The 57,671-nt window shown below is 29.4% G+C and carries 49 protein-coding genes and 1 other RNA gene (2 of these 50 running past the window's edge); 5 read left to right on the forward strand and 45 right to left on the reverse strand.

From position 1 onward, the window contains the following. The 10 genes from ACQ3F0_RS02590 to mraZ form a co-directional block, all read right to left on the reverse strand. Window positions 1-415, reverse strand: partial view of a DUF881 domain-containing protein gene (locus tag ACQ3F0_RS02590; RefSeq protein ID WP_428863465.1) — the 5' portion only. The gene continues 299 nt to the left of window position 1, outside the view; only the first 415 of its 714 coding nucleotides appear in the window; the start codon lies at window positions 413-415; the stop codon falls past the left edge of the window. A 10-nt stretch (window positions 416-425) separates the two neighbouring features. Then, window positions 426-1,169 carry a cell division protein FtsQ/DivIB gene (locus ACQ3F0_RS02595; protein WP_428863466.1) on the reverse strand — a complete coding sequence of 248 codons (744 nt, stop codon included), beginning with the start codon at window positions 1,167-1,169 and terminating at the stop codon, window positions 426-428. A 203-nt stretch (window positions 1,170-1,372) separates the two neighbouring features. Continuing rightward, entirely contained in the window at window positions 1,373-2,485 is a 1,113-nt protein-coding gene (gene spoVE / locus ACQ3F0_RS02600; RefSeq protein ID WP_428863467.1) for a stage V sporulation protein E, read from the reverse strand. Between the two features lie 29 nt (window positions 2,486-2,514). Then, window positions 2,515-3,471 (reverse strand): phospho-N-acetylmuramoyl-pentapeptide-transferase, encoded by a 957-nt coding sequence (gene mraY / locus ACQ3F0_RS02605; RefSeq protein ID WP_428863468.1) that lies wholly within the window; start codon window positions 3,469-3,471, stop codon window positions 2,515-2,517. Window positions 3,472-3,473: 2 nt separating this feature from the next. Next, on the reverse strand, window positions 3,474-4,856 hold the full coding sequence (locus ACQ3F0_RS02610) for a UDP-N-acetylmuramoyl-tripeptide--D-alanyl-D-alanine ligase (protein ID WP_428863469.1): 1,383 nt from the start codon (window positions 4,854-4,856) through the stop codon (window positions 3,474-3,476). After that, window positions 4,856-6,304 carry a UDP-N-acetylmuramoyl-L-alanyl-D-glutamate--2,6-diaminopimelate ligase gene (locus ACQ3F0_RS02615; protein ID WP_428863470.1) on the reverse strand — a complete coding sequence of 483 codons (1,449 nt, stop codon included), beginning with the start codon at window positions 6,302-6,304 and terminating at the stop codon, window positions 4,856-4,858. Before ACQ3F0_RS02615 ends, ACQ3F0_RS02610 begins: the two co-directional genes overlap by 1 nt. A 202-nt stretch (window positions 6,305-6,506) precedes the next feature. Beyond that, window positions 6,507-8,684, reverse strand: a complete 2,178-nt coding sequence (locus tag ACQ3F0_RS02620) for a stage V sporulation protein D (RefSeq protein ID WP_428863471.1) — start codon at window positions 8,682-8,684, stop codon at window positions 6,507-6,509. After that, window positions 8,674-9,195: a hypothetical protein gene (locus ACQ3F0_RS02625; protein WP_428863472.1), complete on the reverse strand. Its 522-nt coding sequence runs from the start codon at window positions 9,193-9,195 to the stop codon at window positions 8,674-8,676. Before ACQ3F0_RS02625 ends, ACQ3F0_RS02620 begins: the two co-directional genes overlap by 11 nt. Before the next feature lie 16 nt (window positions 9,196-9,211). Continuing rightward, on the reverse strand, window positions 9,212-10,150 hold the full coding sequence (gene rsmH / locus ACQ3F0_RS02630) for a 16S rRNA (cytosine(1402)-N(4))-methyltransferase RsmH (protein WP_428863473.1): 939 nt from the start codon (window positions 10,148-10,150) through the stop codon (window positions 9,212-9,214). Between the two features lie 10 nt (window positions 10,151-10,160). Beyond that, window positions 10,161-10,589 (reverse strand): division/cell wall cluster transcriptional repressor MraZ, encoded by a 429-nt coding sequence (gene mraZ / locus ACQ3F0_RS02635; RefSeq protein WP_428863474.1) that lies wholly within the window; start codon window positions 10,587-10,589, stop codon window positions 10,161-10,163. A 306-nt stretch (window positions 10,590-10,895) separates the two neighbouring features. Here mraZ and ychF point away from each other — a divergent pair, with 306 nt between their 5' ends. Beyond that, entirely contained in the window at window positions 10,896-11,990 is a 1,095-nt protein-coding gene (gene ychF / locus ACQ3F0_RS02640; RefSeq protein ID WP_428863475.1) for a redox-regulated ATPase YchF, read from the forward strand. Between the two features lie 28 nt (window positions 11,991-12,018). Here ychF and ACQ3F0_RS02645 read toward each other — a convergent pair whose 3' ends face one another. Next, window positions 12,019-14,301 (reverse strand): AAA family ATPase, encoded by a 2,283-nt coding sequence (locus tag ACQ3F0_RS02645; RefSeq protein ID WP_428863476.1) that lies wholly within the window; start codon window positions 14,299-14,301, stop codon window positions 12,019-12,021. Window positions 14,302-14,489: 188 nt separating this feature from the next. Here ACQ3F0_RS02645 and ACQ3F0_RS02650 point away from each other — a divergent pair, with 188 nt between their 5' ends. After that, window positions 14,490-14,915, forward strand: a complete 426-nt coding sequence (locus tag ACQ3F0_RS02650) for a hypothetical protein (protein ID WP_428863477.1) — start codon at window positions 14,490-14,492, stop codon at window positions 14,913-14,915. A 23-nt stretch (window positions 14,916-14,938) separates the two neighbouring features. Here the strand turns inward: ACQ3F0_RS02650 and ACQ3F0_RS02655 are convergent, their stop codons facing one another. Further along, window positions 14,939-17,482, reverse strand: coding sequence for a calcium-translocating P-type ATPase, PMCA-type (locus tag ACQ3F0_RS02655; RefSeq protein WP_428863478.1), 2,544 nt, complete (start codon window positions 17,480-17,482; stop codon window positions 14,939-14,941). A 205-nt stretch (window positions 17,483-17,687) separates the two neighbouring features. On the opposite strand from ACQ3F0_RS02655, the gene ACQ3F0_RS02660 reads away from it, so the two are divergent. Then, the gene (locus ACQ3F0_RS02660) at window positions 17,688-19,331 is read left to right on the forward strand and encodes a putative manganese-dependent inorganic diphosphatase (RefSeq protein WP_428863479.1); all 1,644 of its coding nucleotides are present in this window, start codon (window positions 17,688-17,690) and stop codon (window positions 19,329-19,331) included. Between the two features lie 46 nt (window positions 19,332-19,377). Here the strand turns inward: ACQ3F0_RS02660 and ACQ3F0_RS02665 are convergent, their stop codons facing one another. The 32 genes from ACQ3F0_RS02665 to hflX all read right to left on the reverse strand — a co-directional run bounded on the left by ACQ3F0_RS02665 (window position 19,378) and on the right by hflX (window position 53,106). Then, window positions 19,378-20,202: an aminotransferase class IV gene (locus tag ACQ3F0_RS02665; protein ID WP_428863480.1), complete on the reverse strand. Its 825-nt coding sequence runs from the start codon at window positions 20,200-20,202 to the stop codon at window positions 19,378-19,380. Between the two features lie 12 nt (window positions 20,203-20,214). Next, window positions 20,215-20,850 carry an HAD-IB family hydrolase gene (locus tag ACQ3F0_RS02670; RefSeq protein WP_428863481.1) on the reverse strand — a complete coding sequence of 212 codons (636 nt, stop codon included), beginning with the start codon at window positions 20,848-20,850 and terminating at the stop codon, window positions 20,215-20,217. 19 nt (window positions 20,851-20,869) lie between these two features. Beyond that, window positions 20,870-21,139, reverse strand: coding sequence for a DUF1292 domain-containing protein (locus ACQ3F0_RS02675; protein ID WP_428863482.1), 270 nt, complete (start codon window positions 21,137-21,139; stop codon window positions 20,870-20,872). A 431-nt stretch (window positions 21,140-21,570) separates the two neighbouring features. Continuing rightward, window positions 21,571-25,077 carry a pyruvate:ferredoxin (flavodoxin) oxidoreductase gene (gene nifJ, locus ACQ3F0_RS02680; protein WP_428863483.1) on the reverse strand — a complete coding sequence of 1,169 codons (3,507 nt, stop codon included), beginning with the start codon at window positions 25,075-25,077 and terminating at the stop codon, window positions 21,571-21,573. A gap of 410 nt (window positions 25,078-25,487) precedes the next feature. Continuing rightward, window positions 25,488-26,723, reverse strand: coding sequence for a serine hydroxymethyltransferase (locus tag ACQ3F0_RS02685; RefSeq protein WP_428863484.1), 1,236 nt, complete (start codon window positions 26,721-26,723; stop codon window positions 25,488-25,490). A gap of 294 nt (window positions 26,724-27,017) precedes the next feature. After that, window positions 27,018-27,287: a metal-sensitive transcriptional regulator gene (locus ACQ3F0_RS02690; RefSeq protein ID WP_428863485.1), complete on the reverse strand. Its 270-nt coding sequence runs from the start codon at window positions 27,285-27,287 to the stop codon at window positions 27,018-27,020. A gap of 130 nt (window positions 27,288-27,417) precedes the next feature. Beyond that, window positions 27,418-27,593: non-coding RNA, 6S RNA (gene ssrS, locus ACQ3F0_RS02695), on the reverse strand. Window positions 27,594-27,650: 57 nt separating this feature from the next. Next, window positions 27,651-29,435: an aspartate--tRNA ligase gene (aspS, locus tag ACQ3F0_RS02700; RefSeq protein WP_428863486.1), complete on the reverse strand. Its 1,785-nt coding sequence runs from the start codon at window positions 29,433-29,435 to the stop codon at window positions 27,651-27,653. A 44-nt stretch (window positions 29,436-29,479) separates the two neighbouring features. Then, window positions 29,480-30,904 carry a coproporphyrinogen III oxidase gene (locus ACQ3F0_RS02705; protein WP_428863487.1) on the reverse strand — a complete coding sequence of 475 codons (1,425 nt, stop codon included), beginning with the start codon at window positions 30,902-30,904 and terminating at the stop codon, window positions 29,480-29,482. 18 nt (window positions 30,905-30,922) lie between these two features. Continuing rightward, window positions 30,923-31,519, reverse strand: coding sequence for an MBL fold metallo-hydrolase (locus tag ACQ3F0_RS02710; protein WP_428863488.1), 597 nt, complete (start codon window positions 31,517-31,519; stop codon window positions 30,923-30,925). Window positions 31,520-31,530: 11 nt separating this feature from the next. Then, on the reverse strand, window positions 31,531-31,980 hold the full coding sequence (gene dtd / locus ACQ3F0_RS02715; RefSeq protein ID WP_428863489.1) for a D-aminoacyl-tRNA deacylase: 450 nt from the start codon (window positions 31,978-31,980) through the stop codon (window positions 31,531-31,533). A gap of 37 nt (window positions 31,981-32,017) precedes the next feature. Then, window positions 32,018-34,189: a RelA/SpoT family protein gene (locus tag ACQ3F0_RS02720; RefSeq protein ID WP_428863490.1), complete on the reverse strand. Its 2,172-nt coding sequence runs from the start codon at window positions 34,187-34,189 to the stop codon at window positions 32,018-32,020. A gap of 196 nt (window positions 34,190-34,385) precedes the next feature. After that, a complete protein-coding gene (locus tag ACQ3F0_RS02725) occupies window positions 34,386-34,904 on the reverse strand; it encodes an adenine phosphoribosyltransferase (protein WP_428863491.1) in 519 nt (172 codons plus the stop codon). 62 nt (window positions 34,905-34,966) lie between these two features. Next, window positions 34,967-35,842, reverse strand: a complete 876-nt coding sequence (locus ACQ3F0_RS02730; protein WP_428863492.1) for a DHH family phosphoesterase — start codon at window positions 35,840-35,842, stop codon at window positions 34,967-34,969. Window positions 35,843-36,008: 166 nt separating this feature from the next. Beyond that, entirely contained in the window at window positions 36,009-36,869 is an 861-nt protein-coding gene (gene secF, locus ACQ3F0_RS02735) for a protein translocase subunit SecF (protein ID WP_428863493.1), read from the reverse strand. Between the two features lie 4 nt (window positions 36,870-36,873). Further along, window positions 36,874-38,139 (reverse strand): protein translocase subunit SecD, encoded by a 1,266-nt coding sequence (gene secD / locus ACQ3F0_RS02740; protein WP_428863494.1) that lies wholly within the window; start codon window positions 38,137-38,139, stop codon window positions 36,874-36,876. An 81-nt stretch (window positions 38,140-38,220) separates the two neighbouring features. Continuing rightward, window positions 38,221-39,597: a thioether cross-link-forming SCIFF peptide maturase gene (scfB, locus tag ACQ3F0_RS02745; RefSeq protein ID WP_428863495.1), complete on the reverse strand. Its 1,377-nt coding sequence runs from the start codon at window positions 39,595-39,597 to the stop codon at window positions 38,221-38,223. 69 nt (window positions 39,598-39,666) lie between these two features. After that, the gene (scfA, locus tag ACQ3F0_RS02750) at window positions 39,667-39,804 is read right to left on the reverse strand and encodes a six-cysteine ranthipeptide SCIFF (protein ID WP_428863496.1); all 138 of its coding nucleotides are present in this window, start codon (window positions 39,802-39,804) and stop codon (window positions 39,667-39,669) included. Between the two features lie 71 nt (window positions 39,805-39,875). Next, window positions 39,876-40,244, reverse strand: coding sequence for a TIGR04086 family membrane protein (locus ACQ3F0_RS02755; protein WP_428863497.1), 369 nt, complete (start codon window positions 40,242-40,244; stop codon window positions 39,876-39,878). A gap of 55 nt (window positions 40,245-40,299) precedes the next feature. Next, the gene (gene yajC, locus ACQ3F0_RS02760; RefSeq protein ID WP_428863498.1) at window positions 40,300-40,578 is read right to left on the reverse strand and encodes a preprotein translocase subunit YajC; all 279 of its coding nucleotides are present in this window, start codon (window positions 40,576-40,578) and stop codon (window positions 40,300-40,302) included. A gap of 12 nt (window positions 40,579-40,590) precedes the next feature. Then, window positions 40,591-41,721 carry a tRNA guanosine(34) transglycosylase Tgt gene (tgt, locus tag ACQ3F0_RS02765; RefSeq protein ID WP_428863499.1) on the reverse strand — a complete coding sequence of 377 codons (1,131 nt, stop codon included), beginning with the start codon at window positions 41,719-41,721 and terminating at the stop codon, window positions 40,591-40,593. A gap of 18 nt (window positions 41,722-41,739) precedes the next feature. After that, complete coding sequence (gene queA / locus ACQ3F0_RS02770) at window positions 41,740-42,765, reverse strand: tRNA preQ1(34) S-adenosylmethionine ribosyltransferase-isomerase QueA (RefSeq protein WP_428863500.1); 1,026 nt, start codon at window positions 42,763-42,765, stop codon at window positions 41,740-41,742. A 17-nt stretch (window positions 42,766-42,782) separates the two neighbouring features. Beyond that, window positions 42,783-43,784 (reverse strand): Holliday junction branch migration DNA helicase RuvB, encoded by a 1,002-nt coding sequence (ruvB, locus tag ACQ3F0_RS02775; RefSeq protein ID WP_428863501.1) that lies wholly within the window; start codon window positions 43,782-43,784, stop codon window positions 42,783-42,785. Window positions 43,785-43,796: 12 nt separating this feature from the next. After that, window positions 43,797-44,402, reverse strand: coding sequence for a Holliday junction branch migration protein RuvA (ruvA, locus tag ACQ3F0_RS02780; RefSeq protein ID WP_428863502.1), 606 nt, complete (start codon window positions 44,400-44,402; stop codon window positions 43,797-43,799). Between the two features lie 151 nt (window positions 44,403-44,553). Continuing rightward, the gene (locus ACQ3F0_RS02785) at window positions 44,554-45,717 is read right to left on the reverse strand and encodes a glycosyltransferase (RefSeq protein ID WP_428863503.1); all 1,164 of its coding nucleotides are present in this window, start codon (window positions 45,715-45,717) and stop codon (window positions 44,554-44,556) included. A 166-nt stretch (window positions 45,718-45,883) separates the two neighbouring features. Beyond that, window positions 45,884-46,510, reverse strand: a complete 627-nt coding sequence (locus tag ACQ3F0_RS02790) for a hypothetical protein (protein WP_428863504.1) — start codon at window positions 46,508-46,510, stop codon at window positions 45,884-45,886. 103 nt (window positions 46,511-46,613) lie between these two features. Next, entirely contained in the window at window positions 46,614-47,354 is a 741-nt protein-coding gene (locus ACQ3F0_RS02795; protein ID WP_428863505.1) for a YebC/PmpR family DNA-binding transcriptional regulator, read from the reverse strand. A 260-nt stretch (window positions 47,355-47,614) separates the two neighbouring features. Further along, a complete protein-coding gene (locus tag ACQ3F0_RS02800) occupies window positions 47,615-48,271 on the reverse strand; it encodes a YigZ family protein (protein WP_428863506.1) in 657 nt (218 codons plus the stop codon). Next, window positions 48,272-48,937 (reverse strand): HEAT repeat domain-containing protein, encoded by a 666-nt coding sequence (locus ACQ3F0_RS02805; RefSeq protein WP_428863507.1) that lies wholly within the window; start codon window positions 48,935-48,937, stop codon window positions 48,272-48,274. Between the two features lie 13 nt (window positions 48,938-48,950). Further along, entirely contained in the window at window positions 48,951-50,348 is a 1,398-nt protein-coding gene (gene pdxR / locus ACQ3F0_RS02810) for a MocR-like pyridoxine biosynthesis transcription factor PdxR (RefSeq protein WP_428863508.1), read from the reverse strand. 13 nt (window positions 50,349-50,361) lie between these two features. Further along, window positions 50,362-51,252: a nucleotidyltransferase domain-containing protein gene (locus ACQ3F0_RS02815; RefSeq protein ID WP_428863509.1), complete on the reverse strand. Its 891-nt coding sequence runs from the start codon at window positions 51,250-51,252 to the stop codon at window positions 50,362-50,364. Between the two features lie 60 nt (window positions 51,253-51,312). Beyond that, window positions 51,313-53,106: a GTPase HflX gene (gene hflX, locus ACQ3F0_RS02820; RefSeq protein ID WP_428863510.1), complete on the reverse strand. Its 1,794-nt coding sequence runs from the start codon at window positions 53,104-53,106 to the stop codon at window positions 51,313-51,315. 133 nt (window positions 53,107-53,239) lie between these two features. On the opposite strand from hflX, the gene hpt reads away from it, so the two are divergent. After that, on the forward strand, window positions 53,240-53,767 hold the full coding sequence (gene hpt / locus ACQ3F0_RS02825; protein WP_428863511.1) for a hypoxanthine phosphoribosyltransferase: 528 nt from the start codon (window positions 53,240-53,242) through the stop codon (window positions 53,765-53,767). Between the two features lie 213 nt (window positions 53,768-53,980). Next, on the forward strand, window positions 53,981-56,866 hold the full coding sequence (locus ACQ3F0_RS02830) for a transglycosylase domain-containing protein (protein ID WP_428863512.1): 2,886 nt from the start codon (window positions 53,981-53,983) through the stop codon (window positions 56,864-56,866). Window positions 56,867-56,990: 124 nt separating this feature from the next. Here ACQ3F0_RS02830 and ACQ3F0_RS02835 read toward each other — a convergent pair whose 3' ends face one another. Then, window positions 56,991-57,671 carry the 3' portion of an alanine-tRNA synthetase second additional domain-containing protein gene (locus ACQ3F0_RS02835; protein WP_428863513.1) on the reverse strand. It continues 270 nt past the right edge of the window, so the window shows 681 of its 951 coding nt (coding positions 271-951); its start codon lies beyond the right edge, outside the window; it ends in the stop codon at window positions 56,991-56,993.

Consider the following 57,671-nt stretch of genomic DNA (forward strand, 5'->3'; position numbering starts at 1 on the left):
TCAATTCATTTACTATTTTAACTAAATCTCCGTAGTTAAGATAAGGTGCTTGCTCAGGGTTTGCAAATATATCATTATCTGGCGTTACTTTTAATATTATCCCAGCTCCTACAACATCAGTTTTTCCCATCAACACTCTAGTATTTTCTAGTTCTTGTACTATAGCTTTTGTTGTAGTATCTTCATTAGCCGCAGCCGTTTCAAAAACTTTTATTTGTTCCGACAAATCATTTATTTGTTTTTCTAATTCTTCTTTCTGTTTATTCAAGCGTTCATTTTCTACAGTAATTTGGGCAATATTTTTTTCCCCACTAGATAATCCTTTTTTAGATACCGCTTTTATCTGATATGTTATCATAAATCCTAATAAAATCGATACAATGGCTAAAGCAATTTTCCCACTAATTTTTTTCATATTATGCCTCCTAATTCTCTACATAAAAAACTGGATTTCCTTTATAACTAACATCAACATATCCTTTCTTATTTAATAAATTTCTTTCATAAAGGATATTAATTCCGATATTCAATTTGCTTTTTAATTCAGATGCATCTCCTATCATTATACGCATATCACCATAATACAATTCAATATCAGCCAAATCAGTAATGTCTATGCTATTTGGTTTTTCAATATCTGCTTCAAGCTTTCTTAAAAGCCCTGTTAAAGAAGAAACAATATCAATTTTTCTATTGTCCGCTACTTCTAATGATTCTCCTTCTTTTAATTTTTCATATCCAAGTCCAATAATTTCGATTAGTTTTCTATCCTCCAAGTCATCTTTTTTATCAAAAACATAACCATTGGCATCCAATAAATAATAACATCCATTATTATATACGTAAAAAATATAATTTCGTTCTTCTATATCTATTATAATACTATTTGGTATTTTTTTCTTAATATTTAAATCAGCTATTTCTTTATTAACTAAAATACTTTTCTTTATATCCTTTGGTTTTTGTAAAAAAATGTTTGTCCCTAGTTTAATATTTGACGATTCTATTATTTTTTCAGATTTTATACTTAGATTGTTTCGAACAATTATATTTTTAACTTCAAAAATTGGCAGCTTTATTAATAAAAAAATTGTGATTGTAGTTAAAAAAATAAAAAAAAGAACCCTTTTTGAAAATTTATTTTTTCTCTTTTTTTTCTTATTTTGCATTAAATTATCCTTTCTCATTAGAGTAAAAACTATTAATATGATACCACAAAATGTAATTTTGTTCTATGTATATTAAAAAAATTTACATAATATTATTAGATTGAATTTGCAATATTTATAAAGCAAGCAACAAGTTTCGTCCTTTACAATATTCATAACTTATGTAAAAAAAAGCTATCGATTATCTATCAATAGCTTTAATACTATATTCTTTTCTTTGTATGTTTTGAAATATTCAAAAGAATTCCCATTGCACTTAAATTAATTACCAAAGAAGACCCTCCATAACTAATAAACGGTAACGGAACTCCCGTTACTGGCATAGAACCTGTAACAACTGCGATATTTATAATTGCTTGAATAGCAATTATTGCTGTTATACCTATAGCCAACATAGTTCCATATACATCTGGTGACTTCATAGCTATAGAAATTCCTCTAGCAATAAACAATATAAATAAAGCAATTATAAATAAGCATCCTACTAAACCAAGTTCTTCTCCAATAATGGCAAAAATAAAATCATTATGGGGTTCAGGAATATAGTAACATTTTTGTCTTGACAACCCTAAACCAGTTCCTAACAATGAACCTGATCCAAGTGCTAATAGAGATTGAATTAATTGGTACCCATCACCTCTAGGGTCTGCCCAAGGATTTAAAAATGTCATAAATCTCTTCATCCTATAAGGTTCGAAATATGTTGCTGCTCCCCCTGCTGCACCTATTAAAAGCAAGACTAATGAAATATGGCCTATTTTACAACCTGCTGCAAATAGAACTATTAAAGTAACTATCATTATTACTGCTGCTATACTTAAGTTTTTCTCAGCAAGAACAAGACTTGCAAATAGCCCAGACACAATCAGATACGGAATAACACCATATGTAAAACTTCTAATTTTACTACCTTTGTTTGAAATACTTTTTGCCATATATAAAACCACAACGTATTTTGCTATTTCGGAAGGTTGAATGGATAATGGTCCTATAAGAATCCACCTCCTAGCACCATTAATAGCTGGAAATATTGGTAATAGGACTATTAATAATAAACCAATAGATACAATCATTATTTTACCAGTATTTTTCTTTATAAAATGATAGTCAATTCTTGATATTATTATCATAAATACAAAACCAATGATTGCAAAAAAACCTTGTCTTTGTAAAAAATACATATCATTTTTATACCTATATAAAGCTATATATGAGCTAGCACTGTAGACCATTATGACCCCAATTGCTACCAAAAGTAATATTGTAGATAACAATACAAAATCTATTTGTTGATTTTTTGTATAAGATTTTGTCATTTAATCACCTCCCGCCTAAACTTAAAAATCTACATGATAGATAAAAAACCTATCAAGCAAAGTATTATTGTAACAATAGAAAATACCACCACAACTCTTGTTTCATGCCACCCACATAGTTCAAAATGATGGTGAAGTGGACTCATTTTAAAAACTCTTTTACCAGTAGTCTTAAATGATATTACTTGAATAATAACTGATAGTGTTTCTGCTACATATACTCCTCCTACGATTATAACCAATAATGGCAATTTTAATACCATAGCTATTGCACCTAATGCTCCACCTAAAGCTAAAGACCCTGTATCCCCCATAAAAACCTTAGCTGGATAAGCATTAAAATGCAAAAATCCTAGTAAGGCTCCTGCTAAAGCTCCACAAAATAATGCCACCTGCATATTACCTAAAGAAAGCGCTACTGATGCAAAAAAAGTCATTACCAAAGTTGTAATTGTTGTTGATAGTCCATCTAATCCATCCGTAAGATTAACTGCATTTGTAGCCGCTGAAAAATATAATACAATAAAAGGTATATATACTATCCCTAAATCAATTTGAATTTTAGCAAATGGTATTATTATACTTGATCCGATTTCTGGACTTTTATATGCAAATACTGCTAAGATAGTAGATGCTATCAATAATAGTAACATCTTTTGTTTTGGTTTTAATCCTTCATTTTTTTTACGTACAATATTCAAATAATCGTCTAGAAAACCGATTCCGCCAAAAGCCAATATAGCAAATATAATTGCTACAGAAGTTGTACTTAAATTTCTATCAATTATTAATACTGAAACTACAGAAGAAACTATAAAAATAATTCCACCCATTGTAGGTGTTCCTGATTTTTTTTGATGACTTTTGGGTCCTTCTTCTCTTATATTTTGTCCAAACTTTAATTTATGTAACATTGGGATAACTAACGGCCCTAGAAGTAATGCTAATATAAATGCTACTATTACAGAATATATCACTAAGTTCATAATTATTCTCCTTTTTTGTCTTTATCTTTTAATAATGTTACTATCTTTTCAAATCTTTCACTTCTAGATGCCTTGACTAAAATAACATCATCTTTATAAATTATGCTCTTTAAGTTGTTCAAAATTTCATCAAGATTATTGAATTTAACAAATTTCTTTTCATTTTGATATCCTTCTAAATATGCATCTGTATATTCCCCACACACCACTAACAAATCAATTTTTTTATCTTTTATATATTCCCCTACATCTTTATGCATCTTATATGCTACTTCTCCTAATTCTTTCATAGAACCTAAAACTGCAACTTTTCTTCTATCTTTATAGGAATATAAGACATCAATAGCAGCTTTCATAGAATCAGGACTAGCATTATAACAATCATCAATTATCGTATATTCATCTGTATTACTTAGGTCAAGTCTCATAGATGTTCTTTCGATATTATTTAGTCCCTCTCTCATTTCATCAAAAGTTAAATCTAGAAGCATACAGCATTTAATCCCTAATAAAGTATTTAAGATATTGTGTCTACCGGGAATATCAATTTTGAAGCTTTCAGATTCATGAGAAAGATCAAATTCCGAAAAAGAAATTTCACTTCTAACATTAGATGCTAATAAATTATTATTCTTATTAAATCCTACTTTTAAAATATCAAAATTATTACTATGAATTTTATTTAAAAGATCATCTTCTCCATTTACAATTAACTTATTATTTTTTTGAAAAAAATCTGTAATTTCAAATTTTGCTTTAAGAATATTCTCTCTAGTTTTTAAAAATTCTATATGAGAAACTCCTATATTTGTAATAATCCCTATGTCAGGTCTTGCAACTTTGGCCAACCTGTGTATTTCACCAAAATCACTCATTCCCATTTCTAGTACTGCTATATCATAACTTTTATCAAGTGAAAAAATCATTAATGGTAATCCAATTTCATTATTAAAATTACCTTTTGTTTTAAAAACTTTGTATTTAATACTAAGCATTGCCGCTAGTATATCTTTTGTAGAGGTTTTTCCAGTAGATCCTGTAATACCTATTACTTTTATATTTAATCTGCTTCTATAATATTCAGCTAAATTTAACAAAGCATTCTTTGTATCATCCACTTGCACAACGCTAGTACTACTATCAATTTCACTAATGTCAAAACATAAATCATCTATTATACAAAGACCCGCTCCTTTTTTACTACCTTCTACTACAAATTCATTTCCATTAAAATTTTCACCTCTTAAAGCAATAAAAATAGAGTTTTTTTCGATTTTTCTGGAATCAGTAGTTAAAGTATTGAACTCTTTTATATTTGAATTTGACTTTTTTATTAACTTTCCTTCAACAGCCTCAATAACTTCTTTCAAAGTAATGCTCTCCACTAATTTTCCTCCTTTAGTATTTCGTCAACAATTTCTCTCTCGTCAAAATGAATAGTTTTATCTTTTAATACTTGATAATCTTCGTGACCCTTACCTGCAATTACAATAACGTCATTCTCTCTTGCAATAGATATAGCTTTTTTAATTGCATCTCTTCTATGTTCAATAACTATTACATCCTCTTCTTTAGCTATTCCTTTTAAAATTTGATTAATAATTTCCATTGGTGGTTCAGTTCTTGGATTATCAGAAGTAACAATTGCTATATCAGAAATTTCAGAGCCTATTTTACCCATAATAGGTCGTTTTTCATTATCTCTGTCACCACCACAACCAAATACACCTATTAGTCTCCCTTTAGTAAATTCTTTAGCCGTTCTAAGAATGTTTTCTAAACCATCTGGTGTATGTGCATAATCTATTATGATTTCAAAATTTAAATTATGCTCTTTTGCTACTAGTTCACATCTTCCAGGAACTGTAACATCTTTGAGCCCACTAATTATATCTTCCTTTGATACTCCTTCTACTAAGCAAGTTACTATACTTCCCAATGCATTGTAAACATTATATAGACCTGGAATATTCAAATTAATATTACTCGTAACCCCATTAGTCTCTAGCTTGAAGTCTACCCCTTTTGAGTGGGAGTTAACATCTTTTGCAACATAATCACTATTAGCATTAATTGAATATGTAGTATATCTAGAATTTATATCTTCTATAATTTTTTCCCCATAACTATCATCAATATTAATAATTGCATGTTTAGCAGATTTAAATAACTGAAGTTTTGCATTATAGTAACTTTCAAAATCATGATGAAAATCAAGATGGTCTCTAGTTAAATTTGTAAAAATACCATAATCAAAATCTACACCATATACTCTATCCAAGCTCAAAGAGTGTGAAGAAACTTCCATTATACAATAATCTACATTTTCGTCAATCATCTTTCTAAATAATTTTTGTAATTCCAAGGACTCTGGTGTTGTTCTTTCAGATTTAATTTTTGTAGTACCAATATAATTAGCAATAGTTCCAACTAACCCTGTTTTATAACCTGCTTTTTCTAATATAGCCTTGATCATAAATGTAGATGTTGTTTTTCCATTAGTCCCAGTTATACCAATAACTTTTAATTTTTTAGATGGATTACCATAGAAGTTTGCTGAAACCAAAGCTAAAGTTTTTCTTGTATCTTCAACTGTAATAAAAGTAATATGTTCATCAACTTTTGAGCTTTTGGCAGCAATAATAACACTGGCTCCCTTCTCTATTGCATTTTGAATATAATCATGTCCATCTACCTTAAATCCCTTGATACATATAAAGATATCGCCCTTTTCAACTTTTCGTGAATCGTACTCTATTTTATTAACCTCGATTTCAGTAGATCCATTTGTAATTTTATATTCTATATCACTTAGAACTTCTTTTAATATCATTTAAACACCTCTATTTCACGAATTTTTATATAACAATAAACCACTTCAATTATAAATTTATACAAATCACTAACTCATTGATTCCTGAGCCGTTATCCATGTATAGATTAAGTTTGCGTAGGGTTCATTAATAAGTGATTAGCTAAATTGGCTAATCACTTATTTCACATTATACCATTATTTTAATTAAAGTAAAAAATTATCAATCTCCAATTATCTCTAATTCAAATTTAAGAGTAGTGCCTTTATTAATAGATTTTCCTGCCTCAATACTTTGATGTGATATCAAGCCTTCACCTGCAAAATTATATTTGATACCTAGATTATCTAAAATAATTATAGCTTTTTCTCTACTTAATCCTGAAAAATCTGGTACAACAATATCACTATTTCCTTTTGCAATTGCTCCTAAATGAAGTATCACTTCACTATTTTCCTTAACTGTGTATCCAGGCTTTGGAGTAATATCTTCAATATACTCTCCCTGCCCACTTATTTCAAAATCTAAATTGGCTTCTTTTAAAACTTCTATCCCTTCAGATTTCTTATAACCCCTAATTTCTGGTACTATTACATCAGTTAACAATTCATCCTTATTATAAATACTTGCCATATTCAAGTAATTAAATACATCAACAAAAATACCTCTTGCAACTGGAGCAGCAATCTGACCAGCATAGTAGTTTGACGGATCAGGCTCATCAATTGAAATGAAAACAGTTAGTTCAGGTTGTTTTCCTGGTAAAACTGGTGCCATTCCTCCAAAAGATGCAACATACTTTTGATTTGCATATCTACCATCAATAACTTTTTGAGCTGTTCCAGTTTTACCTCCAATATGATACCCTTCAACGAAAGCTTTTTTTCCGCCACCTTCAGATACAACTTTTTCCATATACCCTCTTAATCGTTCCATAACAGCTTCATCTTCAACTTGTCTTATATTATAATTATCATAAGGTATTGATTTTTTATCTCCATTTTCATCTGTCCAAGTTATTTCTTTCATTATATGAGGAGTAATTAGTTTACCTCCATTAGCTATAGCATTTATTACTTGTACATATTGAATCGGAGTTAAAGTATTAGTCTGTCCAAAAGAAATGGTAGCTAAATCTGTATCAGTAATATTTTCAGTTTTTTTAATTATCCCTTTTGCTTCACCAGGTAAATCAATGCCAGTCTTTTCTCCTAATCCTAAAAGTTTTATGTGTTTATTAAGTAATTTAGCTCCTAATTTCTCTCCTAATTCCATGAACCCCACATTACACGAATTTTTAATAATATCCACAAAACTCTCTACCCCATGTCCTGTTCTCTTCCAGCAATGAATTATTCTCTTTCCAATGGTTCTACTACCATTACAAACAATTTCAAATTTTTCCTCATCTATTACTTTTTCTGCCATTGCAGCCGCCGCTGTAACTACTTTGAATATTGACCCTGGCTCATATGTATCACTAACTGCTCTATTTCTCCATGATTGTTGCAATTCATCAAACTCTGCACCTTCAACCCATGGATCATTTGGATTATAGTCAGGTTTATTTACCATAGCAAGTACTTCCCCATTTTGAGGATTACTTATAATTATAGTAACTGCATTAGCTTTATTGTCTATCAACGCCTGTTCTGCAGCTTTTTCTGCAAAATGTTGAATCATTTCATCGATGGACAAAACTACATTTTTCCCTTCAACCGGAGGAATATATTCTGAAATTGTATTTCCTAATTCTTGGCTTTTTATATCAGTTTCAGTTATTCGTATTCCTGGTGTTCCTGCCAAATAGCTATTATATTGAAGTTCTATTCCTGTTAGTCCCTTTCCATCAGAATTCGTGTGTCCCATTACATGAGCTAGGAAATTCTCATTGGGATAATATCTAGCTGTATCTGGTGAAACTATTATGCCGTTAATATTCAAGTCAATAATGCTATCCGCTTCTGCTTTTTCTATTCTTCGAACTAATGTCGCCGATGCCATAGGTAATCCACTTGGCAATGTTTTTGTTAATATCTTAACAACATCTTCTTTCTCAACATCTATGGCATTTGAAATTTTATTTCCAATCTCCTCATTGGAAAGTCCTAGTTTTTTTTGTGTCTGTCTCAATGTATTCAAATCGAAATCAACTCTATATACATTTGCACTGACCGCCAATTCATTTCCATTTCTATCCAATATCTCTCCTCGACGAGCTTGAATTTTTACATCACTTGTCCATTGTTGTATCGCTAATGTCTTATAGTCTTTAGATTTTACTAAAGTCAAATAACCTAATCGTATAAATAGAGCAAAAAATAAAAGCAAAAGTATGCCCCCTGCAACTAGCATCCTTCGCTTCATTATCACTTTATCTCTGTATTTTTTAACTGCCACTTTGTATACCTCCGCTAATAAAAATACTTTTTATTTTATCAATAAAACTCTTTTTAACATTCAAATTATCTTTAGGTACATCGATAAAATTATCTTTACTTAAATCAGCAAATACTCTAGTCTCAGAAGTTGGGCATGCCATATTCAAATCATTTACTGCATATTCTTCAATGGAAGAAATATTTTTATATTTCAATAATTCTATTCTCAAATCTTCATTAACTGCATTTACATTATTAATCTGTGCTTTAGTCTCTATTATAGTTTTCTCTAGTTTATTTATTGAAGAATATCTATGAACCACTGAATAACCCATTGTAAAAGTTAAAGCAATAGAAGCATATACTCTCATTCTTAAAAATCTCTGCTCTTTTTTTTCTTTTTTTCTCTTTAAATGCTCTCTCTTAAAATCATCTAGTTCTTTGTATTTTCTATTTTTCTCATTTGGTAAAGAATTAACATTTAATGCACTGCTCCCATTTACATACATGTTTTTATTTGTCATTACCATTTTATTCACCCCAATTTTAATTAGAACTAATTTTTTCTGCAACCCTTAATTTAGCACTTTTACTACGTGAATTTTCTTCCTTTTCAAGTTCAGTTGGCTCAATTGGTTTTCTACTAATCAACTTGATTTTTGGTTTCTTTCCACATGCACAAATAGGAAAATCAGGAGGACATATACAAGGATTACTTAATGTATTGAATTTTGTTTTGACTATTCTATCCTCTAACGAATGAAATGTTATAATGGCTATTCTACCTCCAACATTTAACTTATCAACAGCATCTTCTATAGATTTATTAAGAATAGCTAACTCTTTATTAACTTCTATCCTTATTGCTTGAAAAACTTTTTTCGCAGGATGACCCTTCTTTTGAAATTTCATTGGTATAGCTTTCTTGATAATATCAACTAATTCTAATGTCGTCTCAATAGATTTATTTTCTCTATTCTCTATTATTTTTCCTGCAACCCTAACAGCAAATTTCTCTTCTCCATACTCTCTAAAGATTCTTATTAATTCTTCTTTACTGTATTCATTTACTACATCAAAAGCACTCAATGAATCTTCTTCATTCATCCTCATATCTAGAGGCGCATCTTGCATATAGGAAAATCCTCTTTCTGCTGTATCTAATTGATAGGATGAAACACCTAAATCCATTAGAATACCGTCTACCCCATCTAAAGAAAGTTCCTCTATTATTTCTCTAATATTATAAAAATTATTATGAACATATATCACATTAGAGTAATTAGATAGTTTTTGCTTTGCATAATTCAACGCATTGGCATCTTGATCAATACCTATCAACTTCCCATCAGCATCTAGTCTCTTCAAAATTTCTGAAGAATGTCCTGCTCCTCCTAAAGTACAATCTATATATATACCATTAGGTTTAATATTCAAATTTTCTAAAACTTCGTTTAATAATACTGATATGTGTTTAAATTCCATAACGTCTCCTTTATATACCTAGTTCACTCATTTTTTCTGCTATCTCATCAAAATCTATATCTGAATCATTATAAGACTGCCAAGATTCTTTACCCCAAATCTCTATTCTTGACATTACTCCTATACTTACTATGTCCTTTTTTATATTGGCATATTCTAATAAATTTTGAGTTATTAATGCTCTACCTTGTTTATCAAAGTTCAATTCCGCTGCTCCTGAGAAAAAAAATCTCACAAAAGCTCTTGCGTCTTTACTAGTTAAAGGAAGTTTTTTCAGTTTTTCTTCTAAAAGTTTCCATTCATCCATGGGAAATAAATATAAACATCCGTCTAGACCTTTTGTCAAAACTCCTTTATCACCCAAATGATCTCTAAATTTGGAAGGTATTATTATTCTTTTCTTTGAATCAAGAGAATGTGAATATTCACCAATAAACATAATAACACCCCAATTAAACTACTTCACTCCATTTCACTCCACTTTTAACCACTTTAATGTTATATTTCTATATTACAATAAAAAATCCTCTTTTTCAAAGAACTTTTTTTTATTAAATTAAAAAAAATTTTAATTTTTTTAAATAATTGCTTTTTTACACGTTTTTTTGACTTATATTGTATATTTTTCATTTTATTGTTTTATGAAACACAGTATTTTCATTTATTGAAATACTTATTGATCTAGAGTATAATTTATTAGTATGGTTAAAACACAAAAGTAAGAAATTAAGAAAGGATGTACATAATGAAGTTAGGTATAGTAGGTTTGCCGAATGTTGGCAAAAGCACTCTTTTTAATGCAATAACAAAAGCTGGAGCAGAATCAGCAAATTACCCTTTTTGTACTATAGAACCAAATGTAGGGGTAGTAAATGTACCCGATGAGAGATTAGATGTTTTACAACAGCTTTATAATTCAAAGAAAAAAATCTATGCAAATGTAGAATTCTATGATATTGCCGGCCTTGTAAAGGGAGCAAGCAAAGGTGAAGGTTTAGGAAATAAATTTTTATCTCATATTAGAGAAGTTGCTGCAATAGTACATGTTGTTAGATGCTTCAATGACGATAATGTAGTTCATGTTGAAGGTTCAGTTGATCCTATACGTGATATTGAAACAATAAACTTGGAGTTAATTTTATCAGATATTGAAATTCTAGAGAAAAGAATTGAAAAAACTACAAAATTAGCTAGAAGCGGTAACAAAGATGCCAAAGCTGAACTTAGTTGTATGGAAAATGTAAAAGCTCATTTAGAAAAAGAATTACCTGTCAGAACCTTAGAACTTTCTGAAGAAGAAAGTATAATTGTTAAGAATCTGTTTTTAATTACTTCTAAACCTATTATTTATGTAGCAAACGTATCTGAAGATGATATTATGTCTCAAGAAGATAACGAGCTAGTAAAATTAGTAAAAGAATATGCTTCAAAAGAAAATTCAGAAGTAATTAAAATATGTGCTAAAATTGAAGAAGAACTTTCTACATTAGAAGATGAAGAAAGAATAGAATTACTAGGCGAATATGGACTAACTGAAGCTGGATTAGATCTACTAATCAAATCTAGTTATAAGTTATTAGGCCTAATGAGCTTTTTAACTGCTGGTCCACAAGAAATAAGAGCTTGGACAATCAAAATTGGAACAAAAGCTCCAAAAGCTGCAAGTAAAATTCATTCGGACATTGAGAGAGGTTTTATTAGAGCAGAAACTATATCTTTCGACAAATTAATCGAATGTGGTTCTGAAGCTGCTGCAAAAGAAAAAGGATTTTATCGTCTTGAAGGAAAAGAGTATATAATGAAAGATGGCGATGTTGTTAACTTTAGATTCAACGTATAAAAAGTGCGAATTCAATTTCGCACTTTTTTTATTTTACATATTTTTTCAATTCTTTCTTTACTTTAGTCATAACTTCTTCGTAATTTCCCATTAAAATCTCAACTGCATCTTCTATTGTTTCCATCACATAAATATGAAAATCTTTTCTTTTAATAGCTTCTTCCACTTCTTCTGATAAAATCAAATTTTCTTTATTGGTAATAGGGATCAAAACCCCTTTATCTTTAACATCATCAATTAACTTACAAACATTAAAATATCCCTCAATTTTCTCATTCACTCCACCTATTGACTGAACTGTACCAAATTGGTTCAGAGAGCCTGTAACTGCAATATTTTGTTTTATCGGCACTTTACTAAGTGAACTTATCATACAAATATATTCGGCAACAGAAGCGCTATCACCATCGACTTCACCATATATCTGCTCAAAACTAAGATGAAAGTCTACAGATATTTTAGTATAAATATCTAATTTATTATTTATTAATCCATTTAAAGTATTGACTGCTTTTGAGTGTATCTTGCCACTTAATTCACTTTCTTTTTGAACATCAACAATATTACCACTGCCTTTATAGCAATTACAAGTTATTCTTATTGGTTTACCAATTACAGAATTATTCAACTCTATTACAGATAATCCATTAACTTGACCAACAAGTTTTTCATTAACACTTATTAAGATATGTTTATTGCTATAGAATTCTTCTAACCTTTTTTTCAATATTTCATTATCAGTATTTGGAAAAAACAAACTATCTTTATCAATTAAATCCTTATTAAGTTTCTTAGCTTCTCTATTTGAAAATATTAGAATATCATTTATTTTTTCAATATTGAAATATATTTTATTTTTATTATCCGCTTCCCTTGATAAATATTTAGCTATCTTACCATAACAACTCTTCTCTATTGTTTTGTAGTTATTATCATTACAAAGAGTATCAATAGTATCTACTAACAAGGATTTATTGCTGGTATTAACATTAACCACTGGATTGTATTCAACTTTTATTTTAAATAATTTTTTAAAATCGCTATCATAAGTATATAGAAGATTATACATTTCTGAACTTCCAACTAATATTATTTTTTCATTTATTTCGCAAGCTTCTGGTTTAATAGAATTTATAGTAAGTAGGTCTAGATAATTTTTATTATAGTCTAATTTCACTTTTCCTTCTTCTATAAATTTTTTTAGATAATTATAAGCTTTTGGATAGTTAAGCAGCTTATTTATATCAATAATTAAACATCCTCCATTAGCCTTAACAATTGAACCGGGCATAATCATTGAGATTTCAGTTTGATAAGTACCATTTTTGCTAACATATTCAATATTACCAAATAAATTTGATATTGATGGATCATTTTCAAAAACAACTCTTGGAGCGTTTAAATTTGATGCATCATAAAATACATTTACGTTATATTTGAGTAATAATTCTTTGATACTATTCTCATCATCTTCAAAACTCATTGTGTAATTATTTATTATATCTTTTTCAAGATTACAATAAACATATTCAAGATATTCAAATGCCACCTTATCATCTTCAAATTTAACTTTAATCTCTTCTTTCAAATCAACAGTTTCGTTTTGCAAGTATAATCTAAAGTACTCTTTTAATTTCTCTAATTCTTCAATTTCTTTATCTTTTAACTCATTTAATATTTTCTTTGCTTCTGCCTTTAATTCTTCAACTTTCTCTAACATTTTCGTTTTTTCATCAGACTCTAACAATTCATAATCTTCTTCAGTTACAACCTCTTCTTCTTTATCTAAAGGTATAAACGCAAACCCTTTATAACTTGACTTTATATCAAATCCGCTGTTATGAGCTTTATCCACTAACCCTTCAACGAGTTTTGTTCTGTAAGCTTGAAGAGAATCAATAATGTTTTCTTTATCTTTACAATCATCTGTATTATAAAAATCAAATATGATATCATAATATCTTTTTTGTAGCATTTCTAATTGATCCTTCAAAACAATACCATTACCTTTTTTTAATACTAAAGACTTTGGAATTTCAATAGAATCTTTTATAACATAACAAATATCGCCAAGTACCTTTTTATTAGTCATAAGATTTTCTAGATATTTCTTCATTTTATCTATTTTCAGCAAAGATATATCATCAATAAGATAAACATTAAACCCTCTATTATTAATATAAAATGCATCATTCAATTCCTTGAATACATTTTCTTCGTATTCTGGTATTATGTTATCTCTATTATTGCTTTTTACTTCATCAAAATTTATTGAGTAAACTACCTCTTTAGCACTTAACTCTCTATACATAACAAGCCTCCTTTCCATAATATATTAATATTCGCCAGAGAGTAAAATAGGAACTTGTTCACAAAAATAAAAATTCAATTATTATTTTTATAAAAAGAATACTTTTAAAAAAAATAATACTATGATATAATTTTCAGTAGTTGTATTAGAGATATTATTGATAAATTCTAAGTAAAGGAGTAATATATATGGGCATAAAAGAAAAATTAACTGCAAATTATCAAAAAAATTATTTGAAAAAATATGGTGATAGACTAACTCAAGCACAAGGTAAAGTTTTATCTGTAAAAATGGAGCAAAAATCAGTTTTATGGATTTTTCATAAAATGTTAGTAACTATAATCGTTAAACCTGAAAGAAGTAGAAATATTGTTAAATGTATATATAAAAAGAATAGCTGGTTTAAAAAACCTAAATTTATTTCTGTATCACAAGGTAACTCTTTAATTATTCAAGGTCTAAAAGGTAAAAAAGGTAAAAATTCAAGAGAAAATATCGAAGTTATGAACATAATGAACCTCACTACTAAACAACAACTTATAGCATCTGATGATAATGATGAAAATCTAAAGAAAATCAAGAATGCACAAAAAATAAAATACCGTAATAAATAAAAAGAAACTGAAAAGTTTCTTTTTTATTTATTGAAAAAAAGTAAATATATGCTATTTATAAAAGATATTATACTTGAAAAGAAAAATATAATTACCCATTGTCCTAAATCTATAGCTGTAGTATGAAATATTTCTCTAAAAAATGGTATATACATAATAGACACTAACATTATTATTGAAACAATTACTGCTCCAACTAAATAAATATTAGTAAAAAATTTAATTTCAAATATAGAGTGTTTTTCTGATCTGCACTCAAAAACATGAATCAATTGTGACAATACTAATGTTCCTAAAGTCAATGTCCTACATGTTTCCAAACTCATACCATAGTACTTACCCGCTAAAAATGCTAATATTGTACAAACTCCTATTAAAGATCCTCTTATGAATATTTTTTCACTGAGCCCTCTAGCAAAAATATTTTCATTTTTTTCCCTTGGTCTCTCCATCATTATATCTTTATCTGCAGGATCTAATCCTAATGCTATTGCAGGTAACCCATCAGTTGCAAGATTTACAAATAAAATTTGAATTGGCAATAATGGTGTTTGAATATTTATAATAGAGGCCAAAAACATAGTTAATACTTCTCCTAGATTACAGGATAATAAATATCTTATAAACTTTCTTATATTATTATAAATTATTCTTCCTTCTTCAACAGCTGACACAATAGTTGCAAAATTATCATCTATTAGTATCATTGAAGATGCTTCTTTTGTAACATCTGTTCCTGATATCCCCATGGAGATGCCTATATCTGCTTCTTTTACAGCCGGTGCATCATTAACCCCATCACCGGTCATTGCTACAATATTATTTAGTTTTTTGAAACTTCTTACAATCCTCAACTTATGATTAGGTGTAACTCTTGAAAAAACAGTTATCTTTCTACATCTATCTATCAACTCCATATCAGATAATTTATCTATGTCTATTCCAGATAATACTTCATTATCTTTTTTAGCAATTCCAATTTCTTTTGCAATAGCAAAAGCAGTATTTCTATGATCTCCTGTTATCATAATAGGTTTAATACCAGACATCCTGCATTTTAAAACTGCATCTTTTACTTCTTCTCTTGGAGGATCTTTCATAGCAGCTATTCCTAAAAATACTAAATTTTCTTCTATTCTTTTATTATTTATATCAATATCTGGCTTATAAGCTGCAGCAATACACCTTAGAGCTTCTTTTGTCATATTTTCTACTACTTTAAGAATTTTTCGTTTATCCTCAGTAGTAATTGCCTCACAGGCACCATTTTTATAAATAAACTTACATCTTTTTAAAATAATTTCTGGAGCGCCTTTAACATAAGCTGTTTTATTGTTATTCTCATTTATTACTGCTGAAACTCTTTTTCTAGTAGAATCAAACGGTATTTCAAATATTTTATTCTTACCTTTTAAATAGTTATAATATGTATCTTTGTCATTAAAAAACACTTGTAATAAAGCTTTATCCGTTGCGTCTCCTCTAATAGATTCTTCGAAATTATCTTTATTTTTATCTACAGAACAGTCATTACACAAAACAAAAGCTTTTTTCAATACTTCATTTTTAAATTCTTTATTATTTAAATCATATATTTTTCTGTCAAAATAAATTTTTAGGACTTTCATTTTATTCTGTGTTAATGTTCCTGTTTTATCACTACAAATAATTGATGTACATCCCAAAGTTTCAACTGCAGGTAATTTTCTAATCAAAGCATTTCTTTTAAGCATTCTTGAGACTCCTAATGCTAATGCAACTGTAACAATAGCCGTTAGCCCTTCTGGTATAGCAGCCACTGCAAGAGACACTCCTAATAAAAACATCTGATATTTATCATTTCCTCGTAAAATTCCCATAACAGTTACTATAGCACATATAACTATGCATGTTATAACCAATATTTTTCCCAAAGAATTCAATTTATCTTTTAGAGGCGAACGTTCTCTTTCTATTTCTCCAAGCATCTTTGCAATCTTACCCATTTCAGTTTTCATTCCGATAGATACAACTTTCGCAAGGCCTTTTCCACTTATAATTATCGTTCCCATAAATAATTTATCGTGTCCTTGTAACAAGCTTTTTTCAATACTTTCAGATTCACCAGTAAGCAAAGATTCATCTATTTTCATACCTACTCCTTCTATCAAAGAGCAGTCTGCTGGTATTCTATCCCCACTTTCCAGAACTACCACATCTCCTGGCACCAAAAATTCTGCATTTACTACAATAATATTTCCATCCCTTATTACTTTTGCTGTTGGTGAAGCCATTTCTTTTAATGCTTCAAGTGATTTTTCTGTTCTAAATTCTTGAATAAATCCTAAAATAGAATTCATAACTACAATGATTAGAATAGTTATTGCATCTGCTTTTTCTCCCATAAATAATGATAATATTGTTGCTCCAATAAGAACCCATGTTATAAAATCATTATATTGTTCAAGAAAAATTCTTATTGGTGATACTGCTTTCTTTTTTTCAATGCAATTTGCTCCAAATTTTTTTCTTCTTGTGCTAGCTTCATTATTAGATAACCCACGATAGAACCTTTTATCATTTATCATCTTTTTCCTCCCTTTCTATAGATAATCCAAAGATAAACTTGAATATCTGTACTTTCACCATACATATAAGTACATCTATAACTATACCTATAAATATTTATATGATTTATACCTACTATGTTATGAAAAATTTGAAATTTTTATGGAAAATTATCTTGAATATAAGTTATAATAAAAATACTTGAATTTGAAAGGAGTTTTAAATGTGAAAGAAACTTATTATATATGTGGTCATAAAAATCCTGATACTGACTCTATTTGTTCAGCTTTAGCTTATGCTGATTTTAAGAATAAAACTGAAAATATAACCGCTATTCCTATAAGATTAGGGGAACTGAATAGAGAGACGAAATTTATATTGGATTATTTTGATCTTGATAAACCCAAATTAATGGAAACTATGAAAGCTCAGGTAAGAGATTTGCAAATGGATAAAATTGCTCCTATCTCACCAGAAATCTCAATGAAAACCGCTTGGAATATTATGAAGAAAGAAAATATGAAAACAATGCCTCTCGTCAATAATGAAGGTGTTTTTGAAGGTGTCGTTTCCATATCAGATTTAACTACAACATATATGGATATATGGAACAATTATATTCTAGGTAAAAGTTGTACTACATTTGAAAATATTATTGATACTTTGTCAGGAAAGACTATTATACATAATAAACTAATCGAACATTACAAAGGGAAAATTTTAGTTACAGCAATGGAGCCATCATCTGCAAAAGAACTTATTGAAGAAGGAGACATAATTATATGCGGTAATAGACTTGATTCTATAGAAGCCATTTTAGAGCATAAAATTTCTTTATTGATATTAACAGGTAATTTTACCCCTACAAAAGAAATAATTGAAAAAGCAAAAAAAGCAGGTTGTTCTGTAATATCTACACCTCACGATACATTTACTACATCCCGCTTAATAATTCAAAGCATTCCTGTTAAATATGTTATGTCAAAAGACAATTTAGTTTCATTTAAATCAATCGAGTTCGTTGAGGATATAAGAGAAGTTATGGCTAAAACTAGATATAGAAGTTATCCTGTTCTAAACACTTGTAATAGAGTCATTGGAACTATTTCCAGATATCATTTGATATCACAGAAAAAAAAGAAATTAATCCTTGTAGATCACAATGAATTAAGCCAATCAATAGATGGTGCTGAGGATGCAACTATTACTGAAATAATCGATCACCATAGGATAGCTGATGTACAAACTGGGTTGCCAATATACTTTAGAAATGAGCCTGTTGGAAGTACCGCAACTATAGTTGCAAATATATTCTTTGAGAATGGACTCAGACCATCTAGAAAGATAGCTGGTATTTTAGCTGCTGCAATAATATCTGATACTTTACTTTTCAGATCTCCCACATCTACAAATATAGATAAAATAGTTCTAAATAGACTTGCAGACATAGCAAATATAGATGTTGATGATTTTGCTGATAAAATGTTTAAAGCTGGAACATCTATAGAAAATAAAAGTATTGATGAAATATTTAATGGAGACTTTAAATCATTCACTTTACTAGATAAAAAAATTGGTGTATCACAGATTAATACTATGAACATTGAACAATTTGAATGCAAGAAAGAAGAGTTACTAAATTTTATTGATAAGAAAGCATCAATAGAAGATTATGATATACTTGTTCTTATGTTAACAGATATACTTAATGGTGGATCTAACTTCTTAGTTAGTGGTAAAAATAAAGACATTTTAGCTAATGCTTTCAACAAAAAATTAGTTAACAATGAACTTTATGTCGAAGGCGTCTTATCTAGAAAAAAACAAGTAATACCTCCCATTTCAACTACTATCGAGAATTTAAGATAATACAAAACAAAAGGACTGACTTTATCGTCAGCCTTTTTTCTTTATATTATTCGTATTTATAGGTACTTATATAAGTTTCTATTTTTTTATTATATTCATCAACAATTAATTTTAATATCTCATTTTCAGTAGAATATTTAGTACCGTCCAATGATGAAATTGGCAGAACCTTTGGAGAAGTCCCTGAAATAAACATTGCATCTAATTTGTATAAATCTTTTAAATTAATAGCTTTTTCAATAATAGTAATATTATTTTCTTTACAAAGCTCATAGATAATCTCTCTAGTTATTCCTTTCAAAACTTTCTCTTTTGGTGATGTTATTACTGTCTCTCCCTGTATCATAAATATATTAGATTTACTTCCTTCTAAAATACTACCGTTATCATCTACTAAAACTAACTCATAGACTCCTTTAGTATCTCTTATTTGCTGTGTGATTTTTTTATAGTTACCTTTGACTAGTTTTGCATTAGGATTTTCTCTATTAAAATTAAAACTAACTGTAGAAACACCTTTCTTATAATTTTCTTTAGTTGGATATTGGTGCTTAATAAAATATAAAAACATGTTGTTATTTCCATCTAAATTACAAACCAGCTTCATATTACCTGTATAAACTTCATTTGAATTACAGAGTTCTTTAACTAAGACTTTTAGTTTTTCTAGAGTCATACTAATGTCTTTATTAATCAATTTAAAACTATTTTCTAATCTAGTATAATGCTTTTCAATAAACAATGGGATACCGTCAATAATTCTAAATACTTCATATATTGAATTTTCCTTTAGAACTAAACCATCATCAAAAGATTCAACTAATTTCAAATCGCTGTTTTCTATATAAAATTTCTTTATACATTCGCTCACAAAAACTTCCCCCTATTTCCAAGAAAGAATCTTTATTTCATCGTGCCCCTTTTTATAATTGATTAAATAAGGATTCCCAACTAATTTTAACAACGGCAAATCTGATAAAGAATCTGAGAACATATAGGAGTTTTCAAAATCTACTTCTATATTTTCTTTTTTTAAAACTTCTTTTAATCTTTTTACCTTCTCTTCACCTTTACAGTTTTCACCATGTATTGAATAACAAAAGTTTTCATACCTTAACCTTGTTCCAATTATCATATCTACTTCTTTTATGTTATACAACTCATTTAAATAAGTCTCAGGTGACGCTGATATCAAATAAATTAAACATCCCTCTTTTTTCAATTTCTTTATAGTATCAATTGCATCTTTGTATAAAATCTCACTTAATCTTTCATGATAAAAACCCTTCATTATTTCTGATAAATCTTCTTCGTGAATACCTTTTAAAAAACGAATAAAATTGTCTTTAGCTCTTTTTTCATCAAAATACTTTAGCACATATAATAATGCTGAACCTAAGCTAACAGGGATATATCTTATAAGCTTTCTATCTTTTTTTATCATATACTTAAATAATTCGTATAAAGTTTCACTTTTTGTCAATGTATAATCAACATCAAATATTGCGAGTTTTTCCATAATATCCTCCGAAAATTCTTTATTCTTCTTCTACTAGTTTTTCGTAATAAAGAGATGCTTCTTTAAATTCCTTTTCTTCAGGAATTACTAGTTCAGCTTCATCATCATCTCCCATTACCTTGAATAAATACACAGTATTATTTTCTTTATTCTTTACTAAAGCATATTCATTTGATTTAAACAAAAATCCATCAACTATTTCACATGGAATCATTCTTCCATCAATATCTTCTATCTCAATTTCAATAATATCTGAATTTGTTTCCACTTCATTAAATTTTTCTTTCATATGCTACGTCCTCCTAGTTTAATATAATTCTTTCTATTAACAATAAAAAAAATCAAATTTTTTATAACTTAACTATATATTATATTCTACCAATTATCCTCTAAAAATAAAAGCCCTTATGAAAAAGAGTATGCTAAAAGCATACTCTCTTATATTAGAAGTTTCTTTTTAAATTTTTTATTGCTTTTCTCCAATTTATATCCATTCTATTAAGTGAATGCCTTGTTTTTTTTATAATATTTTTAATGGTATCCAAAGCTATTCAACCCCTTTCATTATTATATTTTATGTTATTATTTAAGAATTTAAACTAGTAAGTTTATACCATAGTTATTCTATTTTAATTGCGAATTACTTTTTAGATATCAACATTATTTTAAAACATAGCCAAAATTAAAAAGACTTCTCATTCGAGAAGTCTTTTAACTATATTATTTATCTGCTAATTTCTTATAAGTTTCATATCTTTCTTTAGCATCTTTTTCAGTTTTAGCGAAGAATTCTTCTGCTAATTCTGGACGAACTTTTTGAAGAGAAGCGTATCTAACTTCACCAAGTAAGAAGTCTTTGAATCCTTCTTTTGGTTCTTTAGAATCTAGTATAAATGGATTCTTACCAGCATCTTTTAATTCAGGATTGAATCTATATAAATGCCAGTATCCAACATCAACTGCTTTCTTCTGTTCTAATTGGCTACATCCCATACCAGCTTTAATTCCATGAGAAATACATGGAGCATAACCGATAATTAAAGATGGACCTGGATAAGCTTCTGCTTCTTTAATAGCTTTAAGTGTTTGATTTTTATCAGAACCCATTGCTATTTGAGCAACATATACATATCCATAACTCATAGCCATCATACCAAGATCTTTCTTCTTAGTTCTTTTACCTGCAGCAGCAAATTTTGCAATTGCAGAGAATGGAGTAGCTTTTGAAGCCTGACCACCAGTATTAGAGTAAATCTCAGTATCAAATACAAATACATTAACATCGTCACCTGATGCAAGAACATGGTCTAATCCACCATAACCGATATCATAAGCCCATCCGTCTCCACCAAATATCCATTGAGATCTCTTAACTAAATAGTCAGCTCTTTCAGATAATTCAGCAACAACAGAATTTGCTTTTTCTGCTTCAATTAATGGTAATAATTTAGCAGCAGCAACTTTTGACTCTTCTCCTAATGCTTTAACTTCTTTCCACTCTTTTAAAGCAGTTTTTAATTCATCACTTATAGCTTCTTCTTGAGCTTTATCAGCAAGAATAGCTAATCTTTCTCTAACTTGTTCAGCACCTACGAACATACCATAACCATATTCTGCGTTATCTTCAAATAAAGAGTTAGCCCAAGCTGGTCCTTTACCTTCAGCATTAACAGTATATGGAGTTGTAGGAGCAGATCCACCCCAAATTGATGAACAACCTGTAGCATTAGCTATCATCATTCTATCACCAAATAATTGAGTAATTAATTTAGCATATGGAGTTTCTCCACATCCAGCACAAGCACCAGAGAACTCAAACAACGGTAATTCAAACTGACTACCTTTAACTGTATTCTTGTTCATTGGATTAGCTTTTTGTTTTTCTTGACCATAAGCATAAACAGCTTGTTGATCCATTTGTGTAGCTATTGGTTCCATAACTAATGCTTTATTCTTAGCAGGACATACCTCAACACAGTTTCCACAACCAGTACAATCTAGTGAACTAACAGTCATAGTATATAATAATTTTTCTTCTGATTTTATGCCTTTAGCTTCAACATATTTTATTCCTGCTGGTGCATTATCAACCTCTTCTTGAGTAAGAAGAACTGGTCTTAATACAGCATGAGGACATACATATGAACATTGGTTACATTGAATACAATTTTCCTCTAACCATTCTGGAACATTTACAGCAATACCTCTTTTTTCATGAGCCGCAGTTCCTGGTGGGAATGATCCATCTTCTCTACCAGCAAAAGCACTTACAGGTAAAGAATCACCTTTTTGTGAATTAACAGGTAAGCAAACGTCTTTGAAGAATTCTGGAAGTTCTAAGTCACCATTAGCTTCAGAAACAGCATCTGCCCAAGCAGCTGGAACATCAATTTTCACAACTGACTCTATTCCTTTATCTATAGCTGCATTATTCATGTTAACAACTTTTTCACCTTTTTTACCATATGATTTAACAACAGCTTCTTTTAAGAATCTAACAGCATCTTCTATAGGGATAATGTTAGTTAATTTAAAGAATGCAGATTGCATTATCATATTAATTCTTCCACCAAGACCAATTTCTGATGCAATTTTAATAGCATCTAATGTGTAGAAATTGATGTTATGGTCAGCTATATATTTCTTTAAGTTTGCAGGTAACTTTTCTTCTACTTCTTCTGGAGTCCAGATAGTATTCAATAAGAAAGTTCCGCCATCTCTTAATCCCTCTAAAATATCATATTTATCAACATATGATTGGTTATGACAAGCTACAAAGTGAGGTGTTTGAATCAAGTATGGAGAATTTGTATGGTTTTTACCAAATCTCAAGTGAGAAACTGTAATTCCTCCAGACTTCTTAGAATCATATGAAAAATATCCTTGAGCATACATATCTGTATGGTCACCAATAATTTTAATTGCACTTTTGTTAGCTCCAACTGTACCATCTGAACCCAATCCCCAGAACTTACATGCAGTAGTTCCTTCTTTGATTACATCGATACCTGGAACGAATCCAACAGATGTGTTAGTAACATCATCTTCAATACCAACAGTAAATCCATTCTTAGGAGAATCTGATTTCAAGTTTTCTATAACTGCAGCTACATGACCTGGAGTAAATTCTTTAGAACCTAATCCATATCTTCCACCAACAATTACAGGAGTTCTATCTGATTCATAGAATGCAGCTCTTACGTCTAAGTATAGAGGTTCTCCGATTGCTCCTGGCTCTTTTGTTCTATCTAATACAGCAATTTTCTTAACTGTGCTTGGTATAGCATCTAAGAATTTTTCTGTAACAAATGGTCTATAAAGACGAACTTTTAATAAACCAACTTTTTCACCTTTAGAATTTAAATAATTAACTGTTTCTTCTATAGCATCACAGCCAGAACCCATAGCAACTAAAACATATTCTGCATCTTCTGCACCAACATAGTTAAATAATTGATAGTTTCTACCTGTTAATTTATTTATTTCACCCATATATTCTTCAACAATTGCTGGAAGAGCATCATAGAATTTATTGATAGATTCTTTAGCTTGGAAGAAAATATCTGGGTTTTGAGCAGTACCTCTTGTTACTGGATGTTCAGGATTCATTGCATTGTCTCTGAACGCTTTAACAGCATCCATATCAACAATTTTCGCTAAATCATTATAATCTAAAGCTTCAATCTTTTGAATTTCGTGTGAAGTTCTAAATCCATCAAAGAAATGTACAAATGGAACTTTACTTTTGATTGTAGCTAAGTGAGCAACAGCTCCTAAATCCATAGCTTCTTGTACTCCATTTGAAGATAAGAAAGCAAAACCAGTTTGTCTAGCAGCCATTACATCAGAGTGATCTCCAAAGATTGATAATGCATGAGCAGCAAGGGCTCTAGCACTTACATGGAAAACACTAGGTAATAATTCACCTGCTATTTTGTACATATTTGGTACCATAAGTAATAATCCTTGTGATGCTGTGTATGTAGTTGTTAATGCTCCTGCTTGTAAAGATCCGTGCACTGCACCTGATGCTCCACCTTCTGATTGCATCTCAACAACCTTTACAGTTTGACCGAAAATGTTTTTAACTCCTTGAGCTGCCCATTCATCTACATGCTCAGCCATTGGAGATGATGGAGTTATTGGGAATATTGCAGCAACATCTGTAAATGCATAAGAAACATATGAAGCAGCAGTATTACCATCCATAGTTTTCATTTTACTCATCGTGTATACCTTCTTTCTATAAAATTTGCCTGCTTATAAGCAAGTTCGTAACAACTTTGATTAAACAATTTTAGTGTAACCAAAATAAATACAATTATCCAAATAGACTTGAAAACAGTTTTTCAACAAACAAATCATAATAAATAACATTTCAATTTATGAAAGTAAAGTTACAAATTGCTTGTTAATTTATTATCAAGTATAATTTAGATTTAATTTAGCTACTTGCCATAAAAAAGCAATTATCATATATAATTATAACAATACAATCATATTTTGTCTTTATAAAAGGAAGATTATCTCTGCAAATTCGTAATTATCATAATTGTTCGAATTTTCTGACTTTATGTCTATTCTATTTTTTATGTACTTTTATATAAAATCTATAAAAAGAGAATTGACTTTCTTTTTTATTTATATAGTGGATATCTGTTACATATTTTTTTAACTTTTTCACTAACTACATCTAAGTTATCGGTTCTATGTTCAATTGTATAATTAATTAAATAAGCAATTTCCTTCATTTCTTCTTCTTTAAATCCCCTAGTTGTAACTGCAGGTGTACCAATTCTAATACCACTTGTTACAAAAGGACTTCTTTTTTCAAATGGTATAGTATTTTTATTTACAGTAATACCTACTGAGTCTAATAAAGCTTCTGCTTCCTTACCTGTAATATCTTTACTACTTAAGTCAATAAGTAAAAGATGGTTGTCAGTCCCTCCAGAAACAAGTCTAAAGCCATATTCTATTAACTCTTCAGCTAAAACATTTGCATTCTTCTTTACTTGTATAATATAATCTTTGTATTCTTTTGTTAGAGCTTCACCAAAACAAACAGCTTTTGCAGCAATAACATGCATTAATGGACCTCCTTGAATACCTGGGAAAATTGCTTTATCTATTGCTTTTGCGTACTCTTCTTTACACATTATTGCGCCTCCACGAGGTCCTCTTAATGTTTTATGTGTTGTAGTAGTTACAAAATCTGCGTATTCTATTGGTGAAGGATGCTCTCCAGTTGCAACTAACCCTGCAATATGAGCTATATCAACCATTAAGTATGCTCCAATTTCATCACATATTTTTCTAAGTTTCTTAAAATCAATTGTTCGTGGATAAGCACTTGCACCAGCAACAATCATTTTAGGTTTATATTCTAATGCTAAATCACTTAAATTATCATAATCAATTTTCTCATCTTCTTCTTTAACACCATATGAAACAAAGTTATATAGTAATCCAGAAAAATTCACTTTGCTTCCATGAGTAAGATGTCCTCCATGAGTTAAATCCATTCCTAATATTGTGTCACCTGGTTGAAGCATTGCAGTATAAACAGCCATATTTGCTTGAGATCCTGAATGTGGTTGAACATTTACATGTTCTGCTCCAAATAACTCTTTCATCCTTTTTCTAGCCAAATTTTCTGCCTTATCTACTTCCACACATCCACCATAGTATCTTTTACCCGGATATCCTTCAGCATATTTGTTTGTTAAAGTAGAACCCATAGCTTCCATTACAGCTTTACTTGTAAAATTTTCAGATGCAATTAACTCAATATTCTCATTCTGTCGTCTTTCTTCTGCATTAATTATTTCGTACATTTCTTTATCATTTTGCATTAAATTTTCAAAATTCATAAAATCACCCCTAGTTCCCTTTTTTTGATTAAGTAATATTATATATTTATTTGTAAATAATATCAATAATTTATTACGCACTTTTTTCTATAAAGCTATATTTCTAGATATTATAGATAAATAATTATACATGCTATTTATAAATTGCGAAGAAGTTGGAAATTTATAGTGACAAGTTACAAGTGATAAGTGACAAGTTGTGGATACCTTTCGCAAGCGAAAGCTTTTAATTAAATAAAAGAAAAAACAAGAAGTATCTATTTCCAACTTCTTGTGTAAACCTAGCTTTTATTTTTATTTTAGAAACATTGTTATTGTATTAACCAATTGTTCTACTTCTTCTCCTCTTTCTTCTTTTACATCTGATAGAAGACAATTTTCCGCATAATTTTGAAGAATCAATGTTCCAACTTTATTTACTGCTGCTCTTACTGCCGCAACTTGTACTAAAATGTCTTTACAACAAACTTCATTATCCAACATTCTCTCGATACCTTTAACCTGGCCTTCTATTCTCCTCAATCTGTTTTGAATACTTTTATTTAGATTTGTATTATCTTCCATTTTTATCCCACCATCTAGAAATCTAATTTTTTCAATACTTGTTAAATTACCCCTAAACGTATTTTAGTCCTATTAAAATCACACATATCTATTTTAATTTGAAGTTTTTTAACTTTATAAAACAAAACAATGAGCTCCCACTTTACCGTATAAGAAGTTATAGTTGATCCTGTCTCTCAACAGGTGGGTATCTTCCTGTCAATTTCAAGTTCTCAGTTAAGAGTATCATTCCATAAACAGAGAAAGATTCCCTAATAAAAAGTGTTGGGTCAATATATACTTACTATACAAATAAAGCAGGAACAAAACTTCTTAATTATATTATACTACATTTTATAAAAAATATTTAAGGATAAACAGTAATTATTCTTTTGTTTCTGCAATAACCTTGATTCCAAGCTCTCCTAATTGTTTTTCATCAGCTACATTTGGTGCTTCAGTCAATGGACAGAATGCATTTTGATTCTTAGGGAATGCTATAACATCCTTAATGTTTTCTGTTCCTGCTAAAAACATGACCATTCTATCTAATCCATAAGCAAGTCCGCCATGTGGTGGTGGACCGAATTTAAATGCATCTAGTAAGAATCCAAATCTTTCCCAAGCACTTTCTTTAGTGAACCCTAAAACATTAAACATTTTTTCTTGAAGTTCAGTATCATGAATTCTTATACTTCCTCCACCTAATTCTTCTCCGTTAAGGACAATATCATAAGCTTTAGCTCTAACTTTTCCTGGATCAGTTACTAGTAATTCCAAATCTTCCTCAAAAGGCATTGTAAATGGATGATGTTCTGCTTGGTATCTATCCTCTTCTTCATTATAAGATACTAATGGGAATTCTGTAACCCATACAAATTCAAATTTAGAATTGTCAATTAAATCTAATTTCTTTGCTACTTCTAATCTTAGAGCACCTAAAGATTGAAAAACAACACTGTCAGTATCTGCAACTATAAGAATCAAGTCTCCAACTTCTGCTCCTGTTTCAGATAAAACTCCATTTAATTCTTCTTCACTAAGGAACTTAGAAATTGGTGATTTTATTTCATCTTCTTTGTATGCTATCCAAGCTAACCCTTTAGCTTTGTATGTTTTAACAAATTTAGTTAATTTATCAAGTTGTTTTCTACCCATAGAAGCTGCATTAGGTACCTTAATACATCTAACACTTCCGCCACCCTCTAATGCAGATTTAAATACTACAAATTCACTACTCTTCAAAGGCTCAGATATATCAACTATTTCTAAACCAAACCTTAAATCCGGTTTATCAGATCCATACTTATTCATCGCTTCAACATAAGGCATTCTTCTAATAGGAGTAGGCACATCTACATTAATTACTTCTTTGAAAACTCTTTTTAATAATTTTTCATTTAACTCAATAACATCATCTAAGTCAACGAAAGACATTTCCATATCGATTTGAGTAAATTCTGGTTGTCTATTAGCTCTTAAATCTTCATCTCTAAAGCATTTAGCTATCTGGAAATACTTATCAAATCCCGAAACCATTAAAAGTTGTTTGAATAGCTGCGGAGATTGAGGTAGAGCATAAAACATCCCCGGATAATTTCTACTAGGTACTAAATAGTCTCTAGCTCCTTCAGGAGTACTTTTAGTGAGCATTGGAGTATCAAGTTCTAAGAATCCATTTTCATCCAAGAAATCTCTTACTACCTTAGCACATTTATGTCTTATTTTAAATATATTTTGCATATCTGGTCTTCTTAAATCTAGATATCTATATTTTAATCTAATACTTTCATCAGTATCAAGGTTCTCTTTGATTAAAATAGGAGGCGTTTCTGATTTAGATAATATTTTAATATCCTTACCTAGTAACTCAACTTTACCAGTTGGGATATTATTATTAGGTGATTGTCTTAATACTAAATCTCCTGTGATAGTTACGCAGTACTCAGATTTTAATAAATCCGCTTTTTTAAATGCTTCGCTTTCAATTTCCTCCCCAAATACTACTTGCAATATTCCTGTTGTATCTCTTAAATCAACAAAAACCAATCCACCTAAATTTCTTTTTCTCTGAACCCACCCCATAACCGTGTAACTTTTATCAATATGGCTTTCTCTTACTTCACCACACATTATAGTTCGCTTTGAATTATTTAATGATTCTCCCATAATATTTCCTCACTTTCGCATATGTTATTTAAATTCAATAAAATTTAATTATAAAGCTTTTCTAATTTACCTATCTTTACTTTAATTTTTTCTTCTATTCGAGAAATGTATTCCCTAACATCTTTTAAATTAGCAACTCTATCAATCCTATCTTCCTCCAAATGGACGATTTTAGTTACTGCGTCAGCACCAAGAGCAATAATTGTTTGCTTTTCTTCAATTATTTGAATATTATAAATACCCTCTTTGCCTATTTTAGAATACCCTAAATTCTCCATATTGCCAACCATATTTTTTTGTCTATATAAATAATATGGGTGCATACTTAATTCATTAGAAAGAGTTCTTGTCAAATCAAACATCTGATTTAAATTATTTTGTTCTTCTAATTTGAATTTACCATTTAATAAATTCTCATGTAATTTTGAAGCTCTCTTTATAGACATTCCATGAACAGTTATATTATCAGGATTCAATTTTTTAATTTCATTCACCGTTTTTTTCACATGTTCTATTTTTTCACCTGGAAGTCCAATAATTAAATCCATATTAATATTAGAAAATCCACATTTTCTAGCAAGATGAAATTTTTCAATCACATCTTTAGTATTATGATTTCTTCCAATTTTCTTTAAAGTTTCATCATTCATAGTTTGTGGGTTTATACTTATCCTATTAACTCCATATTTTTTCATAATTAAAAGTTTTTCTTCCGTTATGCTATCAGGTCTTCCACACTCTACATTAAATTCTTGAATATTTTTATTTTGAATAAAACTCACAAATATCTTATCCATTAAATAAGAAAAGTTTTCTTCATCTACTGATGTTGGAGTTCCCCCTCCAAAATAAACATTTTGAATTTTTAAATTTTTATCACTAATAAATTTTGATATCTCATCAATTTCTCTCATCAAAGCTTCAATATAAGGATTAACCAGTTTTTTGCATTTAGCTATTGGATTAGATGTAAAAGAGCAATAAGTACACCTTGTAGGACAAAATGGCATTCCTATATAAATACTAATATTATTCTGTTCTTTATTCACAATATTTTTTTCTATTAAAGCGGTTTCATAGCAAAGTTCAGCCTTTTCTAAACTAGTGAGATACTTATCCATAAAAATTTTTATTATAGTTTCTTTATCCTTGTAATTATTAATTATCTTATGAATTTGCTTCGTAGGCCTAATTCCCGATAGAATTCCCCATGGTAGAATTTTCTCACTTTTCATTTTTAAATATTCAAAAAGCACTCTTTTTAATTCTTCTTTTTCATTTTCTTCATTGAGAAAATATTCAACTTCCATATTTTCTTCCAAATAAATTTCTAATTTACCCTTATGGATTATGAATTTATAATAATAGTCCTTATCAGTAAATTCAATTTTTTCAAATTGATAGTACATATTTAATATTTGATATATTGCGAACCGATAATTCATATCATTTAATGCAACTTTTATCATATTATTACCTTTCTATCTCTAATAACGCTTTTCATTTTTTATTAAAGTATTTGGTCCGTGACCTGGCATTACCTTTGTATTTTCAGGCAAAACAAGTAATTTGTTTCTAATACTATTCATTAGTGTATTATAGTCACCGCCTGGTAAATCCCATCTTCCCATAGATGAATAGAATAAAGTATCTCCTGCAAACAATAAATCATTTGTTAAGAAGCACATGCCTCCAGCTGAGTGTCCAGGTGTAGAAATACATTTAATAACACTACTACCCAAATAGATTTCATCCCCATCATTAATAAACCTTTCAGGCTTTTGAGAATTAATTTTTCCAAACACATCTGCGTTTGTTTCAATCATATCATAATCTTTTTTATTCATTAATAAAGGAACTTGATAATTTGATAATAAATCATCTACAGCCCCAGTATGATCATAATGTCCGTGGGTTAATAAAATATATTTTACATTAATACCATTTTTATCTATCCACTCTGATATTTTTAAAGCATCAGCGCCCGGATCTATTATTACCCCTTCTTTTGAATCTGTGTCAATTACAATATAGCAATTTTCTTGCATATACCCTACTTCAATTTTCTCAAAATCTATACTCATAATATCGCTCCTTAAAATATTCTTTTACTATCTACCAAAAGAGTAACTGGACCATCATTATTTATTTCTACATCCATATCAGCTCCAAAAACACCTGTAGAAACATTTTCAACTTCACTCTTGCATAATTTTACAAATTCCTCATAAAGAACTTTAGATTTATCTCCAGAAAGTGCATTACTAAAAGAAGGTCTTCTACCTTTTCTGCAATCTCCATATAATGTGAATTGTGAGATAATTATTATATCACCATTTATATCCTTTAACGATTTATTAAGTTTACCATTTTCATCCTCAAATATACGTAAATTCAAGATTTTATCTTTCATATATTCTATATCTTCATTTCCATCATCGATAGAAATTCCTAACAAAACGTTTAACCCATAACCAATTTTGCCAACAATATTTCCTTCCACCTTAACACTAGAGCTTCTCACTCTTTGAACTACAGCTCTCAAAATTCCACCCCCTCTAAATTAAAGTCTATAGACTAAGTTAATTCTTAGTTCTATAGACTGCAATTACACCATTAATATGCTTCAGTTGTTTTATTACTTCTTTTAATCTTTGAATATCTGAAATTCGAATTTTTAAACTTACAACAGCAATATTGTTTTTTAAAGTCTTTGCATTCATAGCATTCATAGATAATTTCTTATTAACTACAACTTCCATAACTTCTGAAATCAAGCCTGGTCTGTCATCTGCTTTTACTTCAATTTCCGCAATATAATCCAATTTAAAAGATTCTGTATTTTCCCATTCAACTTCAATCATTCTACTACTATCAGTAAAAATTAGATTATTGACATTAACACAGTCTTTTCTATGTACAGAAACCCCTCTTCCCTTTGTAATATAACCAATAATATCGTCTCCTGGAACAGGATTACAACACTTGGCAAAGCGTATTAGTACATTATCAATTCCTTTGACTATTACACCAGGAGATTTCTTTTTCTTTCTCGGTACTTTTGAGTCTTTAATTAATTGTTCTTTTAAAGCTTCAATATCAATTTTCTCTTTTTTGTTAGAGTAACCTATGATTTTTGAAATTGCTGTAGGTGCTAACATATTACCGTTTCCTACCGATACAAAAACTTCTTCTAAATCCTTTAAATTATATCTCTTTAAAAATTTTTCAAAAGGCTTTCCCTTTGTAAGTTCACTTAGATGGTGTCCTTGTTTTTTAGCCTCTTTTTCTAATAACTCTCTACCTTTATCCAAAGTTTCATCTTTCTGTTGCTTCTTGAACCAAGCTCTTATTTTACTTTTTGCTTGATTCGACTTAGTTATATTTAACCAGTCTTTACTTGGACCTTTAGTAGCAGAGCCTGTAGATATCTCAACTATCTCACCAGTTTTCAAATGATAATCCAAAGGTACTATTTTCCCGTTTACTTTTGCCCCAACGCATTTATGCCCAACATCAGTGTGAATTCTATACGCAAAATCTATTGGAGTTGAATGATATGGCAAATTAATTACCTTCCCTTTAGGCGTAAACACAAAAACTTCATCTGAAAACATATCAATTTTAAAATCTTCCATAAACTCTTCTGGATTAGAAGTTTCTCTTTGCCATTCTAAGACTTCTCTTAGCCAGGAAAGTTTTTGTTCATATTCTTTGTCTCCTTCTGAACCTTCTTTGTACTTCCAATGTGCTGCTATTCCATACTCTGATGTTTTATGCATATCAAAGGTTCTAATCTGAATTTCAAAAGGCTTCCCATGTGGTCCAATAACAGTAGTATGTAATGATTGATACATATTAGGCTTAGGCATAGCAATATAATCTTTAAATCTACCTGGAATTGGTTTATACATCGTATGAACAATACCTAACGCAGCATAACAATCTTTTATATCATCCACAAGAATTCTAATAGCTGTTAAATCAAAAATTTCTTCAATCTTTTTATCTTTCACTACCATTTTTCGGTAGATACTATAAAAATGTTTCGGTCTTCCGTCTATTTCAGGATTAATTCCTGCACAATTCAATTTTTCTAACAACTCATTTTTTATTGCAGAGATGTACATTTCTCTTTCTTCTCTCTTTTCTGCAATTAATTTAACAAGTGTATAATACTCTGAAGCATGCATATATCTTAATGATAGATCTTCTAATTCCCATTTAATCTTGGATATTCCAAGTCTATGGGCAAGAGGAGCATAAATATCGAGAGTCTCCTTTGCTTTTTCCTTTTGCTTTTTTTCAGACATGAATTTTAAAGTACGCATATTATGAAGTCTATCTGCTAATTTAATAAGGATTACTCTTATATCTTTTGTCATAGCGAATAACATTTTTCTTACATTTTCAGCCTGTCTTTCCTCTTTTGTTTGATACTTAATTTTACTTAATTTTGTAACCCCTTCAACCAGAATAGCAACTTGAGAGTTAAATAGTTCTTCAATATCTCCAAACGTATACTCTGTATCTTCAATGACATCATGAAGTAGACTAGCAGCAATTACGTTTTCATCTAAACCCATCTCTGCTAGAATAATTGCTACATTTAAAGGGTGTATAATATAAGGCTCACCCGATTCTCTCATTTGACTAATATGAGCTTTTTTTGCAAGCTCATATGCCCTTTTTATAAATTCCTTATCAACATTTGTACAATTTTTGTCTATAGCATTATATAACTCATATATCATTCAATTCTCTCCAAAATCAAAAGCTGGTCTCAACCACCAGCTTTTATTTTTTTATAATATTATATAATACAGTGTTGTTTTTTGCAATACAAATAAAGACAACTAGTATATAAATATCGACATAATGCGTGTAATCATCGATTCAAAACACATTATAAAAAAACCCTCAAGTTAAAGAACTTAAAGGCCCAAATCACTAAATATTATATTGAATTAAAGACTTCACATCGTAATTAGAAAGTTTATCTCTTCCCTTTAAATCAGTTAATTCGATCAAAAAACTAAGAGTTACTACTTCTCCACCAATTTTTTCTACTAATTTTGCAGCAGATGAAATTGTTCCTCCAGTTGCTAAAAGATCATCAAGTATTGCAACTCTTTCACCAGGTTTTATAGCATCTTTATGTATTTCAAGTATATCTGTTCCATATTCCAAATCATATTCAACAGAGACTGTTTCACTAGGTAACTTACCTTTTTTTCGAACAGGAACAAAACCTATCCCTAACTTATAAGCAACAGGAGCTCCAAATAAAAACCCTCTAGCTTCAGGACCTAATATAACATCAATACTTTTATCTTTTAAATAATCTGCCATTTCATCTATACACTGTCTAAATGCTTCTCCATCTTGCAATACTGTAGATATGTCTTTAAAACTTATTCCGTCCTTTGGAAAATCTTCGATTATTCTGATTTTATCTTTTAAATTCACTATTCTTCCTCCAATTTCAAAATTTATCTTGAAAACAAATATGAATAAATTATTTTATTGAATTAATATTCAAAAACAATTATTTTTTTATTATTTTCTTTAGACTTATTTATTAAATATTTAGAAATTCTTTCAGCTCTCTCTTTATCTAATGTAGTAAGTAATTCTACAACAATCTTAGCATCATCCATTCTACCTAAAACATTTAATTTAGGCATAAATACGTCAGAAAATACCTTTAAGGTACCGACATCCACCTTATCAATATTAAGTTTCATCTTGATGGCATTTAGACCATAATTATTGGATTTAGAAAGTGCTTCAATGCCTAAATCAACCATTATTTTATTTTCACCACTAATTACTGCACCTGATGAAACAATACCAATAGCAACTAAATCTAGATATTTTGTTACGCAACTAATATGGTAATATCCAGCAATTGCTTGAGCAATTTTAAAGGATATACCTGCAGCACACAAATTCTTAAATGGATAGTCACAATCTTTTTGATTAGGATTGATAATCATTGTTTCAGTTGGCAATATATCAGACTTTCTATAATCAGATATTATCAAATCAATACCTAAATTTCTACACAAAAAAATCTCCTCAGAAGAATCAATACCGCAACCTAACGTGACAATAACTTTTGCTCCAAGGTATTTAACATGGCTTTCAATAAATTCTGTATTAAATTGTCTAGAAGATGTTTTATCTGGAATGTAATATTCTACATCTGCATTTAAATACTTTAGAATAAGCAATAAAATAGAAGTACTTATTATACCATCCACATCAGAACTGCCATATAAAACAATCTTTTCTCTTTCATTAACTGCCTTAATAATTCTTGCTAAAGCTTTATTTATCCCTTTTAAAAGTAATGGATTATGAAAGCTTTTAATATCATATTTGTTTAAATTTAATCTGTCCATAAGTAATCCCCCGAATGCAAGGAAGTATAATCATTATAATTTAATTTAACAATAATTACAATGATTTTGAAGTAATTTTTTTAACTAATTTAGTATAACTAAAATTTTTAATGGATTACTCAACAAAATAAAAAGCCTGAATCAATTCAGACTTTTTACAGGTAATTTATTTTTTCTTCTTATTATTCAACAAAACCCAAACAGGGCTTGCAATGAAAATAGAAGAATAAGATCCTGATAAAACTCCTATAATTAATGGGAATGTGAAATCTCTAACTGCAGGAACCAATACATATACTGCTACAATAGTAAACAAAGTAGTAACAGTAGTATTAATTGATCTTGACAATGTTTGATTAACACTTGAATTTGCAATTTCAGCAACTTCTTTACCTTTCATACTCTTCTTGTTTTCTCTAATTCTGTCGAAAATAACTATGGTATCATTTATAGAATAACCTAAAATAGTTAACATCGCAGCAATAAACGGAGTATTTATAGGTATTCCAAATATTGTATAAACACTTAATGTTATTAAAACGTCATGGGTTAAAGCTACTATAGCAGCTAATCCAAAATTAAGTTCAAATCTAATAGCTATGTAAACTAACATTGCAAAAGTTGCAATTACTAAAGCCATTAAAGCTTTTTGTTTCAATTCTTTTCCTATAGAAGGTCCAACGTTCTCTTGTTTAATTAATGCATCATCTTTTAAATTAAATTCGTCTTTTATCTCATTAAACATTTCACTTGCAATATTTTGATCCATTGCACTACTTTTTATCTCTATTTGAGTATTATTTGCAGTATTTGAAGTGGCAACCTCATCATACTTAACAATAATTTTATCAATCTTAGCTTTATCCTCAATTGATATTTTTTCACCTAATTCTATAGACACTACAGTTCCACCATTGAAATCTATACCAAAGTTAAACCCATTCACAAAGGAAAAGATTACACCAATAGCTATTACTAGTAGCGAAATAGAGAACCATATCTTTGTTCTTTCAACTATCTTTAGCATATTTTTACCCCCTTCTCACTCCAAAATGAGTTTTGCTATTTATAAGTCCCATATTTACCCCAAGCTTTATAAGCATTCTTGTTATAATTAGGGCAGTAAAAATACTTAAAACTATACCAATCATCAATGTAAGAGCAAAACCTTTTACTGCACCTGAACCAAATGAATACAGAACAATACCGGCAATAATAGTAGTTATATTTGAATCTAGAATTGATGATAATGCTCTATGAAATCCAGAATCAACAGCATTCCCGATAGTCTTACCTAATTTCAATTCTTCTTTTATTCTTTCAAAAATCAACACATTTGCATCAACAGCCATTCCTACAGTAAGAAGGAATCCAGCTATTCCAGATAATGTTAATGTAGCTTCTATGTTAGAAAATGTTCCTAATATTAAAACAACATAAAGCACTAAAGCAATATCCGCCATTAATCCAGCTGTTCTATAGTATAATATCATAAAAATAAACACTACACTTATTCCTATTAATCCAGCTTTCGTACTAAGCGGAAGAGCATTTGCTCCTAAAGTAGCACCAACAGTTTTATATTCTATCGCTTTTAACGTAACAGGAAGCGCACCTGATTTAATTATGCTTGCTTTTCTTGCTGCATCATCTAGACTTGCACTACCTTCAATTATAGCTTTACCATCGCTTATTTTACTATTAACTACTGGATCAGTCAATAGCTCTCCATCCATATAAATTTCTATCTTTTGTCCTAAAAATTTATCTGTAGCATCTGCGAATTTTTTTGCGCCTTCTTCATTAAATTCCATCCCTACAATAGGTTGATTATATTGATTTAAATATGCAGTTGAGTCTTTAACATCTTTACCAGTTAATAGTACATTTCCTTCTGGATCTTTAAATTCTAGCAATCCTGTTTTACCTATATTTTCCAATACTTTTTTAGCATCGAACTCGCCTGGAATTTCAATCCTAACTCTTTTATCCCCTTCTTGCATAACTGATGTTTCTTTAACACCTTCCGGGTTAACTCTCATTGAAAGAAGTTCGATAGTTCTTGCCATAGTTTCAGCATCAACTTTATCAGCTTGAATTTCTTCAAGAACTGATATACCACCTTGTAAATCCAAACCTCTTTTTATTGATTGAGTAAAAGGCTTTACTTCATAACCAAAAATATTTTTAAAACCTATAGCTCCTGAAAAAGCATACAGTCCTATCAAAGCTACTACAATTATAAATTTTATAGAACTGGAAACTTTAATATTATTCTTCCTTTTTGGATTACCCATTTTTCTCCTCCTTTGTCACTCTAATTAGCTTAATCATGAATTAATTATATTCTTTTTATATAATACAGTCAACAACTTCCATTACTTGTTTTCGTCTAAAGATTTTGCTTTAAGTGCTATGGCACATTCAATTCTTTTCTTTTGAAGCTGACAACCAATTTTATAAGGTTTTTTCATATCACTATTAAAATTAAAGTTATTAGCTTGGCACCCTCCGCTACAATAAAATCTTGCCCAACATTCCCTACATTCAGGCTTATTATATAAATGTGCTTTCTTAAATTCATCTGAAATCTCAGTATTTAGTTCATTTTTTTCATCAAATATTGAACCCATTAAAAATTTATTATTACCTACAAATTGATGACATGGATACACATCGCCCTCTGGTGTAACTGAAACGTACTCATGTCCAGCTCCACAACCTGAAATTCTTTTATACGCACAAGGGCCTCCTTGAAGATCTATATTAAAATGATAGAAATTAAAACTATTACCATTTTTCATTCTATTTAACATCTCAAGATAAAGTTTATCATAGTTGTCAAATAATTCTTCAATGTCTTCTTCTTTTATTGCAAGTTCGTGTTCATCTGGTAACACTACTGGCTCAATTGATATTTCTTTAAACCCTTCTTTACTTAAAAACAGTACATCATTATAAAAATCCAAATTTTCATGTGTAAATGTACCTCTTACATAATGGGTTTTATCTTTGTCTCTCTCATGTACCATTTGTTTAATTTTTGGCATTATCGAATCAAAACTGCCTTTACCTTCACAATTGATTCTAACTTTATCATTTATTTCTTTTCTTCCATCAATACTTAAAACAATATTTTCCATCTCATCATTTAAATATTTAATTATATCCTGATTTAATAGAGTAGCGTTAGTAGTCATTGTAAATCTAATGTTTTTGCGATATTCTTTTTCAACTGTTCTTGCGTAGGTAATTATTTCTTTAATCTCTTCCATTGCCATCAAAGGTTCTCCGCCAAACAAATCTATTTCAATATTAGTTCTAGGCCCAGAATGTTTTATAACAAAATCAATAGCTTTTTTACCTACTTCAACACTCATCACTTTTCTTTTACCATGGTACTTACCTTCGTCTGCAAAACAATATTTACACCTTAAGTTGCAGTCGTGTGTAATATTCAAACATAGTGCTTTTATAAAATTAGGTGATTTTTCATAAGATTTTGCAATATCCTCGTATAATTCTTTAGAATACAACATTCCCTCTTCTATTAGTTCTTTGATTTCTGAATAAGCTTCATTTAATACTTCTTGAGAGTACTTATCTTTATATACTTCAAGTAACTCATCTAGCGACTTCAAACCTTCATCACTTAGAATATCATAAACAAGCTCATCTACAATGTGCACCGCCCCTGTATTAACATCAAGGATAAAGTATTCTCCACACTGTGAAAATTTATGTATTAATGCCATTAATTTATTTCCCCCTTAACGAATTTAAAGCAGTAACCAAAGTTACTGCTTAAGAACGAAGTTAAAATATTACTTTTCGCAAGCTAAGTTAGCTACTGTGCACGAAGTTTTACAAGCAGATTGACAAGAATTAGCACATTCTTTACATCCTGGCTTTTTCAAACTTTCTTTGATATTTGGTTTATTAACAGTTTTAATATGTTTCACTACAATTCCTCCATTTCATAATTCGTATTTTAAATTATACCATATTTAAAAATTAATATAAAGTCTTTTTGCTAGTCCATATTTACTCCTAGCATACCTGAAAACATTCCAACTGCAAGAGATAGAAGTATTCTCAATAAACCATAGTAAGAAATCCCAAAATCTCTACCATTAATTGAAGAAATAATATAAATAGCTAACATATAGATTAATGCTACTATAAGACCATTTATCCACCCTTTACTTTTAATTCTCTTAACAGCATAGATTGCTCCATACATAATACCCAGAGCAGTAATAACAACTATAAATACTGAAGTAACTATCTCTTTCACATCAATATAAGCACACAAGATTGAATATATTAAAATCAAAAATAAAGTAAGAAAAAATCCTCTTAATACTCCTTCTCCTATGTAAATAAAGTCTCTTTTTTTCATAAATACACCTCCTATCCATAAATAAATATGATGATAGAAGGCGATTTATGACTTATTATTCTTGAGATTCTACACTTTGAGTTATAGAAGCAATACCATTTTTTTGAACTTTTATTCTTGCTCTATCTGGCCCAGATTCAAGAATTATGAATTCCTCTTCTAATTTGATTATTTTACCAACAATGCCTCCTCTTGTTAATATCTCATCATTAACATTTAGTGATTCTAACATTGATTGATATTTCTTTCTTCTTTTCTTCTCTGGTAAAAATAAAACTAAATAGAATACTGCCAAAAGCGCAATCATTGGTAAATACGCCATTAACTGTTGCATGTTCTCACCTCCTTAAGCTCTCCCATTCCACTGGATTAATTTTTCTTTTTTAAATGCTTCAAATCTATTCTCCTCAATAGCAATTCTAATATCTGCCATTAATTTGTTATAAAAATGTAGATTATGTAATACACACAATCTCATAGCAAGCAATTCTTTAGCTTTAAACAAATGTCTTATATAAGCTCTTGTATAGTTTTTACAAGCCGGACACTGGCAGCCTTCATCAATTGGTCTATCATCTAGTTCAAATTTTGCATTAAATAAATTAATTTTTCCGTCCTTAGTAAACACATGACCATGTCTTCCATTTCTTGCAGGTAGTACACAATCAAAAAAATCTACCCCTCTAGAAACCGCCTCAAGGATGTTTGAAGGCAATCCAACACCCATTAGGTATCTAGGCTTATCATGTGGTAAAAATGGAGCAACAGCTTCAATAACTCTATACATTTCTTCATGAGTTTCGCCTACTGCTAATCCTCCAATAGCATATCCATCCAAATCCAGTTGAGATATCTTCTTTGCATGTTCAATTCTTATATCTTCATAAACTCCACCTTGATTTATACCAAATAGCATTTGTTTTTTGTTTATAGTATCTTCTTTAGAATTCAACCTTTGCATTTCCTTCTTACATCTTTCCAACCAACGTGTTGTTCTGTCTACTGAATCAATTACATACTTCCTTGGTGAAGGATTTGGAATACATTCATCAAAAGCCATAGCAATAGTCGACGCTAAATTGCTTTGTATTTGCATGCTCTCCTCAGGTCCCATAAATATTTTCCTACCATCAATATGAGAGTTGAAATACACACCTTCCTCTTTTATCTTTCTCATTTTAGATAAAGAGAAAACTTGAAAACCACCTGAATCTGTTAAAATTGGTCTATCCCAATTCATAAATTTGTGTAACCCGCCAAGTTTTTTAATCACTTCATCTCCTGGCCTTAAATGTAAATGATATGTATTTGATAATTCAACAAGGCAACCAATATCTTTTAAATCTATTGTTGAGACAGCACCTTTAATAGCTGCTAGAGTCCCTACATTTTGAAAAACAGGTGTCTGTACAGTTCCATGAGGAGTAACAAATTCTCCTCTTCTAGCTTCGCCTTCTTTATTTAAAAGTTTAAACAATTCTATTCATCCTTCCGATTACTTAATTATCATTCCATCACCAAAACTAAAGAATCTATATTTATTTTCTACAGCTTCGTTATACGCTTTTAATACTAATTCTCTATTCGAAAATGCACTAATTAACATTAACAATGTTGATTGAGGTAAATGGAAATTGGTAATTATTCTATCAATTACCTTAAATTTATAACCTGGATAAATAAATATATCTGTCCATCCAGATTTCTCGTAAACATTTCCTTCTTCATCACCAATTGTTTCTAGTGTTCTACAAGACGTTGTTCCAACAGCAATAATTTTACCACCATTTTTCTTTGTTTCATTTATAACTTCTGCTGTTTCCTTTGTCATTACATAATATTCTGAATGCATATGGTGTTCTTCGATATTATCTGCTTTTACCGGCCTGAAAGTTCCAAGTCCTACATGCAGTGTAACAAATGCAATCTTAACACCCTTTTCTTCGATTTTCTTTAAAAGTTCATCTGTGAAATGTAATCCTGCTGTTGGTGCAGCTGCTGAGCCTACTTCTTTCGAATATACTGTTTGATATCTTTCTTTATCTTCTAGTGTTTCAGTAATATACGGTGGTAAAGGCATTTGTCCTAATTCATCAAGTATTTCTTCAAAAATTCCTTCAAATTCAAAATTCACTATTCGACTTCCATCTTCTGAAATTTCTTCAACTGTAGCTTTTAACCTTCCGTCTCCAAAAATCACCTTAGAACCCACTTTAGCTCTTTTACCTGGTTTAACCAATGTTTCCCATCTGTTTTTATCTAATCTCTTTAACAATAAAAATTCTATTTTCGCACCTGTATTTTCTTTAGTTCCAAACAATCTTGCTGGCATAACCCTAGTATTGTTTAGTACTAAACAATCCCCAGTATCTAAATACTCTATAACATCTTTAAATATTTTATGCTCTATCATTCCACTTTTTTTATCTACTACCATCAATCTGGATTCATCCCTTTTTGCCATTGGGTGTTGTGCTATTAATTCCTCCGGTAGGTAAAAATCAAAATCTTTAACTCTCAAATGTTCCACTCCTTCTATCAGTCATCACAAAATTTACGGTTCAAATGTTCATATGCTTTTTTAGTTGCTTTTCTTCCTCTTGGCAAACGAATAATATATCCCTTTTGCATTAAGTATGGTTCATATACATCTTGAATAGTATCAAGTTCTTCTCCCACAAAATAAGCCAAAGTTTCAAGTCCAACTGGCCCACCTGAAAAACTATCAATAATAGCTTTCAATATTTTTAAATCTATTCTATCAAGCCCATCATTATCTATCTCAAGAAGGTTCAAAGCTGCATTTGCAGACACTTTATCCATGACACCATTGCATTTAATATCACAATAATCTCTAACTCTTCTAAGAATTCTATTGGCTATTCTTGGAGTTCCTCTTGATCTTCGAGCAATTTCAAAGGCTGCATCATTATCCATTTCAACATTTAATATTCTTGCTGACCTCGAAACAATTAACATAAGTTCTTCATCAGTATAGTACTCCATGGAATTCAAAACTCCAAATCTATCTCTTAAGGGTGCTGTTAATAACCCCATTCGTGTAGTAGCTCCAATCAATGTAAACTTGGGTAGGTCCAGCCTTATTGATTTTGCTGCTGCACCTTTTCCAATTATTATATCTAAAGCATAATCTTCCATAGCAGGATATAAAATTTCCTCAACATTTCTATTCAATCTATGAATTTCATCTATAAATAACACATCAAAATCATTCAAAGAAGTCAAGATAGCTGCTAAATCACCAGCTCTTTCAATAGCTGGCCCGGAAGTGATTTTTAAATTCCCTCCCATCTCATTAGCAATTATATTAGCCATAGTTGTTTTACCAAGTCCTGGTGGCCCATATAAAAGTACATGGTCTAAAGCTTCTTTTCTCTTCTTTGCAGCTTGTATGAAGATTTCTAATTTATTCTTTACTTTATTTTGACCAATATACTCTTTTAAATTCTTTGGCCTTAAGGAGTATTCAATATCATTATCTCCATTAAATAATACGGATGAAAGAATTCTTTCCTCCATTGACTCCACTCCTTACATTTGTATTAATTGTTTTAAAGCAATTTTTATAATTTCTTCTAATTGAAGATTTATATCAATCTCTTTTAGAGTTTTTTCAGCTTCCTTTTGATTAAAGCCTAAACTTATAAGAGCTTCTGTAGCTTCTAAAGATTTTACACTGTGAATTTTTCCTTGAATTCCTGCTTCACTTGGTATATCCTCATCTTCATAAGCAATATCTTCAATTTTATCTTTCATTTCAAGAATAATTCTTTGTGCAGTCTTCTTACCTATTCCTGGTGCTCTTGTTAAAGTTTTTTCATCACTTCCAATAATAGAAAGTTTTAAATTCCTAACATTGCTGATTGATAAAAGTGACAAAGCTGCCTTAGCACCTACTCCATTTATAGATAGCAATTTATTAAACATTTCTCTCTCTTCTTCTTCTAAGAATCCATATAGTCCAATAAAGTCTTCCCTAACAATTTGTTGTAAAAATAGTTTAACATCTTTATTAGCTTCTGGCAGTTGAGAAATTGTATTACCAGAAGTGAATATTTTATATCCAAACCCATTGTTTTCGACAATAATATATTCTTTATTTAAACTAATATATTTGCCAATTATATACTCGTACATCCATATTCCTCCAGATACTCTGAAATAGTCCAATATTACTTTAACATTTTAATGTGAATTTATCAAGTTATAAAAAAGATGAGCAGATATTACACTTATTTATATATTTCAAAAATAAACGAATATCTGCTTACTATTTACACTTTTATTATTAATCCTTATAAACTTTAATAATTTGACTAACTATTGCTTTTTTACTAAATTTCTGTATAACATAATTTCTCAGTGCAATAGGATTGTATTTTTTACAATCCCTATAAAGTTTTCTTAAAGCTAAAACTAATTCATCTAAGTTATTTTTATTAATTAATAACCCTACATTCTCGTTTATGATATCCTCCGGTCCTCCACATTTTGTACCAAGAACCGGCAATCCAGTAGACAAAGCCTCTATAAAAACAACCCCAAATGTTTCTACCTGGCTAGGCAAAACAAACACATCAGCATTTTCCATATATTCCTTAACTTCATTCCTCGTAAGTGACCCTAAAAATTTTACCTTATCTTGAATTTTTAATTTATTTACAAGTAATTCTAAACTTTCTTTTTCATCTCCATCTCCACCTATATATAAAAAAACTTCCTTATTGCCTTCAAATGCCTTATGAAATGCTTTTATTAATAAATCAATTGATTTCTTTTTTGATAAAAATGCAACTGTCAAAAAAACGAATTTTTTAGACTTTAATTTATCTGATTTTAATTCAAAAAATTCTGTATCTACAACATTTGGAATTACTTTGAATTTATTTTCATCACTATTATATTTCATTAATAATTCCTTAAGTGGGTTACTAACTGGTATTATACATTTAGCACTATCGAATGCTTCAATTATATATTTCGCTTGCCAATCTTTTATCAGCAACCTTGCATAAGCTGTAGAATGTTCTGTAATAACATATGGTATTTTATATCTATCAGATAAAATTTTTGCTACGTATCCCCCCCACAGTGTACAGTGAGCATGAATTATAGTTGGAGTTCCATTTTTCTTTATATAATCCTCAGCTAACCTCACAGCTTCATTAATCCAAATTTTACAACCTAATTCAAATCGTAGAGGTATTATATTCCAATTACATTTTCTGTATGTAGTAATTTGATCATTATAACTTATTTCTTTTTGAAAATGGAATTTACTTATTTTTTTTAAACTAAAATCTAAAATACTTCTAATTTCAGGATATATAACAACCACATTTATTCCATGTTCGCCTAAATACTTTGCTTGTTCTTTAAAAAAAATACCTTTTAAAGGCATGTCCTCCGATGGATATCTAGACGGTATAATCATCACTTTTTTATTTGTCATAAATTTCTGCCTTCCTATTCTTTTAAATAAGATTTTCTCTAAATTATACCATAAAAGTACTTTTAGAATAAAGTTTAAATTCTTTATCGTTTATCAATATAAATAAAATTAACGATACTATTAAACATTGAAGTTTTAAGTATCGCCATTTTTTTATCCTCAGCATTTAAATATAGTCTGCTAATCTAGAAAAAGCATCCTCAAGGCTGTTTAACTGCATCGCATCATCCCCTGCAAGAATCATCTTGATATCTCCTTCTTTGAGACTATTAATAGTAATATTAATTCCTGTATTGCCTAAATCTTCTTTATAAATGTACTCACCTTTATCGTCGTATATATTTCCATTTTTATCACTCTTACAAATCAAAATATTATTATTATCCAATAAGATCACAAATTTATTTGGTTTATATGCTTTAGATTTTCTAGTTAATTGAATTTGATTTTCAGAACAACTATTTATTTTATAACCTAATCCCTTATACTTTTCGTATAAATCTTTAACCGTATTTCCTGCTAAGTCTAAATCATCAGATGAAGATTTCCATTCTACTCTAAAATTTTCACTTTCTCCACACTTTACAGTAAAAAGTATCTCATCATTACTATCAATTACTTTGTCTAAAATTTTTTCTTTTGCCGCATTTAAACTCACATTCAAACTATCTTCGCTATTTTCTTTGATAATTTTTTCTTTTGGTCTTACATAGAAATCTGCAACAAAATACCCACCTATAAAAGCTACAACCAAAAGAATAATAGAGAAAATCACAAATTTATTTCTTCTCATATTATCACCTCTTTAGTTGTTATCTTTTCCATTTTATCTATTTTTATACAATAAAAACCCACAAACATGTGAGTTTTTATTGTATATTATATAAATTTTAACCTTACCCTTCAAATCCTTCAGGAAATTCAGCATTATGGTAGACATTTTGAACATCGTCATCATCTTCCATTTTATCTATTAAAACTTGAACCTTCTCAGCACTTTCTAAGTCTAAATCAACTGTTGTATCTGGAATCCTTGTTATTTCCGCAGATAAAAATTCAATCCCTTGTTTTTCTAATTCTTCTCTTACAAAAGAAAACTCTTGTGGATCAGTAATAACTTCAAATACATCGTCCTCAGCGTTAAAATCTTCTGCACCAGCTTCTAAAACTAACATCATTAATTCATCTTCATCAATGCTATCATTTTTTTCAATAATCATTTGGCCTTTTTTTTGGAACATATATGATACACAACCTGTTGATCCTAAATTCCCACCAAATTTATCAAAATAGTATCTTACATTTGCAGCACTTCTGTTTTTATTATCAGTTAAAACATCTACCATAACAGCAACACCACAAGGAGCGTAACCTTCATAACTAAATTCGAAGTATTCTACCCCTTCTAACTCTCCAGCACCTTTTTTTATAGCTCTTTCTATTGTATCATTAGGCATGTTGCTCGCTTTTGCCTTAGCAATTACATCTCTCAGTTTCGAATTTGTATCAGGATTAGATCCTCCTAGCTTGGCAGCTAAAATAAGCTCTCTTCCTATTTTAGTAAATATTTTCCCTCTTTTGGCATCGTTTTTTCCTTTTTTTGCTTGAATATTATGCCACTTTGAATGTCCTGACATGTTTATCCCCCTTATTCAGATAAATATTAGTAAGATAACATCTCAAAATAAAATTTAAACTGTTATCTTACTATTATTAATATTTGTTATCTAGTATAATTCGTTGATTTATCTACAAAGTTAATTCTATATAAATTTTTCAACATTTCTATATTATTATAAATACTGATTTTTATCAAGCACAGGATTTATATTCAATCATTTTGAACTTTAAATTTACTCACAATATTTATAAATTGCTAAGAAAAGCGATTTGTAATTTATTTCAGTTGTGTTTCTTCAAATAATCTATTTTCCATCTTAAAGTAATATTTATCTTCTTTCACATCAAACTTCCCTTTTCCAGAAGTTATCTGCATAATCTCTTTATTAAATTTCTCTTGCTCAGATTTTTCTAGAAATAAATTCAAACTCACAACATCAGTATAAGCTGTATTTTCAATAAACCATTTATTTTCAGAACACATATATTGGATTTTTCCCAAAAGGTCATAAGAAATTGATACTATGACCTCATTACCAAGGACTTTTTCTACTATACCAGCTGCTTCAATAGCTTTTGATGCCCCATTTGAATATGCTCTTGTTAGTCCTCCAGCTCCTAACAATATTCCTCCAAAGTATCTTGTAACAACAATAACCACATCTGTTATTCCTCTTTTCTTAATAACTTCCAAAACAGGAATTCCAGCAGTTCCTTGAGGTTCACCATCATCACTATACCTTTGTATTTCCATTTTCTTTCCTATTGTATACGCAAAAACATTATGCCTTGCATCTTTATGATTTTTCTTAATAGTATTAATATATTCTTTAGCTTCCTCTTCAGAATAAACTCTCTTAACATATCCAATGAAAATTGATTTCTTTATTTCAATTTCAACAGAAGATTCCTTGAGTATTGTAAAGTATCCCATTTACTCCTCCTTAAACCCCATAATATTCAATAATTTTTCGCCTTCTCTAAGAAGATAATCTTTTTTCCATATATTTTTTAATTTAATAACATGTTCAATGGCTTTATTGCTATGTAAATTTTGTAACCCTTTTATTGAGTATAAAACAACCTGAGGGTTTTCATCATATAATGCCCTTATTAGATGCTCTTCACACTTTGAATCATTTAATTTATTCATAGCTGAAATAGCCATTCTTCTAACATTAACTATTTTATTTACAGATGCTTTTATCAGAACCTTTAAAGAGTCTGGATCTTTTAACTCACCAAGTATCCAAACCGCTTTCTGTTTTTCATTAGGAGAAAAGTCAGCATAGTTTTCGTTTATGTATTTAATTAATTTCTTCTGAATAACAATATTTAAATTTTGAACAATAAGACTTTTTTCATCCTTACTAGCTGAATTGATTGTCCTAAAAAATTCATCTATCGAATTGTTTTTTATAAAATATCTAAATTTTATTTTTCCATTTATTATGTGTTTCTGAATTATTGACTTATCTAAATTTCTTATCCTTGAAATAGTATCAATACTTTTCCCTTCTAGAAATAAAAAATATGAGATATCTTCTTCAGAATAACTATCAATATATTTCCAATTGAATTCAATTAATCCCTTTTTCATAACTCACACCTTTCTAGAGAATGTCATTAATAATATTGATTCCTCTATCTATCTGATAAATATCTGCTTGTGAAAATCCTATTTTAAAGTATTTTAAACCATCTTCACTATTCAAATAATAAATAACACCTGGAGTTATAAGAACATTTTTTTCTTTGCAACCATTAAATAAATCTATACAGTTTATTTTATCACCTTTGATTTCAACGAAAAAATTTAATCCTCCATTTGGGTTATACAAATTCACTTTATCTTTAAGAACATTATTAAACTGATAAAGCAAAAATTCATATCTTTTTTTATATTCTTCATTTAAAAAATCAATATGTTTTTTCCAAAATCCTTTTCTAATATAAATATCTAATGCCCTTTGCATAAGTGAAGATGTAGTCCTATCGGTATTTATTTTTAATGTTTGAATTATTTCACTAAACTTCTTTGGCGGAATTATATATCCAATCCTAATTCCTGGTAGAAAAATTTTTGAAAAACTTTTAATGTAAATAACTCTATCATTTTTGTCCATACTTTTTAGAGAGTTATATTTTATCTTATCATTATAAATTATGTCTGATAAATAATCATCCTCGATAACAAAAAAGTCATAAATTTCAGCTAATTCTAAAATCCTTTTTTTCTTTTCAATACTATATGTAACCCCCGTTGGATTTTGAAAATATGGCATCATATAAAAGCATTTAACCTTATTCTTCTTTAGAATTTTTTCAAAGTTATCAATGTCTATACCATCTGTATCCATATTGATTTCAATTATATTAGCTCTTCTCCATTTAAAAACATTTATAGCTCCACTATATGAAGGTTTTTCAATAATAACATTATCATTCACATTAATTATTGCTTTTGAAATAATATCAATACCTTGTTGAGCTCCAGAAACAATTAAAATATTCTCAGGATCCACTTTATTTTCCCAAAAATAATTACTTACACTTTCCCTTAACCCTCTATATCCTAGAGCATCCTGATATATAAATGCTTCCGACCCATCTCTATCTAAAACTTCATTCAAAACATTCTTAAATGTTTGTACAGGAAAAAATTCTGAACTAAGAGTTTCTCCAGTAAAATCTATAAAATTTTTCAAATTTCCTCTAATCAACTTTTTATATGCACTTGAATATTCTTTTAAAATATTCCTTTTACCTTCTTTTCTCTTAGCATAGGTTCCACTACCCATTTTCTTTTTAGCATATCCTTCATTTTCTAATAATTCATATGCTTTCACTATTGTTACAGTATTTACCTCTAAAAATTTCGAATATTTCCTAATTGTAGGAAGTCTTTCTCCATCAGCTATGCAATTATTATTAATAAGTTTTTTAATATGTTGTGAAATCTGCTTATATTTTGGTAAATCTTCCTTAAAATTAATATAAAATTTTTTCATTGTATACTCCATTTTATAAATAATAAGTATTTTCTTCTATTAACATTTTCTCATTAATTTTAAATTCTCTCTTGGACTTCTTAATTATATCAGCTGAATATAATTTATTTAATATATGTTCAGATTTTATCTCAAAATTTCTAAAAAATTCATCTTTTTCAATCTCTTGTGCACTTAGCAATTTATCTTTAGTTGCCATAAAACTTAAAAGTATTGATGTATAGTTCTTAAGATTTTTATCTATATCATTTTCAATATAACATATCAATTCTTCTATAGATTCTTTCATTTTATCTTTACTTAATAATTTTTCAGCATAATATTTGAATTCATCATTTAGATTTATACATACCCTCATAGTATCTTTGCTAATCATATATCCTGAATAATTCACAAATAACTTAGAATATTTTTGCATGCAATTTGTACTTTCACAAAAAGCAGAGTATATACTATCATTGGAAAGATACTTTTTACATACATCTAAACTTTTTAATAGCAAGCCTAAGTATACTAAATTCCACTTTTGTCTTTCTAAATCAGGATAGTATCTACCATTATCAAATCTTTCTGTAACCTGATAGTCATTAGAAAAAACTAATTTTGATGATGATAACATTCTATGAAGAAATCCTCCCATTAAATCTTCTTCATGGAATTGCATGAATTTTTGTTTACTTATTAGCTTTATATGAATAGGAATATTTTTTTCTTCTGTATAAATATTTTCAATCTTCTTTCTATACCCTTCAATTATAACAAACAAATCAATATCAGAATCTTCCCAAAGATCTCCAGATACCATACTGCCAAAAACCATTACAGCAAGAATCTCATCATTTTTTTTCAATTTTTCAATTATTGAGTTAAACGAACTTTGATAATCAGCAATAACATTTTTCAAAATAACACCTCTAATTATTCATTCTATTTTATTATAATAAATTTAATAATTATATTACCATTAACTATTATCAACTTTATACTGGATTAATTTATTAGCTGCTTCAGCGTCCACCAAAGCTTTTATCATTGTTCCATCATTCATATACTCTTCTGATAAAACTTTGCATTTATTATGAATATATGCAACTGAAGCACCTTTGTCATAAGGAATTAAATATTCTTCTTCCTTTACTTTCCAAGGCAATAATTTTGTAGCTTCTTCCATTAATTCCTCTAGATTTATATCTTCTAAAGCACTAATTTTCATACAAGGATATTGGAATTCATCAATATTAATTTGTAGTAATTCCATCTCCTGGACTTTATCGACCTTATTGAACGCTAATAACATAGGCTTATCAAAAGATTCTAATTCCTTTAATACTTGCCATACTGCATTAATTTCTTCCAACATGGTGTCAGATGATGAATCAATAACATGTATAAGGATATCTGAATTAATTACTTCTTCTAAAGTTGATTTAAAAGCTTCAACCAAATCATGAGGTAATTTTTTAACAAATCCTACAGTATCAGTTAATGTAGCAACTCTATTGTCTGGTAAAAGAATTGCCCTAGTCGTAACATCTAAGGTAGCAAACAACATATCCGCTTCAAAAACCTTTTCTTTATTAGCAGAATTTACTGATGAATACTTTGAACATAATTTATTTCTCAAAGTAGATTTTCCTGCATTAGTATAACCTACAAGAGAAATTTTAGGAATATTATCCTTTGTTCTTTTCCCCCGTTGAACTTCTCTTACTTTTTTTACCTTTTTAAGTTCTTTAAGTAGATCATCAATTCTATTCCTTATATGTCTTTTATCAGTTTCAAGTTTTTTTTCACCTGGTCCTCTAGTTCCAATACCCCCTCCAGTTCTTGAAAGTACCGTACCAAGACCTGATAATCTAGGAAGCCTATATTTCAATTGTGCAAGCTCAATCTGAATCTTTGCTTCTTTGCTTTTAGCTCTCTTTGCAAAGATTTCTAATATTAATGTTGTTCTATCAATTACTTTTGATCCAGTAAAGTCTTCGAGATTTCTTATTTGAGACGCTGACAATTCATCATCGAAAATAATCACATCTGCTTTTTCTGCCTGCCTTAACATTGCTAATTCAGCGACCTTTCCTTTTCCAATATATAATGCTGAATCAATTTTATCTCTTTTTTGTAATATTCGACACACTGTATTTATATTACAAGCAGATGATAGTTCTTCTAGTTCTTGCAAACTCTCTTCTGATTCAATTCCAACTAGTATAGCCCTTTCAATATCTTCTTCAATAACTTCATGACTTTTCATAAATTTTTCAATCTCATCAATTTTTTCTGATAAATTTAAACTCAGAGCTTTTTCTATACTCATTGGGGCTAATTCTTCAGTTATTAAAAGATTATCTTTAAATCCACAAAATCCAATACTTAATCCATTGATAGTACCTTCATCTACCCCAACAGCTACTATAGCATCTAATTTTAATTGAAGTAATGCTGATAAATCGATTGCAGACAACATTGGATTACCATTTGGATGTGTATGGATAACCCTAACACCAGATAATTTTTTATCCTTCAAATCAATTAACGGTAATTCCACTGAAGCACTATCACCTATTGAAACATTTATTACTTTACCCTTTCTATTAATAGCAACACTAATTTCCTTTTTTATTTCAAAAGAAATTTCAGCTATAATTTCAATCATTTCATAATTTGCTATAGACTCTTTATCAACCTTTAATTCATATATTTTATCTAATCTATTTAATACAGAATTCTTTATTCCTATAATATTTCCATCAACCATTTTTCCACCTCTTACTTTAAACATTTTCATTAAATTTAAGATAGTTGCAATACTACTTTTCCCTTGACAACTTTCATTTTATTCTATACTATTATAGCATTATTGTAAATATTTTTGACTTGGAGGATTATATATGGATAACAAAAAGATAAATGTTCTTATCAACGAAGAAGAAATTGCTCTTCGCATAAAAGAATTAGGTGCAGAAATTTCAAATGATTATAAAGGCAAAAAAGTTTATATACTCTCCCTACTTAGAGGTAGTTTTATTTATACTGCAGATTTAGTAAGAAATTTAGACTTGCCTACTAAAATCGGTTTTATGACTACATCTAGCTATGGTGCAAACGAAGAATCTTCCGGTGAAGTAAAAGTTGTATCTGATATTCCTGATAATCTTGAGGGATGGGATGTATTGATTGTTGATGATATAATAGATACTGGCTATACTATGAAATTTGTAATAGATCATGTAAAAAAATTAGGTGCTAATGATGTAAAAACTTGTTTGTTCCTAGATAAGCCTTCAAGAAGAAAAGTTGATTTAGTTCCAGATTATCGTTGTTTTGAAATAGAAGACGTTTTTGTTGTTGGTTATGGGTTAAATTATGGAGACTTTTATAGAAATGTTCCTTATGTTTTTAATTGGGAGAGCGAATAAACAAATTGCACAATTGCAATTTGTTTTTCTTTATTTCTTTAGTCAAAAATTTTAACAATATGTATATATTTTATCCACCTATTATCAAATCAAGAGAAATGGTGTATAATTTTAACTGAGCAATAGAACCACAAAAGTTATATAAATGTGAATGTTTTTGTGGAAAATCTTTATATACAAAATATACGAATAATTCATTAAGGAGGATTACATATGTCTCAAAATAAAAAGAGCCAAAAAAAAGAAAAAAAACCTAAAAAGAAGCGTTTTATGGCTCTTAAACTAATATTACTGTCCATACTTATCGCATTCTTATTTGGATGTACAGTATTTGCTGGAATTGGGTTAGCTATGATTCGTTCAGCTCCGGACCTTGATATGAGTGAAATAATTACCTACGATGAACCATCTAAGATTTACGATGATCAAGGGCAATTTATGGATGAAGTAAACACGGAAAAGAAAAGAACTGTTATAGATATTAATGATATGTCAGATTATGTAAAAAAAGCAGTTGTCAGTGTTGAGGATGAAAGATTTTACACACATCAAGGAATAGATCTTAGAAGAATATTTGGAGTAATATACTACGATATTAGGGACTATCTTTCTGGAAGTAATTCTAATCCTGCAGGTGGTTCAACTCTTACTCAACAATTACTTGTAAACACAATTTTTGAACGCGGAACTACCCTTACTGAGAAAATTCAAAGAAAATTTCAAGAGATTTACTTAGCTTTACAATTGGAAAATGAAATAAGTAAAGACGACATTTTAGAAGCTTATATGAATACATTTTATTTAGGAGGCAAAGCTATCGGTGTTGAGGCCGCAGCTAATCAATATTTTGATAAGTCTGCAAAAGAACTAGATATGCTTGAAAGCGCCTTTATAGCAGGTCTTACACAAAGTCCTTCAAGATATTATCCATATTCTATAACATCAAGATTTGGAGTATATCCAATTGATACTGATACAGAAGAAGTTCCAAAATATATTAAAAGAACTCGAACTGTATTATACACAATGAAAAAAAATCAAGTTATATCTGAAGAAGAATATGATAAAGCTATTGAAGAAGTAAATAGCTCGCCAATTACTGCCAACCTTTACAAAATGTATTTAGACGGTATAATTTCAAAAGATTTCTATGGCGCAGGCTTAAAAGAAAATAACATTGAATCTGAAAATGTAGCTTCAAATTTGCTGTTACTTTATAACAAAGGCTACATAACAAAAGATTTTTATGACGCAAATGTAAAAAAATTATATAAAACTGAAGCAATAGAGTATTTAAATACCCGACTACAAGTAGCAACAGAGGCAAAAGATGAAGCTGCTATAGCTCGTATTACAAACTCTATAGGAAAATTAAAAGAAGAGTCTTCTTATTTAGCTGAAATTAATTCAGATATTAATGGTGGCGATTTCTTAACTAACGAAAGTCCAAATTATGAATATAGCTCCCTTGTATCCAGTTTAGATTTCCAAGCTGCCCTTGGAAGCAAATTAATATTAAGCCCTACTGGTACATCTGAAAAATACAATTTTGAATGGTTCTCAAGACCTGTTGTTAATAGTGTCAAATCAGATTTAAAAGAAAAATATAATTTGAGCGATGATGAAGTTGATAATATGATTATCAATGGTAATTTAAAAATTTATAGCACTATGGATAGAAATCTGCAAAATGAAACACAAAAAATATTAGATGCTGATGATTATTATAGATACCTTAATGTTTCACCAAAACCAGGTCCTGATGGAACATTACAACCTCAAGCTTCTGCTGTTGTTGTTGACTACCATTTAGGTGAAGTTAAAACAATTATTGGAGCAAAATATGATCAGCCTGCTAATTCTTTAAACAGAGCAACTGATGCATATGTACCTTCAGGTTCTAGTATTAAGCCTCTATCTGTATATGCACCTGCAATCGATACTAAAGTTTTAACTTCCGGTTCAGTAATAGAAGATTCCCCATTAGAACCAGCTTTGAGCAAAAAATATAAAGGTTGGAATCCTAAAAATAGTCCAAATAAATATTACGGATATGTGACTATGAAAGAAGCATTAAAAAAATCCATAAATGTTGTAGCTGTTAAAATACTTGATAAAGTTGGAGTTTCAAAAGGTGCAGAATATGCTGAAAAATTCGGATTGACTTTTAAAAATCCTAATGAAAAAGCTTTTTCTTCTTCTGTTGCATTAGGACAATTCACTGGAACAAATACATTTACTATGGCAAATGCATACGGAGTTTTTGGTAATGAAGGTATGTACACAGAGCCAAGACTTTATACAAAAGTAGTCAATAGACAAGGTAAGGTCATTCTTGAAACAAAAGTAGAAACTCGAGAAGTTATTACTCCTCAAACTGCATTTATTATGCATGATATGCTGTATGGTCCAACTCATGGAGGTACTGGTAACAGAATAAACCTTACGTATAAATCAACTTTACCAACTATAGTGGGTAAAACAGGTTCAGCTACTGACTTTAAAAATTTATGGTTTTGCGGACTTACACCTTATTATTCTGGTGCAGTATGGTTAGATAACCCTTTTAAATGGAAAATTTATAGTTCTGATGCTGCATATGTCTTCGGTAAAATTATGGCTGTTGCGAATAATGGCAAAGAGCCAAAAAAAATACCTAGACCAGATGGTGTTGTTTATGCAAAAGTTGATATCGATTCAGGTCTTTTACCAACTGAACTTTCTTATATAGACCCAAGAGGGAATAGAGTTAAAGGATTTTATTATATTTCAGGTACTGTACCAAATGAAAAAGATAATGTTCATGTAGAAGCTGAAGTAAATTCACAAAACGGATTACTTGCTACTGAAAATACTCCTGATGAATTCAGAGAAAAAAGAGTATTCATTACAAGAGATTATGATCCAACTGTAAATTTGATTGATCAGCAATATGTACTGCCAACAGAAATAGATGATACTTTACCACCTGCACCTGAAGTACCTGAGGAGCCAGGTGATGATACAGATACCCCTGAAAATCCAGGCGACTCAAATAACACTGACGGTACAGATACACCAACTGATTTGCCATCTGACAATACTGATCCTAATGATTAGAATACAGATAATGTTAATGAGTCTGAAAATAATAATTAGATAGAAAAAAATCAGTCTCAAACTAGAAACTTTCTAGCTTTGAGACTGATTTTTGTTTAAATAAAAATCCCGAAATTTCATTCCATCAAAACTGTAGCTTCTTTAAATCATTTATCTCTCCAGATTTTTGAGGATCTATTTTATGAGTGGATCCTACTAATCCAATAATAGAATAATTTTTTGATATAGGATCGTATTTATATTCTTTAATTATTTGAAAGTTTTTTATTTCTTCGGTATTTCTAACATGTATTCTAGGTCCTGTACAATGGTACTTTATTTCATTTCCTATAGCTATATGTTTATCATCAACATAACAGACGTCAAGTCTTTTATCAATATATTCTTTAACTTTTTCTTCTAATTGTTCAAGATTTATTTTAGGTTTTTTATTGAACTCAAGAACAAATCCGTGTTGTACATCATTATGATCTTCACATCTTGGAATCCCAAATTCCTGATCAAGTACCATAGAAGTAATATCTTCTGCAGTATGAGCCATTTTTCTGTATTTTAAGGATTTAACAACAATATGCGCAATATCATTTGGTTGAGGTCCAAAAATACTTGGCCTAGTAACTATTACTTCTTCTCCAATCCCTATCAAAATTTCAGCATTCATATTTAAGAAAGGATATATAAGTTCAAAATGTTCAATTATAACTCGTTTATCATCTCTTATTGCTTGCTTTACTGCATCTGCAAGAACATGCATTTGTGTAAAAGCAGATTCAAATCTAACATCCAAATGATAAGTATGAGCACT

It is taken from the genome of Clostridium sediminicola, from assembly GCF_050402865.1.
In the GTDB taxonomy this organism is placed as follows: domain Bacteria; phylum Bacillota; class Clostridia; order Clostridiales; family Clostridiaceae; genus Clostridium_AF; species Clostridium_AF sediminicola.

Bases quoted from the DNA above. Each gene is read 5' to 3' on its own strand.
- ACQ3F0_RS02595 (WP_428863466.1), bottom strand. From the start codon at position 1,169: ATGCAAAATAAGAAAAAAAAGAGAAAAAATAAATTTTCAAAAAGGGTT.
- spoVE (WP_428863467.1), bottom strand. From the start codon at position 2,485: ATGACAAAATCTTATACAAAAAATCAACAAATAGATTTTGTATTGTTA.
- mraY (WP_428863468.1), bottom strand. From the start codon at position 3,471: ATGAACTTAGTGATATATTCTGTAATAGTAGCATTTATATTAGCATTA.
- ACQ3F0_RS02615 (WP_428863470.1), bottom strand. From the start codon at position 6,304: ATGATATTAAAAGAAGTTCTAAGTGATATAGAATATAAAATTACAAAT.
- ACQ3F0_RS02625 (WP_428863472.1), bottom strand. From the start codon at position 9,195: ATGGTAATGACAAATAAAAACATGTATGTAAATGGGAGCAGTGCATTA.
- rsmH (WP_428863473.1), bottom strand. From the start codon at position 10,150: ATGGAATTTAAACACATATCAGTATTATTAAACGAAGTTTTAGAAAAT.
- mraZ (WP_428863474.1), bottom strand. From the start codon at position 10,589: ATGTTTATTGGTGAATATTCACATTCTCTTGATTCAAAGAAAAGAATA.
- ychF (WP_428863475.1), top strand. From the start codon at position 10,896: ATGAAGTTAGGTATAGTAGGTTTGCCGAATGTTGGCAAAAGCACTCTT.
- ACQ3F0_RS02645 (WP_428863476.1), bottom strand. From the start codon at position 14,301: ATGTATAGAGAGTTAAGTGCTAAAGAGGTAGTTTACTCAATAAATTTT.
- ACQ3F0_RS02650 (WP_428863477.1), top strand. From the start codon at position 14,490: ATGGGCATAAAAGAAAAATTAACTGCAAATTATCAAAAAAATTATTTG.
- ACQ3F0_RS02655 (WP_428863478.1), bottom strand. From the start codon at position 17,482: ATGATAAATGATAAAAGGTTCTATCGTGGGTTATCTAATAATGAAGCT.
- ACQ3F0_RS02670 (WP_428863481.1), bottom strand. From the start codon at position 20,850: ATGGAAAAACTCGCAATATTTGATGTTGATTATACATTGACAAAAAGT.
- ACQ3F0_RS02675 (WP_428863482.1), bottom strand. From the start codon at position 21,139: ATGAAAGAAAAATTTAATGAAGTGGAAACAAATTCAGATATTATTGAA.
- nifJ (WP_428863483.1), bottom strand. From the start codon at position 25,077: ATGAGTAAAATGAAAACTATGGATGGTAATACTGCTGCTTCATATGTT.
- ACQ3F0_RS02685 (WP_428863484.1), bottom strand. From the start codon at position 26,723: ATGAATTTTGAAAATTTAATGCAAAATGATAAAGAAATGTACGAAATA.
- ACQ3F0_RS02690 (WP_428863485.1), bottom strand. From the start codon at position 27,287: ATGGAAGATAATACAAATCTAAATAAAAGTATTCAAAACAGATTGAGG.
- aspS (WP_428863486.1), bottom strand. From the start codon at position 29,435: ATGGGAGAATCATTAAATAATTCAAAGCGAACTATAATGTGTGGTGAA.
- ACQ3F0_RS02705 (WP_428863487.1), bottom strand. From the start codon at position 30,904: ATGATAAAAGTTGCATTAAATGATATGAATTATCGGTTCGCAATATAT.
- ACQ3F0_RS02710 (WP_428863488.1), bottom strand. From the start codon at position 31,519: ATGAGTATAGATTTTGAGAAAATTGAAGTAGGGTATATGCAAGAAAAT.
- ACQ3F0_RS02720 (WP_428863490.1), bottom strand. From the start codon at position 34,189: ATGATATATGAGTTATATAATGCTATAGACAAAAATTGTACAAATGTT.
- ACQ3F0_RS02730 (WP_428863492.1), bottom strand. From the start codon at position 35,842: ATGGACAGATTAAATTTAAACAAATATGATATTAAAAGCTTTCATAAT.
- secF (WP_428863493.1), bottom strand. From the start codon at position 36,869: ATGCTAAAGATAGTTGAAAGAACAAAGATATGGTTCTCTATTTCGCTA.
- secD (WP_428863494.1), bottom strand. From the start codon at position 38,139: ATGGGTAATCCAAAAAGGAAGAATAATATTAAAGTTTCCAGTTCTATA.
- scfB (WP_428863495.1), bottom strand. From the start codon at position 39,597: ATGGCATTAATACATAAATTTTCACAGTGTGGAGAATACTTTATCCTT.
- ACQ3F0_RS02755 (WP_428863497.1), bottom strand. From the start codon at position 40,244: ATGAAAAAAAGAGACTTTATTTACATAGGAGAAGGAGTATTAAGAGGA.
- yajC (WP_428863498.1), bottom strand. From the start codon at position 40,578: ATGCAACAGTTAATGGCGTATTTACCAATGATTGCGCTTTTGGCAGTA.
- ruvB (WP_428863501.1), bottom strand. From the start codon at position 43,784: ATGGAGGAAAGAATTCTTTCATCCGTATTATTTAATGGAGATAATGAT.
- ruvA (WP_428863502.1), bottom strand. From the start codon at position 44,402: ATGTACGAGTATATAATTGGCAAATATATTAGTTTAAATAAAGAATAT.
- ACQ3F0_RS02785 (WP_428863503.1), bottom strand. From the start codon at position 45,717: ATGACAAATAAAAAAGTGATGATTATACCGTCTAGATATCCATCGGAG.
- ACQ3F0_RS02790 (WP_428863504.1), bottom strand. From the start codon at position 46,510: ATGAGAAGAAATAAATTTGTGATTTTCTCTATTATTCTTTTGGTTGTA.
- ACQ3F0_RS02795 (WP_428863505.1), bottom strand. From the start codon at position 47,354: ATGTCAGGACATTCAAAGTGGCATAATATTCAAGCAAAAAAAGGAAAA.
- ACQ3F0_RS02800 (WP_428863506.1), bottom strand. From the start codon at position 48,271: ATGGGATACTTTACAATACTCAAGGAATCTTCTGTTGAAATTGAAATA.
- ACQ3F0_RS02805 (WP_428863507.1), bottom strand. From the start codon at position 48,937: ATGAAAAAGGGATTAATTGAATTCAATTGGAAATATATTGATAGTTAT.
- pdxR (WP_428863508.1), bottom strand. From the start codon at position 50,348: ATGAAAAAATTTTATATTAATTTTAAGGAAGATTTACCAAAATATAAG.
- hflX (WP_428863510.1), bottom strand. From the start codon at position 53,106: ATGGTTGATGGAAATATTATAGGAATAAAGAATTCTGTATTAAATAGA.
- hpt (WP_428863511.1), top strand. From the start codon at position 53,240: ATGGATAACAAAAAGATAAATGTTCTTATCAACGAAGAAGAAATTGCT.
- ACQ3F0_RS02830 (WP_428863512.1), top strand. From the start codon at position 53,981: ATGTCTCAAAATAAAAAGAGCCAAAAAAAAGAAAAAAAACCTAAAAAG.